The following is a 56,389-nucleotide window of genomic DNA, read 5'->3' on the forward strand; positions in this document are numbered from 1 at the left end:
GATTACGCCGACAGCTTCTTGCGGCCGCGCGCGCGACGCGCCCGGATCACCGCACGGCCGCCGACCGTCGCCATCCGCGAGCGGAAGCCGTGACGGCGGGCGCGCACCAGATTGCTCGGCTGAAAGGTCCGCTTCATCGTTCATGTCCCGATATTCAAAATGCCGAAGGGCCGCCACGCGGGCAGCCCGAAGAAGGGGCCGCTTAGGCAAGAAGGGGCCAGGAGTCAACGCGCAACGCCCTTCGCACGGGCGCGACGGCGCAGGGTGCTGCGGCGACGCATCGCGACGTCGACGAGATGCCCGACGCGCGGCCAGCGACGTTTCCACCGCGCGAAGCGGACGCGCGCCCGGCGCGAGTTGCGCAGTACCAGCACCAGCCCGGCGGCGAAGACCAGCGTACCCGCCGGTCCCGGAAGCGGGGCGACAACCGGGGCGGCGAGCATCAGCAGCACGCCCGCGCACAGCTGCGCCATTCGCATCAGGGGGTGTCGGCGCGGCATGTCATCCATGTGAGCGCGGTGTGTTGCAGGTGCAAGACACGCGGTGCGGGGTTTGAAGAAGCCGCTATGGAGGATCGCGGGGACGGGGGGAATATGGTCGCGATCGTATCGACGGTAGCCTATCTGGGGCTGGAGGCACGCGCTGTGGAGGTGCAGGTGCAGCTGATCCCCGGCCTCCCTGCGTTCAATCTGGTCGGGCTGGCGGACAAGGCGGTGGCGGAAAGCCGCGAGCGCGTGCGCGGTGCGATCGCCGACATGGGGCTGGCGCTGCCGCCCAAGCGCATCGCGGTGAACCTGTCGCCCGCCGATCTGCCCAAGGAGGGGTCGCATTTCGACTTGGCCATCGCGCTGGGGCTGCTGGCGGCGATGGGAATCGTCGATGCCGAGGCGCTGGCGGACTATGTCGTCGTCGGCGAGCTGGGGCTGGACGGGCGGCTGGCGCCGTCGCCGGGCGTCTTGCTCGCGGCGCTGCATGCGGCGGAGACGGGGCGCGGGCTGATCTGCCCGGCGGCGCAGGGGGCGGAGGCGGCGTGGAGCGGATCGATCGAGGTGGTTGCCGCGCCCGATCTGCTGGGGTTGCTCAACCACCTGAAAGGGCAGGGGCTGCTCGCAGCACCTCAGCCCGGCGACGTGGTGGAGGGGCGCACCGGCCCCGACCTGCGCCAGGTGAAGGGGCAGGAGGTCGCCAAGCGCGCGCTGGAGATCGCGGCGGCGGGATCGCACAATCTGCTGTTCGTGGGGCCGCCGGGGGCGGGAAAGTCGCTGATGGCGGCGTGCCTGCCGGGCATCCTGCCCCCGCTCGACCCCGCCGAGGCGCTGGAAGTGTCGATGGTGCAATCGGTTGCGGGCGCGCTGCCGGGCGGGACGTTGACGCGGACTCGGCCGTTCAGGGCGCCGCATCACTCGGCGAGCATGGCGGCGCTGACCGGCGGGGGGCCGAAGGTGAAGCCGGGCGAGGTGTCGCTGGCGCATCTGGGCGTGCTGTTCCTCGACGAATTGCCCGAGTTCCAGCGCGCGGTACTCGATTCGCTGCGTCAGCCGCTGGAGTCTGGGACGGTCAGCGTGGCGCGCGCGAATGCGCACGTGACCTATCCGGCGCGGGTCCAGCTGGTCGCGGCGATGAACCCGTGCCGGTGCGGGCATCTGGGCGACGCCTCGCTGGCGTGCGCGCGGGCGCCGAAGTGCGCGGCGGATTATCAGGCGAAGGTGTCGGGGCCGCTGCTCGACCGCATCGACCTGCACGTCGAGGTGGCGGCGGTGAGCGCGGTCGACCTGACGCTGCCCGCGCCGGCGGAAGGATCGGCGGAGGTCGCGGCGCGGGTCGCGGCGGCCCGCGAGGTGCAGGCGGCGCGGCTAACGGGGACGGCGCTGCGGGTGAACGCTGAGCTCGACGGCGAGACGCTGGAGCGGTTCGCGCAGCCGGACGAGGCGGGGCGGGCGCTGCTGGCGCAGGCGGCGGTGGCGATGAAGCTGTCGGCGCGGGGGTACACGCGGATCCTGCGCGTGGCGCGGACGATCGCCGATCTGGCGGGGGCGGAGCAGGTGACGCGTATCCATGTTGCGGAGGCGCTGAGTTATCGGCGGCGTCCTCCGACGAATTGACGGCCGGTCACGCCCACTAACGGACGTTGACGGGTCGACCAAACGTCTACAGCTTGGTGTAATGAAGCGGCGCACTTTGCTCAGCGTTCTTGCCGCTCTGTTGGTAGGTATGGCAGCAGGTTGGGCCGCTCGCGACTTCGTTGCACAGGATCGCTGTCTCGATTCGAGGCGGGGCATGGAGCGGTGACCTGAGCGCTTGCGCGCTGCCAGTCGAGAATCTCCGCCAGCCACCAGTATCCGCCGTTATGCGGCGCCTGCCCCGGAAGATTGTGAAACTAACGGGGGCCGAAGTGGTCGGGCGCATTCCACGTGCGGGGGCGCTGAGCGATCGGCGGTAGGGGGCGCAGAATTGATTTTCGCGCGAGGACGCGAAGACGCGAAGAAGAAGGGGTTCGCGCGGAGGCGCGGAAACGCGGAGGGGTTGTGGGTGTCGGCGCGTAGCGCCCTTTCACTCCCGTGAGTTCCGCGTGCTCTGATCGAGATATAATGGTTCGCGCGGAGGACGCAGAGATGGTGATGAGCCGCCGGGGGCGGCTCGGGACGTCGCCGCGGGCGCGACACCTCCGCGTCTCCGCGCCTCCGCGCGAACCCCTTCTTCTTTGCGTCTTCGCGGCTTCGCGTGAACCTATAGCTTGCGGAAGCTGTCGACGTCGCGTGCCGGGCCGTCGCCGGAGGGTGCCGCCGGTCCCTCCACGACCACGGGCTCCTTCGGGTCCAGACCGCCTTCCCATTTTGCGATCACCGCGCTTGCCACCGCATTGCCGATCACGTTGGTCGCGGTACGGCCCATGTCGAGGAAGTGGTCGATCGCCAGCACCAGCAGCAGCCCCGCCTCCGGCAGGTTGAACATCGGCAGCGTCGCCGCGATCACCACCAGGCTGGCGCGCGGGACGCCCGCGATCCCCTTCGACGTGACCATCAGCACCAGCAGCATCGTAATCATCTGGCCCAGCGACATATCGATGCCGTACGCCTGGGCGATGAAGAGCGAGGCGAAGGTCATGTAGATCATCGACCCGTCGAGGTTGAACGAATAGCCCAGCGGCAGCACGAAGCTGGCGATGCGCGGCGGCACGCCGAAGCGGTCGAGCGCCTCCAACATCCGCGGATAGGCGGCTTCGGACGAGGCGGTGGAGAAGGCGACCAGCAGCGGCTCGCGCACGTAGCGGACCAAGTCGCGGATGCGCGGGCCGATGAAGAGGAAGCCGACGCCCAGCAGCACCATCCACAGCACCAGCAGCGTCAGGTAGAAGCTGCCCATGAAATAGGCGAGCTGCCCGATCACCGCGGGGCCGCGCTCGGTCAGCGTGCCCGCGACCGCGGCGAAGACCGCGACCGGCGCGACGCGCATGACGTAATCGGTGACCTGAAGCATGACGTGGACGAGCGCGTCGATCGCCTTCACCAGCGGCGCGGCCTTTTCGCCCACGGCGGTGATCGCGACGCCGACGAAGACCGACATCACGACGATCTGGAGGATCTCGTTCTTCGCCATCGCATCCACCATCGAGGCGGGGACGATGTGGGTGAAGAAGTCCTTGAGGTTGAACGCCGCCGTCTCCAGTCCGCTCGACGTCGTCGCGGCGGGCAGCTCCAGCCCGACGCCGACGCCCGGCTGGAGCAGGTTGACCATCACCAGACCGAGGCTGAGCGACAGCAGGCTGGCGGAGATGAACCAGGCAAGGCTGCGCGCACCGATCCGGCCGAGCGCGGCGGTATCGCCCATCTGCGCGATCCCCGACACCAATGTGGCGAAGACGAGCGGGGCGATAATCATCTTGATGAGGCGAAGGAACAACGTGGTCAGGATCGAGAAATAACCCGCGATCTGCGTCGTCAGCGCCTTGGCCGCGGGCGTGCCGTCGTCCAGCCAGCCGTTCAGGATCAGCCCGGTGACGAGCCCCAGCGCCAGTCCGGCCAGGATGTAATAGGTCAGCCGCTTGGCCATTCATGTTCCCCGCGAAGTCGAGCGTGAGGGAAAGGGGATCGCGCGCGCCGGGTCAAGCGCTCGTATGGTTCAGGACGCGGGTGAAGGGCGCGCCCTCACGCCGCCGCCTTCAGCACGTCGCCCAGCAGCTGGAAATCGCGCTCGCGTGGGGAGGCGCGGCGCCACACCAGCGCCAGCGTGCGCGTGGGGTGATCGGCGTCGAGCGGGCGTGCCGAGACGTTGGTGTGATCGAGGATGCCGGCGTCGAGCGCGATCTTGGGCAGCATCGTCACGCCCAGGCCGTTGTCGACCATCTGCACCATCGTATGGAGCGAGGTGCCCAGCATGGTCGCCTCCGCGCGAAGTTCGGCGCGGTTGCAGGCGGCGAGGGCATGGTCCTTGAGGCAGTGGCCGTCCTCCAGCAGCAGCAGACGGGTCTCGTCGATCTCCGCCGGGCTGACGGGGGCGAGCGTCGCGGGCATCTCTCCGTGAGGGAAGGCGAGGAACAGATGATCCTCGAACAGCTTCATCGCGGTCACCTCGCCACAGGCATAGGGGAGCGCCAGCAGCACGCAGTCGGTGCGGCCGTTGTGCAGCGCTTCGCAGGCCGCGCCGCTGGGTTCCTCGCGCAGGAACAGCTTGAGGTCGGGATAGTCCTTGCGCAGCCGCGGCAGGATGCGCGGCAACAGGAAGGGGGCGATGGTGGGGATGACGCTCATCCGCATCTCCCCCGACAGCGGGCGTCCCGCGGCGCGCGCCATGTCGCCCAGCTCCTCCGCCTCGCGCAAGACGACCCGCGCCTTGCCCGCGATCCGCTCACCCAGGGGGGTGAAGCGGACGACGCGGCGGGTGCGCTCGACGAGCGTGACGCCGATCAGCGTTTCCAGCTCGCGCAGGCCGGCGGACAGCGTCGACTGCGTGACGAAGCACGCCTCCGCCGCGCGGCCGAAATGGCCGTGCTCCCTGAGCGCGACGAGATATTGCAGCTGCTTCAAGGTCGGAAGATAGGTCGCCGCCATTCATCGCTCCGCTCGATCAACGGATGCGTCATAGTCGATTGGATCGATCGGGCGAACCCCCTATATCGCCTACGCAACGAGAGTCGCCCGAGCGACCGGACGCGAGAGGATGGCTGAGCCCCGAGTTTTGAGGAGCCATCACATGCTGACCATCGGCGACACCTTCCCCGCCATCACCGTTCCCGTTCAGCAGGGCACCGACGCGCTGCCCGCCGGCGAGACGCTGGACCTGACCACCGCCTATCCGGGCAAGTGGAAGGTGCTGTTCTATTGGCCGAAGGACTTCACCTTCGTCTGCCCGACGGAGATCGTCGGCTACAGCCAGATCAAGGGCGATTTCGAGGATCGCGACGCGGTGCTGATCGGCGCCTCGACCGACACCGCGCACGTCCATCTGGCGTGGCGCAAGTCGGACGCGGACCTGGCGGCGGCGGACTTCCCGTGGCTGGCGGACAACGGCCGCAAGCTGGCCGACGCGCTGGGCATCGTCGACAAGGACGAGCATGTCGCGTTCCGCGCGACCTTCATCGTCGACCCGGACAACATCATCCAGGCGGTGCAGGTCAACGGCCTGAACGTCGGTCGCAACCCGGCGGAGACGCTGCGCGTGCTGGACGCGCTGCAGACCGACGAGCTGTGCCCGTGCAACTGGAACAAGGGCGACGACGTCCTCCAGGTCGCGGCCTGATCCTGACGGGGCGGGGGCTTCGCCTCCCGCTCCGACCCTTCCCCGTCATTGCGAGCGTAGCGAAGCAATCCAGGGCGCCACGCGCTGGGCTCTGGATTGCTTCGCTGCGCTCGCAATGACGTCTTTGAAAGACACACGATGGCACTCAAGGAATTCGCGGGCATTCTGCCCGATTTCGCCAAGGACATCCGCCTCAACGTCGGCTCGCTGCTGAACGAGGCGGTGCTGAACGATCAGCGCAAGTACGGGCTGCTGCTCGCCTGCGCGCACGGTACCGGGCACAAGCCGCTGGTCGAGGCGACCGAGGCGGAGGTCGCGGGCAAGCTGTCGCCCGAGGCGGCCAATGCGGCGCGCGCGGCGGCGGCGGTGATGGCGATGAACAACGTCTATTACCGCTTCACGCACCTGGCCTCCAACACCGAATATCGCAACCTGCCCGCGAAGCTGCGGATGAACGTGATCGGCGCGCCCGGCATCGACAAGGTCGATTTCGAGCTGTTCAGCCTGGCGGTCAGTGCGATGAACGGCTGCGGCATGTGCATCGACAGCCACGAGCAGGTGCTGAAGAAGGCCGGCGTCACCGCGGAGGTGATCCAGGCGTCGGTCCGGGTCGCGTCGGTGATGAAGGCGGTGGCGACGATCCACGCCGCGGTGGCGTAACTCCGAACGCCACCAATATTCGCCGTCATCCCCGCGGAGGCGGGGATCCAGAAACGCAGGTCTGACGACAAAGGCGCGGTCTTAGCGTATCTGGATCCCGCCCTCGCGGGGATGACGGGTGGTCGCGGGGGGCGGGCGCCGATCGCCGCCCTATATCAGCACCGCGCGGATGAAGCCGTAGGTGCTGGTGATCGTCAGCACGGCGCCGACCAGGATCAGCATCACCTTCATCGGGATGCGCTTCGCCATCAGCGCGCCGAGCGGTGCTGCGATGACGCCGCCGATCAGCAGCCCGACCGTCGCCACCGCGAAGTCGCGCAGGCCCAGATGATAGATGAACGCGGCGGAGACGGTCGCGGTCAGGAAGAATTCGACCGAATTGACGGTCCCGACGACCTTGCGCGGCTCGACCCCCTGCACCAGCAGGTTGGAGGTCACGATCGGGCCCCAGCCGCCGCCGCCCATCGCGTCCAGGAAGCCGCCGAACAGCCCCAGCGGCTCGACCACCTTGGGCTTCTGCACCTTGGGCGGAAACAGCAGCCCGCGAACGAGCAGGTAGATGCCGATCACGATCAGATAGCCGAGCACGAACGGCTTGATCGTGGCCGCATCGATATTGGTCAGGACGAACGCGCCCGTCACCCCGCCGATGATGCCGGGCACCAGCAGCCGCAGGAACAGCCGCTTGTCGATATTGCCGTGGAGCGCGTGGCTGATCCCCGACACCGCGGTGGTGAACGTCTCGACGATATGGACGTTGGCGGAGGCGCGCGCGGGCGGCAGGCCGATGACCGCGACCAGCAACGTGTTACAGATGACGCCGAACGCCATCCCCAGCGCGCCGTCGACAAGTTGCGCGCCGAATCCCACCGCGATGAAGGGCAGCAGCGCGGCGAAATCCAGATCGGTCAGTGCCTGCATGAAGTTCCCTTGGCGTCCCGGCGGACCGGATTGCCCTCAGCTACCGGCAAAGTCGACCCGCCGGATAGGTAATTCGGGTTTGCGCGGGCAAAGCGCGGCTTATGGAAATGCCCCGCGGGCGCGCCTACATGTGACGAAACGTTGCACCCGCAGCCGAACGGGTCCGGGGGAAAGACCATGTCGCGACTGACCGCCTATCTCGATTCGATCCGCGCGCGCGACCCGGCGCCGCATTCGCGGTGGGAGGTGCTGACCTACCCCGGGGTCTGGGCGCTGGCGTGGCACCGCGTGGCGCACCGATTGTACAAGGCGCGCTGGTATCTGGCGGCGCGGATCGTCAACCACTGGTCGCGGATGACGACCGCGATCGACATCCACCCGGGCGCGACGATCGGGCGCAACTTCTTCATCGATCACGGTTTCGTCGTGATCGGCGAGACCGCGGAAATCGGCGACGACGTCACCATCTACCAATGCGTGACGCTGGGCGGGACCAGCCCGGACAACGGCGTCGCGGGCAAGCGGCACCCGACGATCGCGGACGGCGCGATCATCGGTTCGGGCGCGCAGGTGCTGGGGCCGATCACGGTGGGCGCGCGCGCGCGGGTCGGCGCCAATGCGGTAGTGACGAAGGACGTGCCGGCGGGCGCGGTGATGGTCGGCATCCCCGCGCGCCCGACGATGGTGGAGGGCGGCGCCGCGCCCGCGCCGCGCTTCGTCCCGTACGGGACGCCGTGCAGCGAGATGTTCGATCCCCAGACGCAGAAGGTCGAGCTGCTGCGCTGCGAGCTGGAGGCGATGAAGAAGCGGCTCGACGCGTTGCTGGGCGACGACCGGGAGCGCGACCGGGCGTGATGGGGATCGTCACGCCCTTTCCGGCCGGCGCCGGGCGCCAGCCGTTGCAGGTCGGGTTCGAGCGGGCCGAGCTGGCGCGTATCCTCGACCTCTATGGCCGGATGGTCGCGGCCGGCCATTGGCGCGACTATGCGATCGATCTCGGGCGCGAGGCGGCGGTGTTCGCCTGCTTCCGGCGCACCGCCGAGCGGCCGGAATTCCGCATCGAGAAACGCCCCGCGCTGCGCCAGCGCCAGGGTATGTGGGCGCTGGTGGGCGAGGCGGGGCAGGTGGTGAAGCGCGGGCACGAGCTGGGCCCGGTGCTGGCCCCGGTCGAGCGCCGGCTGATGAAGCTGGTGGAGGAATAGGGGGAGGCGCGCGGGGCGCCCCGGCGCTATTTGATCGCCGCCTTCACTGCGGCGAAGGCGCGATCCGCCACCTGCCCCAACGCGGCCTTGCGCGGCTGATAGTCGATGCCCTGCACGACGCTCGGTTCGCCAGGATACGATCATGGCGACGGTCCGCCACACCCGCAACGCGACACGCGCTCCGCCGTCGCCCGTCGCGGTCGGCTCGTCCGGCCGGCGCGAATACGGGCCCGGCGCGCGTTTCCGCGCGCCGCGCCCGCATCGGATCAGCTGCCCTGCAGCTTCTTGCCGATCAGCATCGACTGGCCCGCGCCCGAATCGGGGACGATCTCGCCCGAACGATCGGTGATCTCGGCCCAGTATTTCGCCACGCCCTCGGGCGACAGGTCGTCGCCGGTCAGGAGCTTGCCCGGGGTCAGCGTGACGTAGCTGGCCTGGAACACGCCCGCGCCCGCGCCGACGATCTGGTTGGTCGGCGCGTCCTCGCTGACGAGGAACAATGCCGCCGGCATCACCTTTTCCGGCGCGAAGGCCTGGAACAGCTGCTCGGGGAACAGGTCCTCGGTCATGCGCGTGCCCGCCACCGGGGCGAGCGTGTTGACCTTGATGTTGTTCTTCGCCCCCTCGAGATAGAGCGTCTTCGTCAGCCCGGCCAGGCCGAGCTTCGCGGCGCCATAGTTCGCCTGGCCGAAATTTCCGAACAGGCCGGTCGACGAGGCGGTCATCAGCACGCGGCCGTAATTCTGCTCGCGGAAGGTTTCCCAGCACGCCTTGGTGGCGTTGGCGGAGCCGAGCAGGTGGACGTTCACGACGAACGCGAAATCCGACGGCTCCATCTTCGCGAAGGTCTTGTCGCGCAGGACGCCCGCATTGTTGATGAGGATGTGGACGCCGCCCCACTTCTCCTTGGCCTTCGCGACCATCTCGACCATCTGGTCGTATTCGGTGACGCTGCCGCCATTGGCCATCGCCTGGCCGCCCGCAGCCTCGATCTCGGCCACGACCTTCTGCGCGGCGTCGGATGCGCCCTGGCCGGTGCGGTCGCCGCCGAGGTCGTTCACCACCACCTTCGCACCGCGGCGCGCCAGCTCGAGCGCATATTCGCGGCCCAGGCCGCCGCCGGCGCCGGTGACGATGGCAACCTTGTCGTCGAAACGAATGGACATGGAAAAGGCGCTCCCTCCCTGATGGAATGAGCGCCCTCCATACTCGACCTTCGAACGGGCGCAATGCCCGTTCGTCGGCGAGGGGTCGGTCGAGCCGCTTACTTGCGGCGCATCTTCTTCGCGCCGCGCGCGTCGCTGGCCTGCATGCAGCCGTCGTACTGGCCCTTCTTGCAGATCGGATATTCCGCCTTGGGCGCGGGCGGGGGGAATGCCTGCGACGGGGGCGGGGCGGGCTGGAACGTCACGGTCGACCCCGGCGCCGGGGTGCCGGAAATCGCCGGGCCCGACGGGGCATAGCCGCCCGCGGTCATCGTGCCGCTGCCGGCGGCGGTCGGCTGCGGCATGGCGGCGTCGCTGCCGGTGGTCTGCGACGCCATCGGCGGCGGCGGCGTGGTGGTGGTGCCGGTCGTCCCCATCGAGCCGTCGGTGGTGCCCATGGTCGAATCGGTGGTCGGCGGCGTCGTCGCGGGATCGGTCGGCGGCGTCATCGTGCTGGAATCGGCTGGGGGCGTGGTCTGCGCCGCATCCTGCGCGGTGGCCATCGCCGGAATTGCAAGAACGGCCGCAGCCGCGAGAAGCATCATCTTCATTCTATGTCTCCTGCCGTGTTCGGTCAGAACGCGTGTTTGTTACGCGACCGGGCCAACGCCCCGTGCGGGCGAAAGGCTCCATGGCGGATGAGACGAAGATGCGGGATGCACTCGTCACCCCGGCCTTGAGCCGGGGTCCCGCTTGCGACGGCGGTCAAGGAGCGGGACCCCGGGTCGAGCCCGGGGTGACGGGAGAGAGTCAGTGCCCCGTGTCGAGCGCGTAGCCGGCCGAGCGGACGGTGCGGATGATGTCGGGGCGACCGCCCTCGTTGATCGCCTTGCGCAGGCGGCGGATGTGGACGTCGACGGTGCGGCTCTCGATATCGCTGTCGTGGCCCCAGACGCTGTCGAGCAACCGTTCGCGCGAGAAGACGTGGCCGGGATGTTCCAGAAAGTGCTTGAGCAGGCGGAATTCGGTCGGCCCCAGCGCGATCACCTCGCCGCCGCGGCGCACCTTGTGTCCGACCGTGTCCATTTCGAGATCGGCGTAGCTGAGCGCCTCGCCGGCGAGTGCGGGGCGTACCCGGCGCAGCACGGCGCCGACGCGGGCGACCAGCTCGCGCGGGGAGAAGGGCTTGGTGACGTAATCGTCCGCGCCCGTCTCCAGCCCGCGGACGCGGTCCTCCTCCTCGCCGCGCGCGGTCAGCATGATGATCGGCACGTTCTGCGTCTCGGGCGCGCGGCGCAGGCGGCGACATACCTCGATCCCGGAAATGCCCTCCACCATCCAGTCGAGCAGCACGATGTCGGGCGGCGTCTCGCGCGCCATCAGCAGCGCTTCCTCACCGTCGATCGTATGCTGGACGTCGAAATGCTCGCGCGTGAAATGCCAGACGAGCAGTTCGGCCAGGCTGGCGTCGTCCTCCACCAGCAGCATGCGGGCCTTCGCCATCACAATTGTCCCTTCTCGCGTTCGAGCAGCCGCGTTCCGGTCGCGGCATAATAGACCATTTCGGCGACGTTCGTGGCATGGTCGCCGATCCGTTCCAGGTTCTTGGCCACGAAGAGCAGGTGCGCGCACTGGCCGATGGTCTTGGGATTCTCGACCATGTACGTCACCAGCGTGCGGAAGATGCTGTCGTAGAAATCGTCCAGCGCATTGTCGCGTTCGCACACCGCCAGCGCCGCCTGCGGGTCGCGCGCGGCGAAGGCGTTGAGCACGTCGTGCACCATTTCGGACGCCATGCGCGCCATCGCGGGGAGCATCGATACCGGCTCGATGCGGTGCTCGCTCTCGATCTGGGGCACGCGCTTGGCGATGTTCTTGGCATAATCGCCGATCCGCTCGACGACGGTGGCGATCTTCATCGCGGCGACCACCTCGCGAAGGTCGTCCGCCATCGGCGCGCGCAGCGCGATGACGCGCACGACGGTGCGCTCCACCTCCGCCTCGATCGCGTCGATCTTCCTGTCGTCGGCGCGCACCTCCGCGGCGAGCTCCGCATCGCCGCGCTGGAGCGCGGTCATCGCGCCGGCGATCGCCTTCTCCGCCAGCCCGCCCATCTGCGAGATGAGCCCGCGCAGCTGCCCGATGTCCTGGTCGAACGCCTTGACCGTATGTTCCTGGCCGAACGCCATGCCGCCCCTCCTTTCGCCGGCTTTCCTCTCGCGCTGCGGGATCATCCGTAGCGTCCGGTGATATAATCCTTCGTCCGTTCCTGACGGGGGTTCGTGAAGATGTCGGACGTGTCGCCATACTCGACCAGCTGGCCCAGGTGGAAGAAGGCGGTGCGCTGGCTGACGCGTGCCGCCTGCTGCATGTTGTGGGTGACGATGACGATCGCGTAGCGCCCGCGCAGTTCGTGGATCAGCTCCTCGATCTTCGCCGTCGCGATCGGGTCGAGCGCGCTGCACGGCTCGTCCATCAGGATCACCTCCGGATCGACCGCGATCGCGCGCGCGATGCACAATCGCTGCTGCTGGCCGCCCGACAGCGCGGTGCCGCTGTCGCCCAGGCGGTCCTTCACCTCGTTCCACAGCCCGGCGCGGGTCAGCGAACGCTCGACGATCTGCGCCAGGTCCGCCTTCGACCGGGCGAGGCCGTGGATGCGCGGGCCGTAGGCGACGTTCTCGAAGATCGATTTCGGGAAAGGGTTCGGCTTCTGGAAGACCATGCCGACACGCGCGCGCAGCTGCACCACGTCCATCGCCCGGGCGTAGATATCCTCGTCGTCCAGCCGCACGTCGCCCTCCACCCGTGCGCCGGGGATCGTATCGTTCATGCGGTTCAGCGTGCGCAGGAAGGTCGACTTGCCGCAGCCCGACGGGCCGATGAAGGCGGTCACGTCCTGCTGCCACACGTCGATCGACACGTCGTCGATCGCCTGCTTGCCGCCGTAGAAGACGTTGACGTGGCGGGCGGTCATCTTGGGGGGGGCGTTGCTTTTCACCAGCGGGTCTCGAAGCGGTTGCGCAGGTAGATGGCGATGCCGTTCATCGCCAGCAGGAAGACGAGCAGCACGATGATCGCGGCGGAGGTCTTCTCGACGAAGCCGGTGGACACCTCGTCCGACCAGAGGAAGATCTGCACCGGCAGCGCGGTGGCGGGATCGGTCAAACGGTCGGGCGGGGCGGCGATGAAGGCGCGCATCCCGATCATCAGCAACGGCGCGGTCTCGCCCAGCGCGCGCGCCATGCCGATGATCGTGCCGGTCAGGATGCCGGGGAGGGCGAGCGGCAGGACGTGGTGGAAGACGACCTGGATCCGCGAGGCGCCCAGCGCGCGCGCGGCGTCGCGGACGGAGGGCGGGACGCCGCGGATCGCATTGCGCCCGGCGATGACGATGACCGGCATCGTCATCAGCGCCAGCGTCAGCCCGCCGACCACCGCGGCGGAGCGCGGCATGTGGAAGGTGCCGAGGAACACCGCGAGGCCGAGCAGCCCGAAGATGATCGAGGGCACCGCGGCGAGGTTGTTGATCGACACCTCGATCAGGTCGGTCCAGCGGTTCCGCGGGGCATATTCCTCCAGGTAGAGCGCGGAGAGCACGCCGATCGGAAAGGCGAGCGCCAGCGTCACCAGCATGGTGAAGAGCGACCCCTTGAGCGCCCCCCAGATGCCGGCGCGGGTGGGATCGGTCGCGTCCGCGCCGGTGAAGAAGCTGCGGTTGAGGCCGCGCGAGAGCTTGCCCGTCAGCGCTGCGATCGTCGCTTCCGCCTCCGCGGTGCCGTCGCCCTTGCAGGCGACGTCGATGTCGGTGGCGACGGGCACGTCGAGCGTGACGCGGCGCGTCAGCAGCGTCGGATCGCGCTTCACCGCCTCGCGCACGCGTAGCCAGGCGCCGTCGGACAGCAGCGCGGCGCCACCCTGCGCCGGGTAGGCCGCGTTGGCGGCGGCATCGACCGCCCGCTCCAGCCCGGCACCCGCCAGCGCGAGGTCGCCGCGCGGTCCGGCGAGCCGCTGCGGCGCCACCGCGATGCCGCCCGCGCGCAGGTCGAGCGGCAGGGCGATGCGCGTTTCGGTGAAGCCGGCTGCGCCCTGGCGGATCATCGTGCCCAGCAGGAAGACGAGGAACGCCGCCGACAGCGCGACCGCCAGCAGCCCCAGCGCGCGGAAGCGGCGCTCCGCGGCGTAGCGGCGGCGGATACGGCGCTGCATCGCGGGCGTCGTCCAGTCCGTGGGGGCATGGGGCCGGCGCGCGTCAGTCATACGCCTCCCGGTACCGGCGCACCACGACCAGCGCGACGATGTTGAGCAGCAGGGTGACGACGAACAGCGTGAGGCCGAGCGCGAAGGCGGCGAGCGTCTTCGCCGAATCGAACTCCGCCTCGCCGGTCAGCAGGTCGACGATCTGCTTGGTGACGGTGGTGGTGCTGGCGAAGGGGTTGAGCGTCAGCGTCGCGACGCCCGAGGCGGCCATGACGACGATCATCGTCTCGCCGATCGCGCGGCTGACCGCGAGCAGGATGCCGCCGACGACGCCGGGCAGCGCGGCGGGAACCAGCACCTTCTTGATCGTCTCCGACCGGGTGGCGCCCATCGCGAGGCTGCCGTCCCGCATCGACTGCGGCACCGCTGCCAACGAGTCGTCCGCCATCGACGAGACGAAGGGGATAATCATGACGCCCATGACGACACCCGCGGCCAGCGCGCTTTCGCTCGATGCCCAGCTGACGCCCAGTGCGACCCCCAGATCGCGCACCGCGGGGGCGACCGTCAGCGCGGCGAAATAGCCGTAGACGACGGTGGGGACGCCGGCGAGGATCTCCAGCAGCGGCTTCATCCAGCGACGCGTGGCGGGCTGCGCATATTGCGTCAGATAGATCGCGCTCATCAGCCCGAACGGGATCGCGACCGCCATCGCGATCACCGCGCCAATGAAGAACGTGCCCCAGAACAGCGGCACCGCACCCAGCGACGCGCCGGGATCGCGCGGGTCGATCACCTGCGGGCTCCAGTGCGTGCCGAGCAGGAAGTCGCCGATGGGCACGATCCGGAAGAAGCGCGCGCTTTCGAACAGCAGGCTGGCGACGATGCCGATGGTCGTCAGGATCGCGATCAGCGAGGCGGCGAGCAGCAGCCCCATGACCACGCGCTCCACCTGCGTCCGCGCGGAGAAGGACGGGCGCACCGCGAGGAAGGCGAGCGCGCCGCCGCCGAACGCCAGCAGCAGCGTGACCGCGGTCGCGATCCAGTCGTAGCGCGATTGTGCCGCGGCATAGGCCGGGGCCAGCCGCTGCGACAGCGCATGGAATGCGCCGTAGCTGCTTCCCTCCGCCAGATGGCGCGCCTCCGACAGGATCGACGCGCGTTCGAACCCGGGCGGCGGCAGCTGTGCGGCCGGCGGGGTGGCGAGCACCGCATCGGTCACCAGCGCGGGCGAGGTGACGTTCCAGACGGCGAGGAAGATCAGCGGCGGCAGCAGCGTCGCCAGCGTGACGAACCAGCCGTGGTGCTGCGGCAGCGAGCTGAACCGCCGCGTCGCATCGGCGCGGAAGCGGACCGCGCGCGCGCGCGCCGTCAGCCAGCCGATCGTGGCGAGCGCCGCGATCATGAAGAGCAGCGGGAGCGTCGCCATCAGTCGAGCGCCGCCGGATCGAGCGGGGTTTCGCGTGCGACGATCGCGGCCGAGCGCGCCTGCACCGCAGCGGGGGCGGCGATCAGCCCGCGCTTCACCAGCGGGCCGTCGCGACCCCAGGCGCGGGCATAGGTCGCGAGGAACGCACGCAACCCGGGAATGGCATTCAGATGCGCCTTCTTGACGTAGAGGTACAGCGGGCGCGCGCCCGGATAGGCGCCCGACGCGATCGTCCCGTACGTGGGGGCGACGCCGTCGATCGCGACGCCGTTCACCGCGCGCGCATTCTCCTCCAGATAGCCGTAGCCGAAGACGCCGATCGCATTCGGGTTGGATTGCAGCTTCTGGACGATCAGGTTGTCGTTCTCGCCCGCATCGATATAGGCGCCGTCCTCGCGCACGCGCAGGCAGCGCGCCTCGAAGGCGGCGTGATCGCGCTCGCGCAGCGCCGTCATGCCGGGTTCGACCGCCGCGCAGCCTTGCGCCAGGATCAGTTCCGCCAGCGCATCGCGCGTGCCGCTGGTCGCGGGCGGGCCATAGACCTGGATCGGGATCGCGGGCAGTGCGGGGTTCACCTCGCGCCAGGTCCGCGCGCGATTGCGCCGGCCGAGCGGTGTGAAGGCGAGCGCACGATAGATGTCGGCGGTGGTCAGCCGCATCTTCGCGCCGTTCCTCGCCTCGGCGAAGGCGATGCCGTCGATACCGATCTGGATTTCCAGCACGCCGTGGACGCCGTGGCGGGCGCATTGATCGTACTCGCTGCGCTTCATCCGGCGCGACGCATCCTCGATATCGGGATGGCCCGCGCCCACCCCGGCGCAGAACAGCTTCATCCCCGCGCCGGTGCCGGTCGATTCGATCACCGGCGGCTTGGCCTGCGGCGTGTCGGCGAGAAATTGTTCGGCGACGATCGTGGTGAAGGGATAGACGGTCGAGGAGCCGACCACCTTGATCTGCTCCCGCGAGCCCGCGCCGCCGCCCGCCGCCTGGTCGACGCACGCCGTCAGCCCGCCCGCACAGGCGAGCGTGAGCGCAAGCGCCAACGCCAGGTCGTACCGCGACATCGATCCCCCGAAACGAGCGTCCGCCAGTGTGGCGGCTGCGCACGATGGCGCATGTGACACAACGGTTACGCCTTGATGACAGCGGTTTGGGGGCGGATCGTCATTGCTTCCTCACGCTCGCAACGACGGGGGCGCGTTCTACCCTTTCGTCACCCCGGACTTGATCCGGGGTCCCGCTTTTGCCGTGGTCCGAAGAAGGAGCCTCACCCCGGATCAAGTCCGGGGTGACGGTAGCATCAACTGGCGACAGGCGCGGCGGGCAGCGTCACCGTCACCTTCGTTCCCACGCCGGGGGTGCTGGCGATGTCGAGTCGGCCGCGGTGGCGGTCGACGACGTGCTTGACGATCGCCAGACCCAGTCCGGTACCGCCCAGCGAGCGGCTGCGCCCCGCGTCGACGCGGTAGAAGCGCTCGGTCAGCCGCGGCAGGTGCTCTGGCGCGATCCCGTCGCCCTGGTCGGCCACGGTGATGCAGACGCTGGTGTCGCGCGTCGCCAGCGTCACCTCCACCGGGGTGCCGTGGCGGCCGTATTTCATCGCGTTGCCGATCAGGTTGTGGAGCAGCTGCGACAGCTGCGTCTCATCGCCCAGCACCGCGGGCAGCGACGGTTCAACCGACAGCACGATGTCCGCGCCGCGGTTGCCGTGGCTGGTGGTCAGCGTGTTGCACGTCTCGCGCGCGACCGCGGCGAGATCGACCTCGGTCCGGGGCGGGCGGAACTTCTCCGCCTCGATCCGCGACAGGCTCATCAGATCCTCGACCAGCCGCTCCATCCGCCGCGCCTCGTCGAAGACGACCGCGAGGAAACGCTTGCGTAAGCCCGGCTCGTCGCCCGCCTCGTCCGCCAGCGTTTCGACATAGCCGATGATCGACGACAGCGGCGTGCGCAGCTCGTGGCTGGCATTGGCGACGAAATCGACGCGCATCCGGTCGGCGGCATGCTGCCCGGTCTGGTCGACCAGATGCACCAGCCGCGTATCGGGGCCGAGCGGCGCGGTGCGCATCTGCCAGCGCTGGTCGAGCGTGCCGATGCCGACGAGGTCGACCGGGTGCGGCGAGCCTTCGGCCAGATGCTCCGCCGCGGCGGGGTGACGGATCGCGACGCGCGCATCCTCCCCCACGATATGCGCGCCCAGCAGCGTGCGCGCGGCGGCGTTCGCCAGCATCACGCGCCCGCCGCTCATCAGCAGGACGGGCTCGCCGATCGCCTCCAGCACCGCGTCGACGGGCACGTCGGGCCGCTCGGTCGCGGTGGCGGCGGGGGCGGCCGCGCGCTCCTCGGGCGTGGTGGCGACGATCGCGACGAGCGCGGCGAGCCCGGCGAGGGTGGCGAGCGCCGTCTGCCCGTCGTATCCGGACAGCGCGTAGACGACCGCGGCGGTGGCGGCGGCCACGGCGAGGGCAAGCCAGGTGCGGAGCGAAATCTCGTCGATCACGCGCGCAGCGATAGCCGAGCGCGCGGGACGGCGTTAGCACATTCGAAGGGGGCTGCGGGTTAGCGTGCGGCATGGACGACGATCAGCCCAGCCCCGCCGACGAGAGCAGCGCCGCGCCGCCGACGCGCCGCGCGCTGATGCTGGGCGCGGTCGGCGCGGCATCGGTGCTGTCGATCCGCCCCGCGCTGGCGCAGGCGACCGGATCGATCCTGATGTGCGACATTCCCGTGCCCGATGCGGGACATGCCGGGTCGCAGATCGCGGCGGACGGCACGCTGGTCCCCGCCGGGACGAAGGGCGCGTATCCGCCGCCGTCGCGCCCGCTGAAGGGCGAGGACGTCCGCACCGCGCTGCGCGGCGGGGGCACCCTGCCGGGATATGATGACGATCGCAGCCGCGCGTATCTGAAATACGTGTCGCGGTTGCAGCGCGGGTCGGCGGGGTTCACCTGCTTCGCCTCGATCCAGATGCTGCGGAAGTAGCGCGTCATGGCCAAAGCGACGCGCTACTGCGCGCCGCCCGATACGCTGGTGCTGCGGCCGCTCGACGAGCTGAGCGCGGTCTATCACCGCGCGTCGGGCACGACGCACGTGCTCGCCTCGCCCGCGCCCGAGATCCTGTCCGCGCTGCGTGAGCCGATGTCCGCGCAGGCGCTCATGCTGGTGCTGGCGATCCGCTACGACCTGGCGGCGGCGGATCCCGCGGCGCTGGCGGCGCGGCTGGAGGAACTGGTCGCGGCCGGGCTGGTGGAGGCGGCGTGAGGCACGCCCTTTCCCTGCGCGTCGGGCCGATCGGCTTCCGCATCGGCAGCGAATGGTCCGCCCCCGTGGCGCAGCTGGCGTCGCTGTACGCCGGTTATCCCGCGGCGGAGGTGGCGGAGGCGACGGTGCGGCTGGCGCCGCCGCGGCCGTGGCGGCGGATGCTGCGCCCGACGGTGGCGCTGGCGGGCGACCATATGCTGCCGGATGCTGCGCCGCTGCCGCTCGCGCACGCTGTGCTGGCGGCGGAGATGGCGATGAACCTGCAGGTCGCGCTGGGGCACCGCCGCCACCTGCTGCTCCACGCCTCCGCGGTCGAACGCGACGGGCGCGCGATCGTGATGACCGGCGAATCCGGCGCGGGCAAGTCGACGCTGGCGACGCTGCTGGGCGCGCGCGGCTGGCGTTTCATGGGCGACGAGTTCGTGCTGCTCGATCTGGCCACGGGTTGGGTCCACGCCTTCCCGCGGCTGGTCAGCCTGAAGAACGAGGCGATCGCGGAGGTCGCCGCGCAGGTGCCCGGCGCACGTTTCGGCCCGCTGCTGACGGGGACGCCCAAGGGGACGATCCGGCACCTGGTCCCCGATGCCGCGGCGGTGGCGGCGATGGATGTCCCCGCGATGCCCGCGCTGCTGCTGTTTCCGCGCTACGGCGCGGCGGCGGGGGTGCGCGGCGTCGGCGCGGGCGAGGCGTTCGTGCGACTGACGCAGGCCTCCACCAATTACGTCGCGCTGGGGGAGGCGGGGTTCGACGTGCTGACCCGCTTCGCGCGCGATGTGCCGCGCGTCGCGATCGATTATCCCGATACGCAGGCCGCGCTGGCGCAGGTGGAGGCATTGTGGCGGGCGCTGTGATGCTGGCGCGCCTGCTGCGCACGCCTGCGCTCGCCGAAACGCTCGCTCCGCATCAATGGACCGGCGTGCTGTCCGCCGCGCGCGCGGAGCAGTTGCTCGGCGCGCTGGCGTATCGCCTGACGGGCATGGACCTGCCCGCGGCGGCGACGACGATCCTGAACGACGCCCGCGCGCTGGCGCTGGAGACGCGGCGCGGGGCGTTGTGGGAGGCGGAGGTGGTGCGTCGCGCGCTGGCGCCGCTGGACGTGCCGCTGCTGCTGCTGAAGGGGACGGCGTTCGCCGCGGCGGGACTGTCCGCGGGGCAGGGGCGGATGATCGGCGACCTCGACCTGCTGGTCCCGCGCGACGCGCTGGAGGCGGTGGAGGCGGCGCTGCTGGCGGCGGGGTGGGAGTGGGCGAAGGCGGAGCGCTACGACCAGCTCTATTACCGCCGCTGGATGCACGAGCTGCCGCCGCTGATCCACCGCGACCGCGACCGCGCGCTGGACGTGCATCACACGATCCTGCCGCCGACCGCGCGCATCACGCCGGATGCCGCCGCGATCGTCGCCGCGGCGGTGCCGCTGGGGAACGGGCTGTCGGTGCCGTGCGCGGAGGACATGATCGTCCACGCCGCGCTGCACCTGCTCGCGGACGGCGACCTGTCCGGGGGATTGCGCAACCTGTGGGACATCGACCGGCTGCTCCACGATCATGCCACGCCGGATTTCTGGCGCTCGCTGGCGGCGCGGGCGGTGCTCCACGGCGCGACCGTGCCCGTCGCGCGCGCACTTCGGCTGGCGGCGGCGCTGTTCGGCACGGCGGTGCCCGATGCGCGCGCCAGGCGGGGCGACGCGTGGTTCGTCCGGCGGCTGCTGGCGCGCGACGGCTGGGGGCGGGAGACGCGACCGATGACGCGGCTGGCGTTCTACCTTCGCTCGCACTGGATCCGGATGCCGGCGCCGCTGCTGGCGCGGCACCTGGCGGTCAAAACGTGGGTGCGCGTCGTCCCCGCCAGATCCTGACCACGACCAGCACCCCGATGATGACGGCGGTGTCCGCGATCCAGTCCATCACGTCGCAGTCGCGGTGGATCGACGGGATCGACTGGAACACCTCGATCAGCGCACCCAGGAACGACAGCCGCTCGCCGATCCGCAGCAGCGACTGGCGCGGGAAGGCGGCGCAATAGAGGATCGTGATCGTCCCGAACGCGGTCATGTGCTGGACCTTGTCCGACACGTTGCCCATCACGTTCGGCGGATGCGGCAGCAGCGCCATCGTCACCGCGACGACGATGGCGAGCGCCAGAAGGAGGCGCGCGACGCGCTTCACAACCGCTCCAGCGCGGGGATCAGTTCGTCGAAGCCGTCGATGATCGCATCGGCGCCCAGTTCCTCGATCGGCTGCATCAGGAAGCCGAAGCGGCACGCGATCGCGGGGATGCCGGCGGCATGCGCGGCGGCGATGTCGTAGATCGAATCGCCGACGAATGCGGCGCGCCCGCCGCCGCTCCCCGCCTCTCTACACCGCTCGATCATCGCATCGATCGGCAGGCGGCTCGGCTTGCCGTTGCCCGGCCCCATCGTGTCGCCGCCGATGATCGCGGCGAAGCGGGGCGTCAGCGCCAGATCGTCCAGGATCGCGCGCGCGAACCGCTCCAGCTTGTTGGTCACGATCGCCAGCGTCACGCCCATTTGCGCCAGCCGGTCCAGCGCCTCCAGCGCATGCGGATAGGGTCGCGTGGTGACGCAGATGTTGGCCTCGTAGAAATCGAGCAGCCGGCGCAGCAGCACTTCCAGCTCCGCCTCGCTGCATCCGCCGCTCGCCGCCATCCCCTGCGCCAGCATGTGGCGCGCGCCGCCGCCGATCATCGGCTTGACCTGCTCGATCGAGAGCGCGGGCCGCCCTGCCGAGGCGAGCGCATGGTTGACCGCCGCGGTCAGGTCGCCGGAGGTGTCGAGCAGCGTCCCGTCGAGATCGAGCCCGACGATGGAAAAAGGGAAGGAAGGGGAAAAGGGAAAGGCGGCCATTGCCGACACGCGTTGCCCGTGCCCGCTGGAATTGGCAAGCGAGTGATGGCAGGGGGTGCAACCATGTCACAGGATCGCCCCGTCGCCATCGTCGTCCTCGCCGCGGGCAAGGGCACGCGGATGAAGTCCGACCTGCACAAGGTGCTCCACCCGATCGCCGGACGCCCGATGCTGCTCCACCTGCTGGCGAGCGCGGCGACGCTGTCGCCGGCGAAGACGGTGGTCGTGGTCGGGGCCGGGCGCGAGCAGGTGGAAACCGCCGTCGCGCCGCTGGGCGCGCAGATCGCGCATCAGGCGGAGCAACTGGGCACCGGCCATGCGGTAATGCAGGCGGAGGACGCGCTGGCCGCGTTCGAGGGCGACGTGCTGATCCTCTACGGCGACGTGCCGCTGGTGTCGCCCGCGACGATGCGCGCGATGCTGGAGCGGCTGCACGCCGCCGATGCGCCGCCGGTCGTGGTGCTCGGCTTCCGTCCCGCCGATCCCGCCGCCTATGGCCGCGTGATCGTGACGCCGGGCACCGACCGGGTCGAGCGGATCGTCGAGTTCAAGGACGCCTCGCCCGCCGAACGCGCGGAGACCTTGTGCAATTCGGGGCTGATGGCGGCGCGGGGCCGCGACCTGTTCGCGCTGCTGAAGCGGCTGGGCAACGACAATGCCGCGGGCGAATATTACCTGACCGACATCGTCGCGCTCGCGGGCGGCGCGGCGGCGATCGAGGTCGATGCGGCCGAGGTGGCGGGCGTCAACAGCCGCGCCGAGCTGGCGGCGGTCGAGGCATCGTGGCAGCAGGCCCGCCGTGCGCAGGCGATGGCGGACGGCGCGTCGCTGGTCGCGCCCGACACGGTGTGGTTCAGCCACGATACCGTGCTGGGCCGCGACGTGATCGTCGGGCCCAACGTCGTCTTCGGCCCCGGGGTTACGGTAGCGGACGGGGTGACGATCCATGCGTTCAGCCATCTGGAGGGTGCCGAGGTGGCGAGCGGCGCGGAGGTCGGCCCCTATGCCCGCCTGCGCCCCGGCGCGGTGCTGGAGGCGAAGGCGAAGGTCGGCAATTTCGTCGAGGTGAAGAAGGCGCGGCTGGGCGCCGGCGCGAAGGCCAACCACCTGAGCTACATCGGCGACGCCGACGTCGGTGCGAAGGCCAATATCGGCGCGGGCACGATCACCTGCAATTACGACGGCTTCTTCAAATATCGCACCGTCATCGGGGAGGGGGCCTTCGTGGGGTCGAACTCCGCGCTCGTCGCGCCGGTCACGATCGGCGCGGGCGCGATCGTCGCCGCGGGCAGCGTAGTTGTCCGGGAGGTTGCCGATGATTCACTTGCCTTGGCACGCGGTCGGCAGGAAGAGCGGCCCGGCTGGGCGGCGCGTTTCCGCGCGGCGATGAAGGCGAAGAAGGACGGCAAGTAGATGTGCGGAATCGTTGGCATCCTGGGCAATGACGATGTGGCGGACCGCCTGCTCGACGGGCTGAAGCGGCTGGAATATCGCGGCTACGATTCCGCCGGGATCGCTACCGTGGTCGACGGCGCGATCGCGCGCCGCCGCGCCTCGGGCAAGCTGGTCAATCTGGCGAAGGTGCTCGCCGCCGAGCCGCTGCCCGGCACCACCGGGATCGCGCACACCCGCTGGGCGACGCACGGCGGCCCCACCACCAACAACGCCCACCCGCATGCCACCGGCGAGGTCGCGGTCGTCCACAACGGCATCATCGAGAATTTCAAGCCGCTGCGCGAGGAATTGCAGGCGCGCGGCCGCGTCTTCACCAGCGAGACCGATACCGAGGTCGTCGCACACCTCATCAGCGAGAAGGTCGAGGCCGGGCTGGAGCCGGTCGACGCGGTGCGCGAGGTGCTGCCGCGGCTGCACGGCGCGTTCGCGCTGGCGATCCTGTTCCGCAGCCACCCGGAGCTGCTGATTGGCGCGCGGCTCGGCTCGCCGCTGGTCGTCGGTTATGGCGCCGATTCAGAAGGGGGGGGCGAGACGTATCTCGGCTCCGACGCGCTGGCGCTCGCCCCGCTGACGCAGCGGATCGCCTATCTGGAGGAGGGTGACTGGGTCGTCTGCACCCGCGGCGGCGCGCAGGTCTACGACCGCGACAACCGGGCGGTCGAGCGTCCCGTCACCATCTCCGGCGTGACCGGCGCGCTGATCGACAAGGGCAACCACCGCCACTTCATGCAGAAGGAGATCTACGAGCAGCCGATCGTGGTCGCCCAGACGCTGCGTGGCTATCTGCAGCGGTTCGAGGGGCGCGTGGCGCTGCCGATCCCCGATTTCGACCTGTCGGGCATCCGCCGTGTCACGATCGTGGCGTGCGGCACCAGCTTCTATGCCGGGATGGTCGCGAAATACTGGTTCGAGCAGTTCGCGCGCGTTCCCGTCGACCTCGATGTCGCCAGCGAGTTCCGCTACCGCGCGCCGGTGATGGAGGAAGGCGGGCTCGCGCTCTTCATCAGCCAGTCGGGCGAGACCGCTGACACGCTCGCCGCGCTGCGCCACGCGCGTGCGGAGAAGCAGACGATCGCGGTCGTCGTCAACGTGCCGACCAGCACGATGGCGCGCGAGGCGGACCTGCTGCTGCCCACCCACGCCGGACCGGAGATCGGCGTCGCCTCGACCAAGGCGTTCACCTGCCAGCTGGCGGTGCTCGCCGCCTTCGCCGCCAATCTCGCCAAGGCGAAGGGGCGGCTCACCGAGCAGGAGGAGCGCAACATCGTCCGCCAGCTGGCGGAGGCACCCGCGGCGATCAACGGCGCGCTCGCCTATGACGAATCGATCGAGGCGATGGCGGGCGTCGTCGCGGCGGCGCGCGACGTCCTCTACCTGGGGCGCGGCACCGATTATCCGCTGGCGCTGGAAGGCGCGCTGAAGCTGAAGGAGATCAGCTACATCCACGCCGAAGGCTATGCCGCGGGCGAGATGAAGCACGGGCCGATCGCGCTGATCGACGAGAACGTGCCGGTGGTGGTCATCGCCCCCTCGGGCCCGTTGTTCGACAAGACCGTCAGCAACATGCAGGAGGTGCAGGCGCGCGGCGGCAAGGTCGTCCTCATCAGCGATTACGACGGCGTGCAGGCGGCGGGCGAAGGCTGCGTCGCGACGATCACCATGCCCAAGGTCCACCCGCTGATCGCGCCGATCGTCTATGCGGTGCCGGTGCAGCTGCTGGCCTATCATGTCGCGGTGGCCAAGGGGACCGACGTCGATCAGCCGCGCAACCTGGCGAAGAGCGTCACCGTCGAGTGACGCGCCGGCGGGCGGTCAGCATTCGACCACGTTGACCGCCAGCCCGCCGAGCGAGGTTTCCTTGTAGCGCTCGCTCATGTCGAGCCCGGTGCGGCGCATCGTCTCGATCACCTGATCCAGGCTGACGCGGTGCGTGCCGTCGCCCAGCATCGCGAGGCGGACCGCCTCGATCGCCTTGATCGACCCCACCGCGTTGCGTTCGATGCACGGCACCTGGACCAGCCCGCCGACAGGATCGCAGGTGAGGCCGAGGTTGTGCTCCATCGCGATCTCCGCGGCATTCTCCACCTGCGCCGCGGTCGCGCCCAGCGCGGCGGCGAGCCCGGCGGCCGCCATCGAGCAGGCGACGCCGACCTCCCCCTGGCACCCGACCTCCGCACCGGAGATCGAGGCATTCTCCTTGAACAGCGTGCCGATCGCGGCGGCGGTCAGCAGGAAATTCTCCATCCCGCGCGGCGTCGGGTTGGGCGCGAAGCGTTCGTAATAGCGCAGCACCGCGGGCACCACGCCCGCCGCGCCGTTGGTGGGGGCGGTGACGACGCGGCCCCCCGCCGCATTCTCCTCGTTCACCGCCAGCGCCCACAGGTTGATCCAGTCGATGACGGTCAACGGGTCGGCGAGCGCGCGCTCCTGCCGGTCGACCAGCATGCGGTGGACGCCCGGCGCGCGCCGCTTGACCCGCAACCCGCCGGGCAATTCGCCTTCCGGCGCGCGCACGCCGCGATCGATGCAGGCCGCCATCGCGTCGCGGATCGCCTTCAGACGCGCCGATACCTCGTCGGGGGCGAGGTGCACTTCCTCGTTCTCGCGCATCAGCGTCGCGATGCACGTGCCGGTGCGCGCGACGAGCGCCAGCAGTTCCTCCCCCGACCGGAAGACGTTGGGAACGTCCCAGCCGCCCTCAGCGGCGGCGTTGCGGCCTGTTTCATGTTCCTCGACGATCGCGCCGCCCCCGATCGAATAATAGGTGCGGCGGCGCACTTCCTCGCCCGCGGCGTCGAACGCGATGCAGGTCATCGCATTGGAATGGAAGGTCAGCCGTTCGCGCTGGAGGAAGCGCAGGTCGCGTGCCTCGTCGAAGGCCATCGTGTGCGTGCCGCCCAGCATCAGCATGCCCGTGGCGCGGACATCCGCGACGACGCGGTCCGCCGCGTCGGGATCGATCGTTGCCGGGGTCGTGCCGGACAGCCCCAGGATGACCGCACGGTCGGTGGCATGGCCCTTCCCGGTCAGCGCCAGCGAGCCGAACAGATCGACCTCGACGCGGTGGGCGCACCCCGCCACCTCCGCGGCGAAGCGGGCGGCCGCGGTCATCGGACCCATGGTGTGCGAACTCGACGGCCCGACGCCGATCTTGAACAGGTCGAAGGTGCTGGCGACCACGATACGCTCCGGTAATGACGGTTCCTGTCCGCGGGATGCCACAATGTGCAGCCGCTGCCTATGTAGTTTCCGATGATACGATCGCGTGGATGGCTCCGTGCTCCTGCCTGCGCAGGAGCACGGTGTCGCCTTTTGCACAGGTCCCGCCTTCGCCGGGGAACGGCGAAATTGTCGAGCGATCCGTGACTTTCGCAGAGGTCTGGATCGAGTCCGGGGTGACGGCACCAAGGCGCCGAACGTCGGTTCAGGGAACTAGGCGACCGCGACGACCTCGATCGCGTCCTCGCGGCCGTTGAAGCCGACGAACTCCCCCGCCTCCGCCCCCATCAACGCGCGGGCGAGCGGGGCGGAGAAGGCGATCGCGCCGGCCCCCGGGTCGGCCTCATCGTCGCCGACCAGCGTGACGACCCGCTCCTTGCCCGCCAGCCGATAGGTCACGCGATTGCCGAAGCCGACCGCGCCGTCGTCGCGCGGCGGCGTCTCGATCGCGGTGGCGCGGCGGGTTGCCCAATAGCGCAGGTCGCGCCTGACGGCCTTGACCGTTTCCTCGTCCGCCGCCTCCGCCAGCGCTGCTTCCAGCGTGGCGATCCGCTCCTCGATCAGTGCGCGACCCCGCGGCGTGACCAGGTTCGGCCCGGCCGGGATCGGCAGCTCGAAGCGCGGCTCGAGATGCTCGTCGTCGTTCTCGCGGCGGAAGGCGACGCTCATCCCAGCTTGCCGAACTGTGCCTCATACCCGGCGCGGTCGCCCTGCGCGAGCAGCCGCGCCTGTTCGCGCCAGCGGTCGCGCTCCATCCGGCCCTCGAACGGGGTCAGTCGCGCGTCGAGCTCTGCGGCTTCGGCATCGTCCAGCCAGGCCAGCTGGTCGACGCGGGTGATGCCCAGATCCGCCAGCTTCGCCGCGATCTTCGGTCCCAGCCCCTTCAGCAGCGTGATCGATTGTGCCGCCGGATCGCCGTCCGCCGCCTCGGTCGGGGCGGAGGCGGCATGGCTGGCGGGCGAGGCATTGAGCGGCGCGGCGGCGGCGATCGGTTCGTCGGCCAGCGGCGCCGGCGTCGGATCCGCGGACGGGGTGGCAGGGGGCGGGGGAGGCGGTGCGGGAGGGGGCGGCGGGGGGGGCGCGGGGGTAGCCTCGCGCGCGTCGTCGTGGGGGGTGGTGACGCCCACACCCTCCGCCTTCAGTTCCTCGATCCGGCGCTCTTCCTCCGCCTCGGCCTTGCGGCGCTGGCGCTTCAGCCGGGCGCCGAACACCATCGCGATGATGGTCAGCACCGCCAGGATGGCGACGAGCACCAGCGAGATGGTGACGAGCGCGCCGTCATGCGAAATGGGTTCGAGAGAGAAGCTGCCGGAATTCATGACGTCATCCTGGTAGAAGGCGTGCGAGCGGTTCAACCCCTGGCGATGGCCTTGGCTCCGATGTCGCGGCGCACGAAGCCGGTCGGGAAGTCGATCGCGTCGACGCCGCGATAGGCCGCCGCCTGTGCCGCGGCCACGTCGGCGCCGGTCGCGGTCACCGCCAGGACGCGTCCGCCCGCGGAGACGAGCGTGTCGCCGTCCATCCGCGTGCCCGCCTGAAAGACGGTCGCGCCGGTCGCCTCCGCCGCATCGATCCCGCGAATCGCGCCGCCGGTGCGCGGCGTGCCGGGATAGCCCTCCGCCGCCATCACCACCGTCAGCGCGACGGCGTCGCGGAACGCCGGCGCGGGCAGGTCCGCCAGCCGACCCTCCGCCACCGCCAGCAGCGTCTCGATCAGGTCGCCGTCGAACCGCGCCATCAGCACCTGGCATTCGGGATCGCCGAAGCGCACGTTATATTCGATCAGCTTCGGCCCGTCCGCGGTCAGCATCAGTCCGGCGTAGAGGACGCCGACATAGGGCGTTCCCGCCGCCGCCAGCGCGTCGATCGTCGGGCGCACGATCTCGCCCAGCGCGCGCTCCTCCAGATCGGGCGTCAGGTCGAACGCCGGGCTGTACGCGCCCATCCCGCCGGTGTTGGGGCCGGTATCGCCCTCGCCGACGCGCTTGTGGTCCTGCGCCGATCCGAACGAGGCGGTGGTGGTGCCGTCCGACAGCACGAACAGGCTCGCCTCCGGTCCCTCCAGTCGCTCCTCGATCACCGCCTCGACCGGGCCGTTCGCATACAGGTCGCGGATCGCGGCCTCCGCCTCGGCGCGGGTGGCGGCGACCACGACGCCCTTGCCCGCGGCCAGGCCGTCCGCCTTGATGACGCACGATTCGCCGAAATCGTCGAGGCAGGCGAGCGCGCCGTCGCGCGAGGTCGTCCGGAAATAGCGCGCGGTCGGAATGCCGACGCGCGCGCACAGGTCCTTGGTGAAGCCCTTCGACCCCTCCAGCTTCGCCGCCTCCCGCCCGGGGCCGAACACCGGCACGCCGATGGCGCGGACATTGTCGGCGAGACCGTCGACCAGCGGCGCCTCCGGTCCGATCACGACCAGCGCGATCTGGTGCCGGCGGACGAAGTCGATCGTCGCGCGGTGATCGGTCACGTCCAGATCGGCGATCGTCGCGACCTGTGCCACGCCGGGGTTGCCGGGGGCGGCAAAGAGCGTACCTAGGCGGGGCGACTGCGCGAGTTTCCATGCCAGCGCATGCTCGCGTCCTCCGGACCCTACCAGCAGGATATTCATGGCCGACCCCTTCTTATATACCCCCGATACCGGCAGCGATACGGGGACGGGGCGGCTGGTAGCCGAGGCGACGCCCGGCGACAATGCGATGGCGGTCAGCGTCAGCGAGCTGTCGGGCCGGCTGAAGCGGATGGTGGAGGGTGAGTTCGGCCATGTCCGGCTGCGCGGCGAGATATCGGGCTACAAGCGGGCGGCGTCGGGGCACGTCTATCTCTGCCTGAAGGACGACGGCGCCGTCATCGACGGGGTGATGTGGAAGGGGAGCGCGGCGGGCCTCGGCTTCCGCCCGGAGGACGGTATCGAGGTGGTCGCGACCGGCCGGCTGACGACCTATCCGGGCCGCTCGAAATACCAGATCGTCGTCGACCGCATGGAACTGGCCGGCGCCGGCGCGCTGATGGCGCTGCTGGAGAAACTGCGCGCCAAGCTCGCCGCGGAAGGGCTGTTCGATCGCGCCGCGAAGAAGCCGCTGCCGTTCATGCCGCGCACGATCGGCGTCGTCACCTCGCCCACCGGCGCGGTGATCCGCGACATCCTCCACCGGCTGGAGGATCGCTGCCCGACGCATGTCGTCGTCTGGCCGGTCAAGGTGCAGGGCGCGGGCGCCGCGGAGGAGGTCGCGGCTGCGGTGCGCGGGTTCGACGCGCTGCCCGCCGGCGGCGCGGTGCCGCGCCCCGACCTGGTGATCGTCGCGCGCGGCGGCGGCTCGATCGAGGACCTGTGGGCCTTCAACGAGGAGCCCGTGGTGCGCGCGGTCGCCGCCTGCTCGATCCCGATCATCTCCGCGGTCGGGCATGAGACCGACACCACCTTGTGCGACCATGCCGCCGACCTGCGCGCGCCCACGCCCACCGCGGCGGCGGAGATCGCGGTGCCGGTGCTCGCCGACCTGCGCCTGACGCTCGACGCGATGGCGATGCGCACCGAGCGGTGCGCGCGCCGCTATGTCGAGCGCGGTCGCGAGCGGCTCGACGCGCTGGTGCGCGTCCTGCCGACGCGCGACCGCCTGCTGGGGCCGCAGCGCCAGCGCGTCGACGAGCTGGGCGTGCGCGGCGACCGCGCGCTGGAGCGGCGCGTCGCGCGTGCCCGCGGCGAGCTGGACCGCGCCGCAGGCGCGATCCGTCCGGCCACGCTGGAGCGCCGCGTCGAGGCGGCGCGCGCCCGGCTGGCCGATGTCGGCCGCCTGATCGACAGCCTCAACCCCGACCGCATCCTCCAGCGCGGCTATGCCCGCGTGGAGGACTGCGCGGGCGCGACCGTCACCACCGCCGCGGGCGCGACCGCCGCGGGCGCGCTGACGCTGCGCTTCCGCGACGGTGCGGTGGCGGTACGGACTGGCGATGGTCCTGCGACGCCGCCCAGGGTCGAGCGCACCCCCGCCCGGCCGCAGCCCGCCGCCGGCGCCCGCACGGCCGCCACGACCGACCAACCCCGCCTGCTGTGAAAGTCCGACCGATGCTGATGTCCCACACCGACCGCCCCGCGAAGGTCCATTACATGCCCAACGGCTTCCGCATCCTGGCGCCGGGCGACCACGTCGTCTGCGCCGTCACCGGCGCCCGCATTGCGTTGGAAGACCTGCGCTACTGGGACGTCGCCGGGCAGCGGCCGTTCGCGAGTGCCGCGGTGGCGAGCGAGGAGATGGCGCCGCGGTGAGGGGTCGTCCTGCTCTGACGTGTTGCCTGATTGCAACAATTGCAATGGATTGGTAACTCGCATCATCGGATTTCTTTACACGACCTCATGTTCGGCTTCATCAGGCCCCCATACCCCATAACGGGGTGACAGTTCGATCCGGACCAGGTGCCGGACGACGACAGGGAAGGACATCGAGGGAATGAAATCCTCTGCAATCAAGAGGGCGAACCTGCTGCTTGGTGTAGCGTTCGCCGGTTTGGCAACGGTTCCGGCCTACGCTCAGACTGCGCCTCAGGATGCGCCGGCAACCACGGACGCTGCGGGCGAAACCTCTGGGGCCGATATCGTCGTGACGGGCTCTCGCCTGTCGTCGCCGAACCTGACCTCGGCAAGCCCCATCACAGCCGTCAACGCGCAGGACATTCGTCTTCAGGGTGCGACCCGTATCGAGGACGTGCTGAACGCCTTGCCGCAGGTTTCGCCGTCGCAGGGCTCGGCCGTTTCCAACGGAAGCGACGGCACCGCCACGATCAACCTGCGTAACCTCGGTGACCGCCGCACGCTCGTTCTCATCAACGGCCGTCGTCTCAATCCTGGCGCGCCGTCGTCCTCCGTGGGCGGAACGTCTGCGGCTGATGTCAACGCGATTCCGCAGATGCTGATCAAGCGCGTCGACGTTCTGACCGGCGGTGCGTCGTCGGTGTACGGCTCGGATGCGATCGCCGGCGTCGTCAACTTCGTTCTCGACACCGATTATGAAGGCTTTGGCGTCGACCTGAATTACGGCGTCGCGATGCATGATAATCGGTCGGCGTACTTCCAGCAGCGCAACCGGGCCGCTGGCTACACCGCGCCTGACGGGCTGTCGGTGAACGGTCACCAGTTCGACGGGTCCGTGAAGTTCGGCGTCGCGACGGACGATGATCGAGGCCACCTCGTCGGCTATGCGGGGTACCGCAACATCGGTGCGATCGCGCAGAATTCCCGCGATTACAGCAACTGCGGTTTCAGCTCGAACGCTTCGGGTTTCAACTGCTCCGGTTCGCCGAACTCGTTCCCGGCCACTTTTGCAAACCTCCGGAACGGCGACTATTTCGGTGTGACCGCAAGCGGCGCATTGAACGATGGCAACCTGTATAATGCCAATCCGCTGAACTATTATCAGCGTCCCGACACGCGCTACCTCGGTGGCGTTATCGGTCGCTATGAGGTCAGCGACGCGCTCAAGCCGTACTTCGAGTTCAATTTCATGGACGATCGCACGGTCGCTCAGATCGCTCCCTCGGGCCTGTTCCTGGGTTCGGGCAGCATCTCGAGCATCAACTGCGACAACCCGTTGCTCTCGGCCGCTCTGGTGGGGCGGATCTGCGCCGCAGACAATCTCGTTCAGAGCGGGACCGCAGATGCCGTGTTCCTGAACCCCAACGGGACCCCGTACTCGCGCGGTGCGGTCACGATCGGGCGTCGCGGTGTCGAGGGTGGTGGTCGTCAGGCCGACTATCGCCATACCAGCTATCGCTTCGTCCTGGGGACCAAGGGCGATCTGGCACCCGGCGTGAGCTACGACCTTTCCGGTCAGTATGGCGCCACGACGATGTCGCTGAACTATCGCAACGAGTATTCGCTGACCCGCCTCACTCGCGCGACCGACGTCATCACCGACACACGCCCGGGTTCGTCCACGCTTGGTCAGCCTGTATGTCGTTCGGTTGTTGATGGCAGCGATGCGAACTGCGTCCCGCTCAACATCTTCAATCCGGCCATCACTCCGTCCCAGGCATCGTTGAACTACGTTCTGCAGACGGGCTTCCAGACTGGCGAAACCAAGGAGACGGTCATCACCGGCTCCATCACTGCACGGGGTGCCGACTACGGCGTCCAGCTGCCGTGGGCGAGCGAGGGCCTGGGCCTGAGCATCGGTGGCGAGTACCGTCGCGAGGCGGTGCAACTGAACGTGGACACGGCCTTCGCTTCCGGTGATCTGACGGGTCAGGGCGGCCCGACGCAGAACATCAGCGGCGCGTTCGACGTGAAGGAGTTCTTCGGCGAGCTCCAGGTCCCGATCGCCAGCGATCGGCCGTTCTTCCAGGAGCTGACGCTGAACGGCGGCTATCGCTTCTCCCACTACAGCACGGCCGGTTCGGTCAGCTCGTACAAGGGCGAGGCGGTCTGGGCGCCGGTCCGCGATCTTCGCTTCCGCGGGGGATACAATCGCGCCGTGCGCGCTCCCAATACGCAGGAGCTGTTCGCCAACCAGATCCTCGGCCTTGGCGGTTCCGACGATCCCTGCGCGGGCGCTGCGCCGGCCTTCACGGCGGCTCAGTGCGCACGGACTGGCGTGACGGCGGCTCAGTACGGCAATATCGTCGCCAACCCGTCGGAACAGTACCAGGATTTCGCCGGTGGTAACGTCAACCTTCGTCCCGAGCGGGCCGACACCATCACCGGGGGCGTGATCCTGCAGCCGCAGTTCATTCCGGGACTGTCGTTGTCGGTCGATTACTTCCGCATCAAGATCAAGGACACGATCGCCACGCTGGGCTTCGATACGATCCTGAAGCAGTGCGGCCTGACCGGCGATGCCCAGCTTTGTAGCTTCGTCCGCCGTGATCCGGGTACGGGGTCGCTGTGGCTGACGCCGAACGGGTTCATCAACAACCTGGCGACGAACGCCGGTACGCTCCAGACCAGCGGGTTGGACGTCGTGGGTTCGTACACGTTGCGGACCAGCGGGGTCGGGTCGTTCGGCTTCAACTTCAACGGAACGTATACCGACGAAGTGCGGCTGAACCGCGCAGGCGCCGATTACGACTGCGTAGGTCTGTACGGCGGTCAGTGCGGCTTCCCGCAGCCGAAGTGGCGGCATCAGCTTCGTGTCAACTGGACGCTGCCGGATGGTATCGGGGTGTCGGCACGCTGGCGCTTCTTGGGTGCAACCCGTTTCGAGCGTACCAGCGCTGACACGGATCTCAGGGGGTCCTTCAACCCGATCGATGCGCGCATCCCGTCGCAGAACTACATCGATCTGACGATGACCGCCCAGGTTGCCGAGAAGTTCTCGTTCCTGGTGGGCGCGAACAACCTGCTCGACCGTGCGCCGCCGATCGTCAGCCAGTCGGCTGCGCCGATCTCGTCGTTCGGTAACGGCAACACCTATCCGACGGTGTATGACGCGAACGGCCGTTACGTTTTCGTCGGCGTCTCGCTGAAGATGTAACGTTCGAAAGAAACTATCGTCATGATGGGCGGCGGATCATCGATCCGCCGCCTCTTTTTTGCCCTGACGCGACAATCGCGCAGGGCGATGGCTGGTCATAAGAGCGCCGCCACCTCCTCCCTCGACAGCGCGATTCCGAACATCATCGCCAGTCGCATGCGGTACACGCGCGGGTCGGTGATCTCCGCCTCGCTGGTCGCGCCGGCGGCGTGACGGCGGTAGTGTCGGTCGGTCAGCGCGGCGAAGCCGTGGGGCAGGACGATGCTGACCACATTGTGGTTCACGAAGCGGCTCGTGGGGGCGGTGGCGGACCAGTGGTTGCCCATCGCCAGGTCGCTGGCGTGCACCGTCGCGGTCGTGAAGCTGTATTGCGGCTGCCATCCGGCACCCGTCGCGCGGCCGTCGGTATTGGCGGGATGACCGTCGCGCAACAGCATCCAGCCATGTGCATCGTCGCGGCGCAGGACGAAGCGCGCGCCGTCGGGGGCGTCGGCCTCCGCACCGTCGACCAGCGGCAGGACCGGGGTATAGGAGCCGCCGAAGCCGGTGTCCGCGATCCATTCCGCTCCGTCGATCGTCACCAGCGCCAGCGTGTGGGTCAGCGGGGGCACCTCGGTCGCGCCCAGCCAGACGCGCGCCAGCAGCGGCCGCGCCTCGAACGCCAGCGCGGCCAGCGCGTCGAGGAACAGGCGGTTGTGCTCGAAACAATAGCCGCCGCGCTGCGCGGTCACCAGCTTGGCGGCGACCGACGCGCTGTCGATCGCGATCCCGCGGCCGAGCCGGACGTCGAGGTTCTCGAACGGGATGCGCTGGCGATGCTGCCATTGCAGTCGGGCGAGGCCGGCGGCGTCGCGGGTCGGCATCGCGGGAAGCTCGATGCGGGCGAGATAGGTGTCGAGGTCGAACATTCGCCCGGACTAGCGCGGGAGGCGTGATACGCGAAGGGGTTGCGCACATCGCCGCGCGCCGCCATGCGGTTTTCGAAGAATCAGTATGGAGGCGAGGATGAGCGACGTGACGGGTCTGGAGCTGCGCTCCGCGGTGGATGCGGACGGGCGGCTGACGCTGAGCCTGGAGGAGGTGACGCACGGTGCCCCCGCCGCGGACGAGGTGGTGGTGAAGGTGGAGGCGGCACCGATCAACCCGTCCGACCTGGGACTGTTGCTGGGGCCGGCGGATGTGTCGACGCTTGAGCGATCGGGTACGGCGGAGCGCCCGGTGGTGACGTTCCAGGTGCCGCGCGAGCGGATGGGTGGGGTGCGCGCGCGCATCGGGCAGTCGCTGCCGGTCGGGAACGAGGGCGCGGGCACCGTCATCGCGGCGGGCGAGGAGGCCAAGGCGCTGATCGGGCGCAAGGTCGGCATGATGGGCGGCGCGATGTACGCGCAGTATCGCACGCTGAAGGCGCGCGACGTGGTGCCGCTGCCCGAGGGCGCGAGCGCGGCGGATGGTGCTGCGATGTTCGTCAACCCGCTGACCGCGCTCGCCTTCGTCGAGACGATGCGGATGGAGGGGCACAAGGCGATCGTCCACACCGCCGCGGCGTCGAACCTGGGGCAGATGCTGCAGAAGATCTGCCTGGCGGACGGCGTGCCGCTGGTGAACATCGTGCGCAGCGAGGCGCAGGAGAAGATCCTGCGCGACATCGGCGCGACTCACGTCATCAACAGCAAGGCCGACGACTTCCGCGCGCGACTGGTCGATGCGATCGCGGAGACGGGGGCGACGATCGCGTTCGACGCGATTGGCGGCGGGTCGATCGGCAGCGATATCGTCCAGGCGATGGAGCAGGCGGCGAACCGCACCGCGACCGAATATAGCCGCTACGGCTCCAACACGTTCAAGCAGCTGTATATCTACGGCGCGCTGGACCTGTCGCCGACGACGCTCAACCGGCTGGCGTTCGGGTTCCAGTGGAGCGTGTCGGGCTTCCTGTTGACGCCGTTCATGCAGAAGGCGGGCAAGGAAGTGGTCGGCCGGATGCGCCAGCGCGTGGTGGACGAACTGACCACGACCTTCGCCAGCGGCTATACCGCGACGGTCGGGCTGGCGGAGGCGCTGAACCCCGATGTGCTGCGCGCCTATGAGAAGAAGGCGACGGGCGAGAAGTATCTGATCGACCCGACGCGGTGATGGCGGGATGCGGGCGTGACCCCGCGTCACCCCGGCCACATCGTCATGCCGGACTCGTTCCGGCGTCCCGGGTCCCACACGCCTTGTCCGGCGAGGTGCGCGGAACCCTGGACCCCGGATCAGGTCGAGACCTAGGCGAAACCCAGTTCCTTGTTCCCCGGCGAAGGCCGGGGCCCGGCTGGGGCACGGTGGTAACAGACGGAAAAGCCACGCCAACCGGGCCCCGGCCGTCGCGAGACCTTTGCAAAAGGCTACACCGTGCTCCTGCGAAGGCAGGAGCTCAGGGTTGCAGGTCCCATAATGCGTTGTTCTGCCGGGCCCTGGGCTCCTGCCTGCGCAGGAGCATGGCGTGGACTCGATGCCGTTGCACCTGTTTTGCAAAGGCCCCGCCTTCGCCGGGGAACGCCGAACGTGTCGAGCGATCCACGCCTTTCGCAGAGGTTTCGAACAGGTCCGGGCCGACGACCTGATAGGGGCGGGCAAACCGCGCCCTTCGTCGGCCGATCAGTTTACCGCGATGATCGCGATCTGCCGCCCGTAATCCGGCTCACCGCGATGCGTCGCGCGGCGGAAGCTGAAGAAGCGTTCCTCGTCGGCATAGGTGTCGAGCCCCAGCGTCTCGACCCGCTTCACCCCGGCGGCAGCGAGGCGGTGGGCGACATAGCCCTCCAGATCGAACTGCGCGTGGCCGGCGCGCGCGTCGGCGAAGAACCGCTCGTTGGCGGCGTCCGCTTCCTCGAAGCGGCGGCGGAAGGCGTCGTCCACCTCGTAGCTGGCGCGCGCGATGCACGGCCCGACGGCGGCGGCGATGCGGTCGCGACGGGCGCCGAGCGCCTCCATCGCGGCGATCGTCGTATCGGTGACGCCGGCCAGCGCGCCCTTCCATCCGGCGTGCGCCGCCCCCACCACGCCCGCGGCGGTATCGCTGAGGAGAACGGGGGCGCAATCGGCGGTGATGATACCGATAGCGAGACCGGGGCGATCGGTCGCGAGCGCATCGCCGCGCGGACGCTCCGCCAGCGGCGCGGTGACGGTGATGCAGTCGGCGGAATGGATCTGATAGGGCGTTTGGAGCAGGCATCCGGGCGCAACCGCGGCCAGCGCGCGGTCGCGATTGGCCGCGACGGTCGCGGCATCGTCGTCCGACCCGAAGCCGACGTTGAGCCCGGCGTGGAGCCCCCCGGACACGCCGCCGCGGCGGCCGAGGAAGCCGTGGCGGACATCGGCGAGCAGCCGCGCGCGAAAGACGTCGGGCGTATCGGTCACAGGTCGAGCCGCATCACGATATCCTCGTCCGCCTGGTCGCCGACCATGAACGCATAGGGGCCGACCTCCACGAAGCCGTGGCGCGCATAGAAGCGGCGCGCGCGCGGATTGTCGGTGAAGACGGAGAGATAAAGCGCGCCGCAACCGCGGCGGCGTGCCTCCGCGATGGCATGTTCCAGCATCGTGCGCGCCAGCCCGCTGCCGTGCTGCGACGCGACGACGTAGATCTGCCGAAGCTCGATCGCGTCCGATGGCGGGGTGAAGGGCAGGGACGGCGGGCCGAGCTTCATATAGGCGACGGGTTCGCCGTCCGCCTCCGCCAGCGTCACCGCGAAGCGCGGGTCGGCGATCTCCGCCGCCCAATTCTCGGGCGTGTGGATCGTCAGGAACGCCGCCAGATTGTCGGGCGAATAGAGGTGCCCGAACGTATCGGTGAAGGTCTGCCGCGCGAGCGCCGCGATGACGGGCGCGTCGTGAAGCGTGGCGGGGCGGAGCGTCGGGGTGTCGGTCATGCGAAACCTGCGGGTTGGGGCCAATGGGGATGCGAAACGGCGATGACGCGGAACAGCTCGCCCATCTCCTCCACCAGCCGCGCGCGGTCGGCGGCGACGCGGGGGCCGAGCGCGGCGGCACGCTGATCGATCCCCAGCGCGCGCAGGAAGGCGCCCTGACCGATCGTGCCCGACAGCCGCGCGCCCGAGGCGGTGGCGACGAGGCCGAGTGTCGCCATGTCGACATGCGCGGTCAGGTCGACCTCGCCCGGCTCGGCGAAGGGGTTGGCATAGGCGTGGCCGCGCACCGCCTGGAGCGTGTCGCCGATCGCGGGGCCGTCATAGCCGTAGTCGATCACCAGAGCCGCGCCCCCCTGCGCGACGAGGCGGGCCGACAGGTCGGCCATGATCGCGACGCTGGCGGGGGAGGTTTCGATGATCGATCCCGGCGCGGCGGCGCGCAGCGTGGGGGGAATGATCGTCTCGGGTATGCTCGCGCCCGCGATCGGCAGGAACAGCGTGTCCTGGCAGGCGACCAGCCGCTCGTGCCATCCGCCCGCGGCACGGACCAGCTGGCGGATCGGCAGCGCGTCGAAGAATTCGTTGGCGACGACGATCAGCGGCACGTCCTCGGGCAGGGTGGCGAGCGTGTCGTGCCACGTCGCGTGCGCGACGCGCCCGGCCTGCGCCTGCCGCAGCGTCGGGCTCGTCTCGACCAGATGGACCGGCGGCGTCAGCCCGGCGCGCGCCATCACGCGCAGCGCGTCCGCGGTCAGCGTGCCGCGCCCCGGCCCCAGCTCGACCCAGGCGACCGCGGGCCGGCCGGCGCGGTCCCACAGGTCCGCCGCCCAGGCACCGATCAGCTCGCCGAACATCTGGCTGATCTCGGGCGCGGTGGTGAAGTCACCGCCCGCGCCCAGGGGGTCGCGTGTCGCGTAATAATGCGCGTTGGCGGCGGCCATGAACTGGCTGACCGGGATCGGCCCGCCCAGCGCAATGGCGCGCGCCAGCCTCTCCGCCAGCGCAGGCTCGGCGGCGGCGCTCACGCGACGCTGGCCGTCCCGGCGGTCGCCTCGACGCGGCGACGCCGCCGCCCGGAGGTGGCGATGAGGAACGCGCCGCCCGCGATCATCGGGACGCACAGCCACTGGCCCATGTGCAGCCCGGTGGCCTGCGCGAACTCGACCAGCTGGCGGTCGGGCTCGCGGAAGAATTCGACGACGAACCGCGCCGTGCCGTAGCCGGCCAGAAAGATGCCGACGAGTCGTCCGGGATAGTAACGCGCATCGGTGCGCCAGAAGAAGAACCACAGCAGCGCGAACAGCGCCACGCCCTCCAGCCCCGCCTCGTACAGCTGGCTGGGATGCCGCGCCGGCTCCGCGATGCCGTAGGGGACGGTGTTCTGGAAGACGATCGCCCAGGGTACGTCGGCGGGCTTGCCCCACAATTCGCCGTTCACGAAATTGGCGAGCCGGCCGAAGAAGAGCCCGAACGGCACGCAGCACGCCACCCAGTCGTGGACCCGCAGCCAGTCCAGCCGGTTCTTGCGCGCGAACCAGATGATCCCCAGCGACGTGCCGACGACGCCGCCGTGGAACGACATGCCGCCGTCCCACAGCCGCAGGATCGACAGCGGCCGAACCAGCATTTCGGGCGCGTAGAACAGCACATAGCCGATCCGCCCGCCCAGGATGATCCCCAGCGTGGCATAGAAGACGAGGTCGTCGGCGTGCCGCCGCGCCATCGGGGCGCCCGGCTGCGCGATCAGCTTCAGCAGGTACCACCAGCCGATGACGATGCCGGCGATATAGGCGAGGCTGTACCAGCGCAGCGTGAAGAAGCCGATCGTGAACACGTCCGGGTGCAACCCCAGATCGGCGAATCGGATATGTCCCGCGGCGGGCACGGCCCCGGCGGCAAGAGCAGGCAGTATCAAGGCTTTCCCCTTTTCGACCGCGTCTGCATAATGGGGCCAGGGGACAAACCCAAGTGGAGAGAATGATGCGGACCGAGTTGGACCAGCAGATGGACGCGGTGATGGCGACGCTAACCGCCGAGGGAGGGCCGCTCGCGCTGGGTCAGGTCGAGCGGTTCGGCCGGACGCTGCCCTATATCGCCGCCGCGCCGCCCACGCTGCCGGCCTATTTCGCGCATTTCTGCACCCAGCACCGCGATGTCGAATTCCTGGTCGCGGGGGAGGAACGGCTGACCTACGGGCAGGTGCATGACGCGGCGACCCGCGTCGCTCACGCGCTGGCCGACGGATACGGCATCGCCAAGGGCGACCGCGTCGGCATCGCGGCGCGCAATTCGCCGTCGTGGATCGTGCTCTATATGGGGACGCTGATGGCGGGCGGGGTGGTCTGCCTGCTCAACGGCTGGTGGCAGGCGGAGGAGTTCGAGGGCGCGATCCGCGACGTCGGCGTGTCGCTGGTCTTCGCCGATCCGCCGCGCACGAAGCGGCTGGCGGCGATTCCCGGGCTGGGCGATGTGCGGGTCGAGACGTTCGACGATCTGCAACCGCTCGAAGCGGCGCTCGACCCCGTGTTCGCGCGGGCGAAGGGCGGCGACCTGCCCGAGATCGCGCGCGACGATCACGCGACCATCCTCTTCACCTCCGGCTCGACCGGCGTGTCGAAGGGGGCGGCGTCGACCCATTTCCAGGTCACGCAGGGCGTCTTCAACTATCTCGCCTCCGCGCTGATGATGCTCGGCATCTCTCAGGCGGCGGGCGTGACCAGCACGCTCCAGCCGGCGACCCTGCTCAACGTGCCGCTGTTCCATGTGACCGCGGAGGTTCCGGTGTTCCTTCAGAGCATGGCGATCGCGCGCAAGCTGGTGCTGATGCCGAAATGGGATGCCGAGGAGGCGATGCGGCTGATCGACAAGGAGAAGGTGACGTATTTCGTCGGCGTCCCGCTGATGAGCTTCGAGATGCTGACGCACCCGAACCGCGCCAGATACGACCTGTCGACCGTCACCGACATCGCCGCCGGCGGCGCGCCGCGCCCGGTCGAGCACGTCAGGCGCATCGATGCGGAGATGGAGGGCGCGCCGCTGATCGGCTACGGGCTGACCGAGACGAACGGCGTCGGTACCGGCAACTGGCGCGGCAACTACCTGGCCAAGCCCAATTCGGCCGGGCGCGCGTCGATGCCGCTGGTCGATCTCGCGATCCTCGACGATGACGGCCGCACGCTGGGCGCGGGCGAGCGCGGCGAGGTGTGCATCCGCTCGGTGTGCTGCTTCCAGGAATATTGGGGACGCCCCGACGCCACCGCCGATGCGTTCACCGCCGACGGCTATTTCCGCACCGGCGACCTGGGCTATCTCGACGCGGAGGGCTATCTCTTCATCGTCGATCGCAAGAAGGACATCATCATCCGCGGCGGCGAGAACATCAGCTGCCAGGAGGTCGAGGCGGCGCTCTACGAACACCCCGAGGTGGCCGAGGCCGCGGTCTTCGGGCTGCCCGACGAGCGCTATGGCGAGGTGCCGGGCGCGGTCGTCCACCTGGCGCATGCCGGCGCGGTCGAGGCGGAGGATCTGGTCAATTTCCTCGCGCAGCATATCGCCGCGTTCAAGGTACCGCACCGCATCTGGATCGCCGCCGACCCGCTGCCGCGGCTGGGGACCGAGAAGATCGACAAGGTGAGCCTGCGCAAGATCTACCGCGACCGGGTGGGGGCGGAGGCGGTGTAGAGGATGTAACCCCGCCCCGCCCATGCCGCCACCCCGGACGTGTTCGAGACATCTGCGACACCCAGTTCCTGTTCCCTGAGGAAGGCGGGACCTTTGCAAAAGGGATGCAACAGCGCCACGTACCGGCCGTGCTCCTGCGCAGGCAGGAGCCCAGGGCCAAGCAGAACAACGCCTTATGGGACCTGCAACCCTGGGCTCCTGCCTGCGCAGGAGCACGGTGGCGCCTTTTGCAAAGGCCCCGCGAAGGCCGGGGCCCGGTTGGCGTGGCTTTTCCGTCTGTTACCGCCGTCCCCCAGCTGAGCCCCGGCCTTCGCCGGGGAACAAGGAAGTGAGTTTCGCAGAGGTTTCGGATAAACCCGGCATGACGGTGTGGCCGAAGCGAACGCCGACTTTCCGCCTTTCGCCCCGCCGCACACCCCGCTACCCCGTCGCCATGCCTGCGCTGACCCGTCGCAACCTGCTGATCTCCGGAGGCGTGGGGGCGGGGCTGCTGGTCGCCTGGGCGGCGTGGCCGCGGACCTATCTGCCCCATCTCGCCACGGCGCCGGGCGAAACCGCGTTCGGCGCCTATCTGAAGATCGGTCGCGACGGGCAGGTCATCGTCGCGGTGCCGCAGGTCGAGCACGGGCAGGGCGTCTACACCGTGCTGGCGCAGATCGTCGCCGACGAACTCGGCGCGGACTGGCGCACCGTCGGGGTGGAAGCGGCGCCGATCGGCCCGCTGTATGCCAACACGCTGGGCGCGGAAACGTTGTTTTCCGGGGCCTTCACCCACATTCCCGAGGGGCTGCGCGAGGAAGCGTGGACGCGCGACGCGCTGATGCTGACCGCCGGTTCCACCTCCGTCCGCCGGTTCGAAGCCCCCCTGCGTGAGGCGGGGGCGGCGGCGCGGGTACTGCTGTGCAAGGCGGCGGCGCGGCGCTGGGACGTGGCGTGGGAGGAATGCGATACGGACGGCGGCTTCGTCGTCCACAACGCGCAGCGGCTGCGCTTCTCGGAACTCGCCGCCGCGGCGGCGAGCGAGGCGCTGCCTGATGAACTGCCGCTGCGGCTGGGCGAGGACGGGCGCCTGTCCGGCCAGTCGCTCCCCCGCCTCGACGTCCCGGCGAAGGTGGACGGATCGGCCAATTTCGTCGCCGATGTCCGCCTGCCCGACATGGTGTTCGCCAGCATCCGGCAGGGGCCGCGCGCGACCTCGCGCCTGTTGAGCGTGAACAAGCCGGCGGCGGAGAAGGTGCGCGGCGTCGTCGCGGTGGTGGAGCACGAGCGATGGGTCGCCGCGGTCGCGACCAGCTGGTGGTCGGCCAACCGCGCGCTGACGGCGCTCGCCCCGCGCTTTGCCGACGACGGGCCCACGCTCCACGATGCCGCGATCCTGCGCGCGCTGGACGCGGCGCTCGACGCGCCCGGCTACCGGGTCGCCGGTGCGGGCGACGTGTCCGAGGTGTTCCGCGCCGCGCGCCTGATCGAGGCGGAATATGTCGCGCTCCCCGCGCTCCACGGCGCGGTCGAGACGCCCGCCGCGACCGCGCAGTGGCAGAACCAGCGGCTGGAATTGTGGATCGCCACGCAGGCCCCCTCGCTCGCGCGCGCCGCCGCGGCGGAGGCGATCGGCGTGGCGCAGGGGCAGGTGATCGTCCATCCGATGATGGTCGGCGGGTCGTTCGGCGCCGCGCTGGAGCCCGATGTCGCACGGCAGGTCGCGATCCTGGCGGTGCGCCTGCGCCGCCCGGTGCAGCTGATGTGGTCGCGCGGCGAGGCGCTGTTGCAGGACCGCGTCCGCGCGCCGGCGAAGGCGCGAATGACCGCGCGGCTGGCCGCCAACGGCGCGATCCTGGGCTGGCAGGCGAAGATCGCGGTCGCCGCGACCGGACACGACATGGCGGCGCGGATGATGCCGGACAGCCTGCTGCGCCGGATATCCGGGGTGCTGCCGGGGGGGGGCGACGGCTATGCCATGTCGGGTGCGGTGCCGGCCTATCGGCTGCCGGCCTTCGCGGTCGATCACCACCCCGCCGCGATGGCGCTGACGACGGGTCATTTGCGTGGCGGAGCAGATGGTTACACCGCCTTCTTCACCGAATGTTTCCTCGACGAGCTGGCGCAGGCCGCGGGCAGCGAGCCGATGTCCTACCGCGTCGGCATGCTCGGCGGCGACCCGCGGCTCGCGCGCTGCCTGACGACCGTCGCGGCGCTCGGCGGATGGGGCGGGGGCATCGCCGGCAGCGGGCAGGGTATCGCCTGTCACGCGGTGGCGGGCAGCGCGATCGCGGTGCTGGCGGAGGCGCAGGTCGACGACGGCGGGCGCCCGCGCGTCGACCGGCTGGTCGCTGCCGTCGATTGCGGTCGTGCGATCAACCCCGACGTGGTGCGCCAGCAGATCGAGGGCGGGCTGATATTCGGCACCGGCATCGCCATCGGCCGCGGCGCATCCTATCGCGACGGTCTGGCGCAGGTGCGGATGTTCGGCGACCTGCAATCGCCGACGCTGGACGACGCGCCGGAGGTGACGGTGGAACTGATCGCCTCCGCGAGCGATCCGGGTGGGGTCAGCGACCTGGGCGTGCCCGCGGTCGCGCCCGCCATCGCCAACGCGCTGCACGCCGCCACCGGCGTGCGTCGCCGCACCCTTCCGCTCAGGAGTTCGTCATGATCCCCGCCGGACATCCCGCCGTCCCGCCGCCGCGTATCGGCGTGCTGCTCGTCAATCTGGGGACGCCCGATGGCCCCGATGCGCGCTCCGTGAAGCGCTATCTCGCCGAATTCCTCTCTGATCCGCGCGTCGTGGAGATCCCGCAGATCGCGTGGCAGCCGATTTTGCGCGGCATCATCCTCAACACCCGGCCGAAGAAGTCGGCGCACGCCTATGCGCAGGTGTGGAGCGACGACGGCTCCCCGCTCGCGGCGGTCACGAAGGCGCAGGCGCTGGCGCTGAAGGACGCATTCGGCCCCGAGGTGATGGTCGACTGGGCGATGCGCTACGGCAATCCCGCGATTTCCGACCGGCTGCGCGCGATGAAGGACGCCGGGTGCGAGCGCATCCTGGTCGCGCCGCTCTACCCGCAATATTGCGCCGCGACGACCGCGACCGCCAACGACAAGGCGTTCGCCGCGCTGGCCGCGATGCGCTGGCAGCCCGCGCTGCGCACGCTGCCGCCCTATTACGACGACCCGGCGTATATCGACACGCTCGCCAATAATGTCCGCAAGGGGCTGTCAGCGCTCGATTTCGTGCCCGATGCGGTGATCGCCAGCTTCCACGGGATGCCGCAGCGCACGCTGGAGCTGGGCGACCCCTATCATTGCCACTGCCGCAAGACGGCGCGATTGCTGGGCGAGGCGCTGGGAATGGAAATGACCGTCGCCTTCCAGTCGCGCTTCGGCCGGGCGAAGTGGCTGGAGCCCGCCACCGACACCACGCTGGAGGCGATGCCGGCGCGCGGCATCCGCAAGGTCGCGATCGTGGCGCCCGGTTTCTCGGCCGATTGCCTGGAGACGCTGGAGGAGCTGGCGATCCGTGGACGCGAGAGTTTCGTAGCGTCAGGCGGCACGGATTTCGCGTACCTGCCTTGTCTCAACGACACGGCGGAGGGTATCGAGATGCTGCGCACACTGTTGTCGCGCGAGCTGGAGGGGTGGCGCAGGGCCGCGTGATCCCCCGGCACAACGGGAGGATGACCGATGGCACGGGTTGCGATTGTTACGGGCGGAACGCGCGGCATCGGCGAGGCGATCAGCGTCGCGCTGAAGGATCTCGGCATGACCGTCGCGGCCAACTACGCCGGCAACGACGAACGCGCGAAGGAATTCACCGACCGCACGGGCATCGCGGCGTACAAGTGGGACGTGGCCGATTTCGACGCGTGCCAGGCGGGCTGCGCGAAGGTAGCGGAGGAACTGGGGCCGGTCGACGTGCTGGTCAACAATGCCGGTATCACGCGCGACGGTACGATCCTGAAGATGACCTACCAGATGTGGAAGGAGGTCATGGACACCAACCTGGGCGGCTGTTTCAACATGGCCAAGGCGGTGTTCCCCGGCATGCGCGAGCGCAAATGGGGCCGTATCGTCAACATCGGCTCGATCAACGGGCAGGCGGGCCAGTACGGGCAGGTCAATTACGCCGCGGCGAAGAGCGGCATCCACGGCTTCACCAAGGCGCTGTCGCAGGAGGGCGCGAAGCTGGGCGTGACGGTCAACGCGATCGCGCCGGGCTATATCGACACCGACATGGTCGCCGCGGTGCCGCCCGAGGTGCTGGAGAAGATCGTGGCGAAGATTCCGGTCGGCCGCCTGGGCCAGGCCAACGAGATCGCGCGCGGCGTCGCCTTCCTGTGTTCCGAAGAGGGCGGGTTCGTCACCGGCTCGACGCTGAGCATCAACGGCGGCCAGCATATGTATTGAGGCGGGCGGTCAGGCCGGGCGTGTTCCCTTTTCGGGGGGGCGCCCGCTCGCCGCGGTCACCCGATATGGTGCGCCAGCACGACCAGGTCGTGCGTGCCGCCCGCGCTGTCGCGGACGTGGCGCGCCAGCCGCGCCTCGGTCGCGAAGCCGAGCGTCTCGAACAGCGCGATCGCGGCGGCCTGATCGGAGGTCATCGCCGCGGTCAGCTTCTCCACCCCGCGGCTCGAGGCGACGCGCAGCATCGCCTGCAACAGGTCGCGCCCCAGCCCCGCACCGCGCCGCTCGGCCGCGACCAGCAGCCGGACCTCGCCGACATGCCCGCTCCACCCCAGCGGGTCGCGCACCAGTGCCGCGGTGCCGACCAGCACACCGTCCTCTTCCGCGATCAGCCCGTCGATCCAGCCGTCCTCGATCGCGGTGAGCCAGGCCGCGATCACCCGCGGACGCCGCAGGTCGCGCCCCAGGAACAACAGGTCGTGCTCCGGCAGCGCGGCGGCGAACGCCTGCATCGCCTGGCGATCCTCCGACCGGAAGCGGCGGATCCGGTAGTCACCCATGCCGCCTCTCCAGACCGGCCAAAGAAACCCTACGTCCGCGGTCGGGCGCGCGGCGTCAACCCCGTTACGGCGCGCTGCGCGTGACCTCCACCGGCGCGCCGCCCGTCGCGTCGAGCAGCGAGTCGCCGCCCAGCGTGCGGTAGAGCGTGACGAGGTTGGTCGCGCGCACCAGCTGCGTCGACACCAGCGTCCGCTGCGCCGAATAGAGCTGCCGCTGCGCATCGAGCGACGACAGGAAGGTATCGATCCCGCCGCGATAGCGCGCGTTGGTGAGGTTCAGCGTGTCGCGCGCCGCGTCGTAGAAGCGGCGGTTGGCCGCCAGCTGATCGGTGATCGTGCCGCGCCGGGCGAGCGCATCCGACACCTCCTGGAAGGCGGTCTGGATCGTGCGTTCGTAGGTGGCGAGCGCCACGTCGCGCTGCGCAACGCTGTAATCCACCCCGGCGCGGCCGGCGCCGGCGCGGAAGATCGGGTAGCTGGCGTTCGGCGCGACCGAATAGCTGAACGCGCCGCCGGAGAAGAGCCGGCTGAGCGCGGTGCTGGCGAACCCGACGAGCCCGGTGAGCGAGATGCGCGGGAACAGTTCCGCGCGCGCCGCGCCGATCTCCGCATTGGCGGCGCGCAGGGTGTATTCGGCCTGGACCACGTCGGGACGGCGCAGCAGCACGCCCGAATCGATTCCGGCCGGCAGCTCGCCGATCCGTTGCGCGGCCTCCTCGATCCCCTTGGGCAGCAGCGCGGGGTCGACGGGCGCGCCGACCAGCAGCTGGAGCGCGTTGACGTCCTGCGCCAGCGCGGTGCGCTGCTCCGCGGCATCCGCCTGTGCGGTGGCGAGCACCTGTTGCGCCTGTCGCAGGTCGGTGCGCGGCGCCACCCCGCCGCGGCGGCGCGCATCGGTCAGCCGCACGCTCGCCTGCGCGGCCTCCACGGTCTCCTCCGCGACGGTCAGCAGGCTGCGGTCGGCACCATAGGTCAGCCAGGCGGAGGCGACGTCGCCGACCAGCGTCAGCCGCGTCGCGCGGGCGGCGGCTTCCTGCGCGAAATAGCGCGACAGCGCGGCGCCGGTCAGCGCGCGGACGCGGCCGAACAGGTCGATCTCGAACGCGGTGACGCCCAATTGCGCCTGGAAGGTGCTGCGCCCGCCCGAGGTGTTGACGACGGTCGTCCCGCCCGTGCCGGCGCCGGTGCCGCCGGTCCCGGTGCCCGTCCCGCCCGTACCCGTCCCGCCCGTACCCGTGCCGATCGCATTGGTCGTGCCGCTGCCGCCGTCGCGAAAGCTGTAGCCCGCGGTCGCGTTCACCTGCGGAAAGAGGTCGGCGCGCTGGATGCGATATTGCGCGCGCGCGCTTTCGATGTTCGCGACCGCGATGCGCAGGTCGCGGTTGTTCGCCAGCGCCTGGTCGATGATCGCCTGCAACCGCGGGTCGCGGAAGATGTCGCGGTAGGTGACCGCCGGGAGCGCCGCCTCGCTCTGGCGCAGATAGGCGTCGCCGACCGGCCACGATTGCGGCACCGGCGGGGCGGGGCGGACATAGGTGGGGGCGAGCGAGCAGCCCGCGAGCGCCACCATCGCGGGAAGCGCGGCCAGCAGGCGCGTCATCGGGCAGGCTCCGGAGCGGGGAGGGCGGGGCGTTCGGGCGGGGCGGGCAGCCGCGGCGGGGTGCCGCCGTCGTCCGGGCCATCGCGGCGCGGCGTGTCGGGCGGCGCATCGGGCCCCGACGAACCGCTGCCGCCGCGCAGCCCCTTGAACCCGTCGCGGAAACCGCGGCGCACCATGACGAAGAACAGGGGAATGTAGAAGATCGCGAGCACCGTCGCGGTCAGCATCCCGCCGATCACCGCGGTGCCGATCGCGATGCGGCTGTTCGCGCCCGCGCCGGTGGAGATCGCCAGCGGCAGCACGCCGAAGATGAAGGCCAGACTGGTCATCAGGATCGGGCGCAGCCGGATGCGCGCGGCGGACAGCGCGGCATCGATGACGCGCTTGCCCTTCCTTTCCTCCTGTTCCGCGAATTCGATCATCAGGATCGCATTCTTCGCCGCCAGCCCCATCGTGGTGAGCAGCCCGATCTGGAGATAGACGTCGTTGACGAGACCGCGCAGCGTCGTGAACAGGACCGCGCCGATCAGCCCCAGCGGGATGACCAGCAGCACCGCCAGCGGGATCGACCAGCTTTCGTAGAGCGCGGCAAGGCACAGGAACACGACCAGGATCGACAGGCCGTACAGCAGCGGTGCCTGTCCCGCGGACAGCCGCTCCTGATAGGACAGCCCGGCCCAGCTGACGCTCGTCCCCGGAATCTGCGCCGCCAGTTCCTCGATCCGCGTCATCGCGTCGCCCGAGCTCTTGCCCGGCACCGACTGACCCTGGAATTCGTAGGAGGAAATGCCGTTGAAGCGCGACAGCGTCACCGGCGCCCTGGTCCAGCCGATCCGCGCGAACGCGGAGAAGGGCACCATCTGTCCGTTCGATCCGCGCACGAACCACTGGTTCAGGTCGGTCGGCTCGGACCGATAGGCCGCATCGCCCTGCACGAAGACGCGCTTCACCCGGCCGCGATCGACGAAGTCGTTGACGTAGCGGCCGCCCCAGGCGGTCGACAGCGTCGTGTTCACGTCCGCCTGCGTCAGCCCCAGCGCCGCCAGCTTCTGCTGGTCGACGTCGATCTTCAGCGTCGGCACGTCCGGCAGCTCGGTCAGCCGCACCGAGGCGAGGATGGAATCGCCCTCCGCCGCCGCGATCAGCCGGTCCTTGGCGGCGGCGAAGTCGGTATCGCTCAACCCGCCGCTGTTCAGCAGCTCCATGGTGAAGCCGTTCGACTGCCCCAGCCCGCGCACCGCGGGCGGGATCAGCGCGAAGACGCGCGCGTCGCGGAAACCCCGGAACGCCGCGGAGGCACGCGCGACGATCGCATCGGCGGTATTCTCGCTCCCCTTGCGCTCGGCCCAGTCGGTGAAGTTGAGGAAGCCCTGCCCGGTGTTCTGCCCGCTCGGGCCGCCGCCGCCGCCGCCCGACACGGTGAAGATCGTGCGCAGATTATGGCTTTCGTTCTGCGCGAAATAGCTCTCGACCTGCTTCTGGATCGCATAGGTGCGGCCCTGCGTCGCCCCTGCGGGCAGCTGGAACTGGATGCTGGCGCTGCCCTGATCCTCGGTCGGCAGGAAGCCGGTCGGCATCCGCAGGAACAGCACCGCCAGCAGCGCGACCGTCCCCAGATAGACCAGCAGCCAGATCGCCTTGCGGTCGATCACGTGGCGCACCCCCGCCTCGTACCGCGCGACGCCGCGATCGAAGCGCGCGTTGAAGCCGTCGCGCGCGCGCTCCAGCAGGTGCGCGACGCGCGGCGCCTTGCGCCCGATCCAGCCCTGCTCGATCGGGTCGCCATCGGCGTCGTGCTTCTGCTTCAGCAGCGTCGCGGTCAGCGCGGGCGACAGGATCAGCGCGACCAGCACCGACAGCACCATGGCGGAAACGATGGTGAGCGAGAACTGGCGGTAGATGACGCCCGTCGACCCGCCGAAGAACGCCATCGGCATGAACACCGCCGACAGCACCAGCGCGATCGCGACCAGCGCCACCGTGATCTCGTTCATCGACTCGATCGTCGCCTCGCGCGGGGTCATGCCGGGGTTCTCCTCCAGCAGGCGCTCGACATTCTCGACCACGACGATCGCGTCGTCGACCAGCAGGCCGATCGCGAGCACCAGCCCGAACAGCGTCAGCGTGTTGATCGAGAATCCCGCGACATAGAAGACCGCGAACGTCCCCAGCAGCACGACGGGCACCGCGATCGCGGGCACCAGCGTCGCGCGCCAGCTCTGCAGGAACACGAACATCACGATGACGACCAGGATGATCGCCTCGATCAGCGTCTTGACGACCTCTTCGATCGACAGCTTGATGAAGTCGGTGGTGTCGTTGGCGAAGGCGTAGGTGACGCCCGCGGGGAAGTTCTTCGACGCGCGCTCCACCTCCGCCTTGACCAGATCGGCGGTCTCCAGTGCGTCCGCGCCCGGCGCCAGAAGGATCGCGAGACCCGCGCCCGGGTGGCGGTTGACGCGGCTGCGCGCATTGTAGTTCTCCGCGCCCAGCTCGATCCGCGCCACGTCGCGCAGGCGGACGGTCGCGCCGCTGTTCTGCGTCTTCAGGATGATGTTGGCGAATTCGGCCGGGGTGGTCAGCCGCGACTGTGCGGTGACGACCGCGTTCAGCATCTGCGTATCGGGGGAGGGCTGCCCGCCGATCTCGCCCGCGGCGACCTCCGCATTCTGGTTGGTGATCGCGGTGACGACGTCGCCGGGCATCAGCTGGACGCTCGCGAGGCGGGCCGGATCGAGCCAGATGCGCATCGCATATTGTGAACCGAAGACGTTGGTGTCGCCCACGCCCTTGATACGGCTGAGCGGGTCCTGCAGATTCGACGTCAGATAGTCGGAGACGTCGCGGTTGGTCAGCTTGTCGGTCTGGTCGTAGACGCCGACGATCAGCAGGAAGTCGGGGTTCGACTTGCGGACCACCAGCCCCTGCTGCTGCACCTGCTGCGGCAGGCGCGCGACCGCCTGCTGCACCTGGTTCTGCACCTGGACCTGCGCGATGTCGGGGTCGGTGCCCTTGTCGAACGTGACGGTGATCGTCACCGAGCCGCGGCTGGACGAGGACGACTGGAAATACAGCAGCCCGTCCAGTCCGGTCAGCTGCTGCTCGATCACCTGCGTCACGCTGTTCTGCAGCGTCTGGGCATTGGCGCCGGGGAAGGTGGCGCGGATCGACACCTGCGGCGGGGCGACGTCGGGATATTGCGCGATCGGCAGCGACAGGATCGCCCCGACGCCCGCCAGCATCACGATGATGGCGAGCACCCAGGCGAAGATCGGCCGGTCGATGAAGATACGCGACATCGGGTGTCTAGCCGCCCTTGCCCTGACCGCCCGCGCCCTTTTCCTGCTCCATCTTCTTCAGCTGCTCGGGGGAGGGGGGCACGATCTTCTGCGGGGTGTTGGCGGGCACCGGGTTGATCGGCGCGTCGGGCTTCAGGTCGCGCAGGCCCTGCGTGATGACGCGGTCGCCGGGGTTCAGCCCCTTGGTCACGACCCAGAACGCGCCCTGCGCGCGATCGGCGGTGACGGTGCGCTGCACCGCCTTGTTGTTCGCACCGACCAGGAAAAGGGTCGCATTGCCCTGCGGATCGCGGCTGATCGCCTGTTGCGGGACCAGGAACGCGTTCTGCTGGATCGCCTGGGTGAAGATCGCGCGGACGAACATGCCCGGCAACAGCAGCCCCTGCGCGTTGGGGAACAGCGCGCGCAGCGTCACCGCGCCGGTCGACGGGTCGACGACGACCTCGGCGAACTCGACGCTGCCGGTCTGGCCGTAGTCGCTGCCGTCCTCCAGCTTCAGCCGCACCTGCGCGCGTGCCGGCACCGCGCCACCGCTGGCGAGCGCGCGGCGGAGCGCCAGCAGGTCGGCGGCGGATTGCTGGATATCGACGAACATCGGGTCGAGCTGCTGGATCGTCGCCAGCGGATCGGCCTGGGTCGAGGTGACGAGCGCACCGACCGTGAAGAGCGAGCGCCCGATCCGCCCCGTGATCGGCGCGGGAACGGTGGTGAAGCGCAGGTTGACGCGCGCGGTGTCGAGCTGCGCGCGGTTCACGCCGATGCTGGCGGCGGCCTGCTTCTGCGTGGCGACCGCGTCGGTATAGTCCTGCTTGCTGATCGCCTCGATCTCGGCGAGCGGGCGATAGCGGTCGGCGCGGACCTTCGCCGCCTCGTAGGTAGCCTGCGCATTGGCGACGCCGGCGCGCGCCTGATTGGCGGCGGCGCGGTAGAGCGAGGGGTCGATCTGATACAGCGGCTGCCCGCGCGTCACGATCGAACCCTCGGTGAAGAAGCGGCGCTGGATCACGCCCGACACCTGCGGACGGACCTCGGAGCTCTGGAAGGCGACGGTGCGGCCGGGCAGCTCGCTGACCTGCGGCACGCCGGTCGGCTGGACGATCACGAACCCCACGCTGGTCGGGCGATTCTGTCCGCCGCCCTTCGCATCCTTCTGCTGGCCGCCGCCACCGCAGGCGGAAAGGAGCAGGAGCCCCGATGCAGCCGCGACGTGCCACGACGTCCGGCCCGTCAGCCTTGGCATCCGCTTCGTCACCTTTCCTCGATCGATCACCGCCCCCGCGGGTGCGGAGGGGTAACGGCTATTTGTCGCAAATGTGTCGCAAGCGGAAAGAAAAATTGCTGACCGTCACCCCGGACTTGTTCCGGGGTCCCGCTTCTGTCGGAGCCCCGGCGCCGGAGCGGGACCCCGGGTCAAGCCCGGGGTGACGGCCATTTCGGCCCTACCCCCGCACGAAATTCCCCGCGCGGCGCTCGCCGACGGCCTTGATCCCCTCGCGGAAGTCGGCGGTCTGCATCAGCCGGTCCTGCTCGGCGCGCTCGTGGTCGGTGCGGCGGCGGACCGCCTCGGCCAGCTCGGCGCGCATCGTGGCACGGGTCGCCTCCACCGCCAGCGGCGCATTGGCGGCGATCTCGGCCGCCAGCCGCTGCGCCGCGGCGCGCACATCGTCCAGCGGAACGACCTCGTCCGCGAGGCCGTAGCGCAGCGCGTCCTCCGCCTTCACGCGCCGCCCGGTCAGCAGCATCAGCGAGGCATGCTGCTCGCCCACGACGCGGGGCAGCGTATGCGTGATGCCGAATCCGGCGTGGAAGCCGAGCGTGACGAAGCTGGCCGAGAAGCGCGCCTCCGGCGCGGCAACCCGGAAGTCGCCGACCAGCGCGAGCCCGAGCCCCGCGCCGACCGCCGATCCCTGCACCGCCATCACGACCGGCTTGCGCGTCGAGAACAGGCGGACGGCGTTGCGATAGAGTCTGGGCGTTTCGCTCTCGCCGTTCTCATCGGCAAGCGGTTTGTCGCCGGTCAGATCCGCGCCGCCGCAGAACACCTTGCCGCCGGTCGCGAAGACGAGCGCGCGCACGCTGTCGTCGGCGTCGAGCGCCTCGAACGCGTCGGCGATCTCGCCCACCGTGTCCGCGCTGACGAAATTGGCGGCGCCGCGGGTATAGACGACGGTGGCGACATGGCCGTCGATCGATACGGAAAGGTGCTCGCTCATGCTCTCGTCCCCAGCAGGTTGCGGGCCACGACCCAATTGTGGATCTCGGTCGGGCCGTCGTAGATGCGCATCAGGCGGATGCGCGCGGCCATCTGCTGCAGCGGCATCTCGCGCGTCATGCCCATCGCGCCGAAGCATTGCATCGCATGGTCCAGCACCGTCCACGCCATTTCCAGCGCATAGGACTTTATCATCGACACCTCGTTGCGCACGTCGCGCCCCTGGTCGAGCTTCCACGCGCAGTCATAGGTCATCAGGCGGGCGGCGTGGATGCCGATCGCGGCCTCGGCGATCCAGTTCTGGATCGTCTGCCGCTCCGACAAAGGCTTGCCGAAGGTGGTGCGCTGTGGGGCGTAGTCGATCATCATCTCCATCGCGCGCTGCGCCATGCCGATCGCGTTCGCCGCCATTTCGGAGCGGCGGGTGCTGAGGCGCAGCTGCATCGGTGCGAAGCCCTGCCCCTCGGTGCCCAGCAGCTTCCAGCCCGGCACGCGGCAATCGTCCAGCGCGACCTCATAGGTCGTCTCGCCGCCGATCATCGGGATCGGGCGCACGACGTGGAAGCCCGGCGCATCCTTGTCGACCAGGAACGCGGACATGCCGCCTCGCGCGCCCTTCTCCTTGTCGGTCACCGCCATCACGATCGTGAAGTCGGCGCGCGCCGCCTTCGTGATCCAGATCTTGCGCCCGTTGAGGATCCAGTCGTCGCCGTCGCGCACCGCGGTGGTCTTCATCCCCGCCGGGTCCGCGCCCGCGCCGGGTTCCGAAATGCCGATCGCGCTGATCGTCTCGCCGCGGACGTAGGGCGCCAGATACGCCTCGCGCTGGCGGTCGTTGACGGTGGCGGCCATCATCCGCAGGTTCGGGGAGTCGGGCGGCAGCGTGAAGGGGACGATCGTGCGCCCCAGCGCCTCGTTCACCGCGACCATCGCGACCGCGGGGAGATCGTGACCGCCGACATTCTCCGGCGCGTCGAGGCCCCACAGCCCCAGTTCGCGCGACACCCGCTCGACGCGCTCGCGCTCCTCGGCGGACAGCTCCAGCCCGTCGCCGGCGATGTCGCGCGCCAGCACCGCGCCCTCCAGCGGGATCAGTTCGTCGTCGACGAAGCGGCGGACCAGGTCCGCGACCATGCGATGGTCCTCGTCCAGATCGAAGTTCATGATCTCTCCCAATTCAGCCTTGCCGCTGTCCTAAGCACGCGCGCGGCATTGCGCCACCCACCGGGAAACCGAATTCGAATTGAGGCGTTGGCAAGGGACGGGGGTGTAACGGAATGCCGGCGCCTCCCCGCTAAAGGGGCGCAGTTCTTGGTTTTTTCGACACGACGACCGACTCTCCTGCTCGCCGCCTCGGCACTTGCCCTGGCGGGTGTGCCGGCGACGGCGCAATGGCAGAAGCCTGGCACCGCTCCCGCGCGCGGGCCGGACGCGCCACGCGACGCACGCCAGCCGCCGGCACAGGACGCGGCGGACGCGCCGATCGTCCCCGATGCGGAGTTCGACGCCGCGCTGCCCGCGATCGGCAACGACATCAACGCGCCGCTGGAACCGATGCCCGTCGCGACGCAGGATCGGGAGACCGCCACCGGAGCGGTCGCCACGCAACCGGCGATCGTCCCCGGCCAGCTGCCCGCGGTGGCCCCCGTCGACCCGGTGCTGGCACAACCGCTCGAGCCGCTGTCCGCCTTCGACACCACCCCGCTCCAGACCGTGGCGGACGTGAAGCACGCCGACGCACCCGAGATCGCCTATGCCACCGAGGTGCGCGGGCTCGATCCGCTGGGGCTGACCGACGAGTTCAATTCGCTGTCCGCGCTGCGCGAGGGCAAGGGCAAGGCTGCCAACGCCACGCAGGTGTCGGCCCGCGCGCGCGAGGACGAGGCGCTGGCGGTGCGGCTGATGAAGTCGCTCGGCTATTACGACGGTACCGCCGTCTCGACGATCGAGAGCGCCCCCGGCGAGGCGCAGGGGGCGACGGGCAAGCTGCGCGCGATCGTCAGCGCGACGCCCGGCACGATCTATCGCCTGGGCGCGATCGCGATCAATGCGCAGCCGACCGTCCCCGCCGATCTGATCCGCCGCGAGCTGCCGCTGCGCGAGGGCGATCCGATCGAGGCGGCGCGGATCCAGGGGGCGGAGGCCAACGTCAGCCTGAAGCTGCCGCAGCAGGGCTATCCGTTCGTCAAGGTCGGCGAGCGCGACGTGCTGCTCGACGATGCCACCCACAAGGGCGACTACACGCTGCCCGTCGATACCGGCCCGCGCGCGTCCTTCGGCGTGCTGCGGACCGAGGGCGACCGCGTGTTCGACCTGAAGCACCTGAACGTCTTCCCGCGGTTCGAGCAGGGGCAGCTCTACGACGCGCGCATGACCGACGACCTGCGTCAGGCGCTGGTCGCGACGGGGCTGTTCAACGGCGTCGGCGTCCAGCCGGTGCGCACCGGCGTGCCCGGCCCCGACGGCACCGAGCAGGTCGACCTGATGGTCCGCCAGACCAAGGGGCCGTTCAAAAGCCTGGCGGGCAGCGTCGGCTTCCAGACCGGGCAGGGGGTGACCGCGGAGGGCACCTTCACCAACCGCAACCGCTTCCCGCCCGAGGGCGCGCTGATCCTGGGCGCGATCGCGGGCACGCAGCAACAGGGGCTGTCGGGCACCTTCCGACGCCAGAATGCGGGCAAGCGCGACCGCACCGTCACGCTGATCGCCAGCGCGCTGCGCGCCAATTACGATGCGTTCGAGGCGTTCACCGGCACGCTGTCGGGCCGTATCAGCTACGATTCGACGCCCATCTGGCAGAAGAAGCTCACCTATGCCTTCGGCTTCGAGCTGGTCGGAACCAACGAGCGCGTGTTCGACTTCGATCTCAACCGGCGCGTGCGGCGCACCTACGGCGTGTTCGCGCTGCCGACGCAGGTACTGTTCGACCAGTCGAACGACCTGCTGAACCCGACCAGGGGATATCGCCTGAAGCTGAACCTCAGCCCGGAGACGTCGGTGCAGGGATCGGTGCGGCCCTATGGCCGTGCGTTGGTGGAGGCGACCGGCTATTATCCGGTGTCGGACTCGCTGGTCATCGCGGGGCGTGCGCGCGCGGGCAGCATCTTCGGCATCGCGCGCGACGATCTGGCGCCATCGCGGCGCTATTACGGCGGCGGCGGCGGGTCG

General features: G+C 69.8%; 52 protein-coding genes (1 of these 52 cut by a window edge). 20 read left to right on the forward strand and 32 right to left on the reverse strand.

Annotation, left to right across the window (positions count from 1 at the left end; translation table 11 throughout):
- Positions 1–2 precede the first annotated feature (2 nt).
- Both rpmH and PGN23_RS09715 read right to left on the reverse strand, forming a co-directional pair.
- Positions 3–137 (reverse strand): 50S ribosomal protein L34, encoded by a 135-nt coding sequence (gene rpmH / locus PGN23_RS09710; protein ID WP_017978410.1) that lies wholly within the window; start codon positions 135–137, stop codon positions 3–5.
- An 87-nt stretch (positions 138–224) separates the two neighbouring features.
- Positions 225–500, reverse strand: coding sequence for a hypothetical protein (locus tag PGN23_RS09715; RefSeq protein ID WP_335302676.1), 276 nt, complete (start codon positions 498–500; stop codon positions 225–227).
- A 93-nt stretch (positions 501–593) separates the two neighbouring features.
- On the opposite strand from PGN23_RS09715, the gene PGN23_RS09720 reads away from it, so the two are divergent.
- Positions 594–2,102 (forward strand): YifB family Mg chelatase-like AAA ATPase, encoded by a 1,509-nt coding sequence (locus PGN23_RS09720; RefSeq protein ID WP_335302677.1) that lies wholly within the window; start codon positions 594–596, stop codon positions 2,100–2,102.
- A 625-nt stretch (positions 2,103–2,727) separates the two neighbouring features.
- Here PGN23_RS09720 and PGN23_RS09725 read toward each other — a convergent pair.
- Entirely contained in the window at positions 2,728–4,050 is a 1,323-nt protein-coding gene (locus PGN23_RS09725; RefSeq protein ID WP_335302678.1) for a dicarboxylate/amino acid:cation symporter, read from the reverse strand.
- A 95-nt stretch (positions 4,051–4,145) separates the two neighbouring features.
- Positions 4,146–5,048: a hydrogen peroxide-inducible genes activator gene (locus PGN23_RS09730; protein ID WP_335302679.1), complete on the reverse strand. Its 903-nt coding sequence runs from the start codon at positions 5,046–5,048 to the stop codon at positions 4,146–4,148.
- A 142-nt stretch (positions 5,049–5,190) separates the two neighbouring features.
- On the opposite strand from PGN23_RS09730, the gene PGN23_RS09735 reads away from it, so the two are divergent.
- Both PGN23_RS09735 and PGN23_RS09740 read left to right on the forward strand, forming a co-directional pair.
- Entirely contained in the window at positions 5,191–5,736 is a 546-nt protein-coding gene (locus PGN23_RS09735) for a peroxiredoxin (protein ID WP_335302680.1), read from the forward strand.
- 138 nt (positions 5,737–5,874) lie between these two features.
- Positions 5,875–6,396, forward strand: a complete 522-nt coding sequence (locus PGN23_RS09740) for a carboxymuconolactone decarboxylase family protein (RefSeq protein ID WP_335302681.1) — start codon at positions 5,875–5,877, stop codon at positions 6,394–6,396.
- A gap of 150 nt (positions 6,397–6,546) precedes the next feature.
- Here the strand turns inward: PGN23_RS09740 and PGN23_RS09745 are convergent, their stop codons facing one another.
- Positions 6,547–7,317 carry a sulfite exporter TauE/SafE family protein gene (locus PGN23_RS09745; protein WP_335302682.1) on the reverse strand — a complete coding sequence of 257 codons (771 nt, stop codon included), beginning with the start codon at positions 7,315–7,317 and terminating at the stop codon, positions 6,547–6,549.
- 177 nt (positions 7,318–7,494) lie between these two features.
- Here PGN23_RS09745 and epsC point away from each other — a divergent pair, with 177 nt between their 5' ends.
- Positions 7,495–8,172, forward strand: coding sequence for a serine O-acetyltransferase EpsC (gene epsC, locus PGN23_RS09750; RefSeq protein WP_335302683.1), 678 nt, complete (start codon positions 7,495–7,497; stop codon positions 8,170–8,172).
- Positions 8,172–8,519, forward strand: a complete 348-nt coding sequence (locus tag PGN23_RS09755) for a DUF2794 domain-containing protein (RefSeq protein ID WP_335304566.1) — start codon at positions 8,172–8,174, stop codon at positions 8,517–8,519. Before epsC ends, PGN23_RS09755 begins: the two co-directional genes overlap by 1 nt.
- Positions 8,520–8,545: 26 nt before the next feature.
- Here the strand turns inward: PGN23_RS09755 and PGN23_RS09760 are convergent, their stop codons facing one another.
- From PGN23_RS09760 to PGN23_RS09805, 10 genes are all read right to left on the reverse strand, one after another.
- Positions 8,546–8,635, reverse strand: a complete 90-nt coding sequence (locus PGN23_RS09760) for a hypothetical protein (protein WP_335302684.1) — start codon at positions 8,633–8,635, stop codon at positions 8,546–8,548.
- A gap of 150 nt (positions 8,636–8,785) precedes the next feature.
- Positions 8,786–9,685 carry an SDR family NAD(P)-dependent oxidoreductase gene (locus tag PGN23_RS09765; protein WP_335302685.1) on the reverse strand — a complete coding sequence of 300 codons (900 nt, stop codon included), beginning with the start codon at positions 9,683–9,685 and terminating at the stop codon, positions 8,786–8,788.
- Between the two features lie 98 nt (positions 9,686–9,783).
- The gene (locus PGN23_RS09770) at positions 9,784–10,275 is read right to left on the reverse strand and encodes a hypothetical protein (protein ID WP_335302686.1); all 492 of its coding nucleotides are present in this window, start codon (positions 10,273–10,275) and stop codon (positions 9,784–9,786) included.
- Between the two features lie 199 nt (positions 10,276–10,474).
- Positions 10,475–11,167 carry a phosphate regulon transcriptional regulator PhoB gene (gene phoB / locus PGN23_RS09775; protein ID WP_335302687.1) on the reverse strand — a complete coding sequence of 231 codons (693 nt, stop codon included), beginning with the start codon at positions 11,165–11,167 and terminating at the stop codon, positions 10,475–10,477.
- Entirely contained in the window at positions 11,167–11,853 is a 687-nt protein-coding gene (gene phoU, locus PGN23_RS09780; protein ID WP_335302688.1) for a phosphate signaling complex protein PhoU, read from the reverse strand. Before phoU ends, phoB begins: the two co-directional genes overlap by 1 nt.
- 41 nt (positions 11,854–11,894) lie before the next feature.
- On the reverse strand, positions 11,895–12,641 hold the full coding sequence (gene pstB / locus PGN23_RS09785) for a phosphate ABC transporter ATP-binding protein PstB (RefSeq protein ID WP_335304567.1): 747 nt from the start codon (positions 12,639–12,641) through the stop codon (positions 11,895–11,897).
- Positions 12,642–12,661: 20 nt separating this feature from the next.
- On the reverse strand, positions 12,662–13,924 hold the full coding sequence (gene pstA / locus PGN23_RS09790) for a phosphate ABC transporter permease PstA (RefSeq protein WP_335302689.1): 1,263 nt from the start codon (positions 13,922–13,924) through the stop codon (positions 12,662–12,664).
- Positions 13,917–15,293, reverse strand: a complete 1,377-nt coding sequence (gene pstC, locus PGN23_RS09795) for a phosphate ABC transporter permease subunit PstC (protein ID WP_335302690.1) — start codon at positions 15,291–15,293, stop codon at positions 13,917–13,919. The genes pstA and pstC overlap by 8 nt, the downstream gene beginning before the upstream one ends.
- Positions 15,293–16,357 (reverse strand): substrate-binding domain-containing protein, encoded by a 1,065-nt coding sequence (locus PGN23_RS09800; RefSeq protein ID WP_335302691.1) that lies wholly within the window; start codon positions 16,355–16,357, stop codon positions 15,293–15,295. The genes pstC and PGN23_RS09800 overlap by 1 nt, the downstream gene beginning before the upstream one ends.
- A gap of 236 nt (positions 16,358–16,593) precedes the next feature.
- A complete protein-coding gene (locus PGN23_RS09805) occupies positions 16,594–17,793 on the reverse strand; it encodes a sensor histidine kinase (protein WP_335302692.1) in 1,200 nt (399 codons plus the stop codon).
- A 71-nt stretch (positions 17,794–17,864) separates the two neighbouring features.
- On the opposite strand from PGN23_RS09805, the gene PGN23_RS09810 reads away from it, so the two are divergent.
- From PGN23_RS09810 to PGN23_RS09825, 4 genes are read left to right on the forward strand one after another with little or no spacing between them, the layout of a single operon-like run.
- A complete protein-coding gene (locus PGN23_RS09810) occupies positions 17,865–18,275 on the forward strand; it encodes a hypothetical protein (protein WP_335302693.1) in 411 nt (136 codons plus the stop codon).
- A gap of 6 nt (positions 18,276–18,281) precedes the next feature.
- A complete protein-coding gene (locus tag PGN23_RS09815; protein WP_335302694.1) occupies positions 18,282–18,554 on the forward strand; it encodes an HPr-rel-A system PqqD family peptide chaperone in 273 nt (90 codons plus the stop codon).
- A complete protein-coding gene (locus PGN23_RS09820) occupies positions 18,551–19,405 on the forward strand; it encodes an HprK-related kinase A (protein ID WP_335302695.1) in 855 nt (284 codons plus the stop codon). The genes PGN23_RS09815 and PGN23_RS09820 overlap by 4 nt, the downstream gene beginning before the upstream one ends.
- Positions 19,390–20,409, forward strand: coding sequence for a nucleotidyltransferase family protein (locus PGN23_RS09825; RefSeq protein ID WP_443019763.1), 1,020 nt, complete (start codon positions 19,390–19,392; stop codon positions 20,407–20,409). Before PGN23_RS09820 ends, PGN23_RS09825 begins: the two co-directional genes overlap by 16 nt.
- Here PGN23_RS09825 and PGN23_RS09830 read toward each other — a convergent pair.
- Positions 20,372–20,719 carry a hypothetical protein gene (locus PGN23_RS09830; RefSeq protein WP_335302696.1) on the reverse strand — a complete coding sequence of 116 codons (348 nt, stop codon included), beginning with the start codon at positions 20,717–20,719 and terminating at the stop codon, positions 20,372–20,374. The genes PGN23_RS09825 and PGN23_RS09830 overlap by 38 nt on opposite strands.
- A complete protein-coding gene (locus tag PGN23_RS09835) occupies positions 20,716–21,417 on the reverse strand; it encodes an HAD hydrolase-like protein (RefSeq protein ID WP_335304569.1) in 702 nt (233 codons plus the stop codon). Before PGN23_RS09835 ends, PGN23_RS09830 begins: the two co-directional genes overlap by 4 nt.
- A 63-nt stretch (positions 21,418–21,480) precedes the next feature.
- Here PGN23_RS09835 and glmU point away from each other — a divergent pair, with 63 nt between their 5' ends.
- Together glmU and glmS are read left to right on the forward strand one after the other, a co-directional pair.
- Entirely contained in the window at positions 21,481–22,830 is a 1,350-nt protein-coding gene (glmU, locus tag PGN23_RS09840) for a bifunctional UDP-N-acetylglucosamine diphosphorylase/glucosamine-1-phosphate N-acetyltransferase GlmU (protein ID WP_335302697.1), read from the forward strand.
- Complete coding sequence (gene glmS / locus PGN23_RS09845; RefSeq protein ID WP_335302698.1) at positions 22,831–24,669, forward strand: glutamine--fructose-6-phosphate transaminase (isomerizing); 1,839 nt, start codon at positions 22,831–22,833, stop codon at positions 24,667–24,669.
- A 15-nt stretch (positions 24,670–24,684) separates the two neighbouring features.
- On the opposite strand, the gene PGN23_RS09850 is transcribed toward glmS, so the two are convergent.
- The 4 genes from PGN23_RS09850 to purD all read right to left on the reverse strand — a co-directional run bounded on the left by PGN23_RS09850 (position 24,685) and on the right by purD (position 28,702).
- Complete coding sequence (locus PGN23_RS09850; protein WP_335302699.1) at positions 24,685–26,052, reverse strand: L-serine ammonia-lyase; 1,368 nt, start codon at positions 26,050–26,052, stop codon at positions 24,685–24,687.
- A gap of 252 nt (positions 26,053–26,304) precedes the next feature.
- Positions 26,305–26,760: a GreA/GreB family elongation factor gene (locus PGN23_RS09855; protein ID WP_335302700.1), complete on the reverse strand. Its 456-nt coding sequence runs from the start codon at positions 26,758–26,760 to the stop codon at positions 26,305–26,307.
- Positions 26,757–27,410 carry a hypothetical protein gene (locus tag PGN23_RS09860; RefSeq protein ID WP_335302701.1) on the reverse strand — a complete coding sequence of 218 codons (654 nt, stop codon included), beginning with the start codon at positions 27,408–27,410 and terminating at the stop codon, positions 26,757–26,759. Before PGN23_RS09860 ends, PGN23_RS09855 begins: the two co-directional genes overlap by 4 nt.
- A gap of 32 nt (positions 27,411–27,442) precedes the next feature.
- Positions 27,443–28,702 (reverse strand): phosphoribosylamine--glycine ligase, encoded by a 1,260-nt coding sequence (gene purD, locus PGN23_RS09865; RefSeq protein ID WP_335302702.1) that lies wholly within the window; start codon positions 28,700–28,702, stop codon positions 27,443–27,445.
- Here purD and xseA point away from each other — a divergent pair.
- The 3 genes from xseA to PGN23_RS09880 all read left to right on the forward strand — a co-directional run bounded on the left by xseA (position 28,701) and on the right by PGN23_RS09880 (position 33,557).
- A complete protein-coding gene (gene xseA, locus PGN23_RS09870) occupies positions 28,701–30,146 on the forward strand; it encodes an exodeoxyribonuclease VII large subunit (protein ID WP_335302703.1) in 1,446 nt (481 codons plus the stop codon). The two genes, purD and xseA, sit on opposite strands and share 2 nt — an antisense overlap.
- 11 nt (positions 30,147–30,157) lie before the next feature.
- Positions 30,158–30,358 carry a DUF2093 domain-containing protein gene (locus PGN23_RS09875; protein ID WP_335302704.1) on the forward strand — a complete coding sequence of 67 codons (201 nt, stop codon included), beginning with the start codon at positions 30,158–30,160 and terminating at the stop codon, positions 30,356–30,358.
- Between the two features lie 181 nt (positions 30,359–30,539).
- The gene (locus tag PGN23_RS09880; RefSeq protein WP_335302705.1) at positions 30,540–33,557 is read left to right on the forward strand and encodes a TonB-dependent receptor domain-containing protein; all 3,018 of its coding nucleotides are present in this window, start codon (positions 30,540–30,542) and stop codon (positions 33,555–33,557) included.
- Between the two features lie 95 nt (positions 33,558–33,652).
- Here the strand turns inward: PGN23_RS09880 and PGN23_RS09885 are convergent, their stop codons facing one another.
- Positions 33,653–34,465 (reverse strand): arylamine N-acetyltransferase family protein, encoded by an 813-nt coding sequence (locus PGN23_RS09885; RefSeq protein ID WP_335302706.1) that lies wholly within the window; start codon positions 34,463–34,465, stop codon positions 33,653–33,655.
- 97 nt (positions 34,466–34,562) lie between these two features.
- Between PGN23_RS09885 and PGN23_RS09890 the strand changes: the two genes are divergently transcribed.
- The gene (locus PGN23_RS09890) at positions 34,563–35,690 is read left to right on the forward strand and encodes a zinc-binding dehydrogenase (RefSeq protein ID WP_335302707.1); all 1,128 of its coding nucleotides are present in this window, start codon (positions 34,563–34,565) and stop codon (positions 35,688–35,690) included.
- Positions 35,691–36,194: 504 nt separating this feature from the next.
- Here PGN23_RS09890 and pgeF read toward each other — a convergent pair.
- The 4 genes from pgeF to lgt are packed head-to-tail and all read right to left on the reverse strand — an operon-like array spanning position 36,195 to position 39,383.
- Positions 36,195–36,956, reverse strand: coding sequence for a peptidoglycan editing factor PgeF (gene pgeF, locus PGN23_RS09895; RefSeq protein WP_335302708.1), 762 nt, complete (start codon positions 36,954–36,956; stop codon positions 36,195–36,197).
- A complete protein-coding gene (locus PGN23_RS09900; protein WP_335302709.1) occupies positions 36,953–37,468 on the reverse strand; it encodes a GNAT family N-acetyltransferase in 516 nt (171 codons plus the stop codon). The genes pgeF and PGN23_RS09900 overlap by 4 nt, the downstream gene beginning before the upstream one ends.
- Positions 37,465–38,493 carry a class I SAM-dependent methyltransferase gene (locus tag PGN23_RS09905; protein ID WP_443019764.1) on the reverse strand — a complete coding sequence of 343 codons (1,029 nt, stop codon included), beginning with the start codon at positions 38,491–38,493 and terminating at the stop codon, positions 37,465–37,467. Before PGN23_RS09905 ends, PGN23_RS09900 begins: the two co-directional genes overlap by 4 nt.
- Positions 38,490–39,383, reverse strand: a complete 894-nt coding sequence (gene lgt / locus PGN23_RS09910) for a prolipoprotein diacylglyceryl transferase (protein ID WP_335302710.1) — start codon at positions 39,381–39,383, stop codon at positions 38,490–38,492. Before lgt ends, PGN23_RS09905 begins: the two co-directional genes overlap by 4 nt.
- Before the next feature lie 65 nt (positions 39,384–39,448).
- Between lgt and PGN23_RS09915 the strand changes: the two genes are divergently transcribed.
- From PGN23_RS09915 to phbB, 4 genes are all read left to right on the forward strand, one after another.
- Entirely contained in the window at positions 39,449–41,149 is a 1,701-nt protein-coding gene (locus tag PGN23_RS09915) for a class I adenylate-forming enzyme family protein (protein ID WP_335304571.1), read from the forward strand.
- A 433-nt stretch (positions 41,150–41,582) separates the two neighbouring features.
- On the forward strand, positions 41,583–43,802 hold the full coding sequence (locus PGN23_RS09920) for a xanthine dehydrogenase family protein molybdopterin-binding subunit (RefSeq protein ID WP_335302711.1): 2,220 nt from the start codon (positions 41,583–41,585) through the stop codon (positions 43,800–43,802).
- Positions 43,799–44,803, forward strand: a complete 1,005-nt coding sequence (hemH, locus tag PGN23_RS09925) for a ferrochelatase (RefSeq protein ID WP_335302712.1) — start codon at positions 43,799–43,801, stop codon at positions 44,801–44,803. The genes PGN23_RS09920 and hemH overlap by 4 nt, the downstream gene beginning before the upstream one ends.
- Positions 44,804–44,830: 27 nt before the next feature.
- Complete coding sequence (phbB, locus tag PGN23_RS09930; protein WP_335302713.1) at positions 44,831–45,553, forward strand: acetoacetyl-CoA reductase; 723 nt, start codon at positions 44,831–44,833, stop codon at positions 45,551–45,553.
- Positions 45,554–45,609: 56 nt separating this feature from the next.
- On the opposite strand, the gene PGN23_RS09935 is transcribed toward phbB, so the two are convergent.
- The 6 genes from PGN23_RS09935 to PGN23_RS09960 all read right to left on the reverse strand — a co-directional run bounded on the left by PGN23_RS09935 (position 45,610) and on the right by PGN23_RS09960 (position 54,385).
- On the reverse strand, positions 45,610–46,110 hold the full coding sequence (locus tag PGN23_RS09935) for a GNAT family N-acetyltransferase (protein ID WP_335302714.1): 501 nt from the start codon (positions 46,108–46,110) through the stop codon (positions 45,610–45,612).
- Positions 46,111–46,174: 64 nt separating this feature from the next.
- Positions 46,175–47,710, reverse strand: coding sequence for an efflux transporter outer membrane subunit (locus PGN23_RS09940; protein ID WP_335302715.1), 1,536 nt, complete (start codon positions 47,708–47,710; stop codon positions 46,175–46,177).
- Positions 47,707–51,009 (reverse strand): efflux RND transporter permease subunit, encoded by a 3,303-nt coding sequence (locus PGN23_RS09945; protein ID WP_335302716.1) that lies wholly within the window; start codon positions 51,007–51,009, stop codon positions 47,707–47,709. Before PGN23_RS09945 ends, PGN23_RS09940 begins: the two co-directional genes overlap by 4 nt.
- A gap of 7 nt (positions 51,010–51,016) precedes the next feature.
- The gene (locus PGN23_RS09950; RefSeq protein ID WP_335302717.1) at positions 51,017–52,249 is read right to left on the reverse strand and encodes an efflux RND transporter periplasmic adaptor subunit; all 1,233 of its coding nucleotides are present in this window, start codon (positions 52,247–52,249) and stop codon (positions 51,017–51,019) included.
- 199 nt (positions 52,250–52,448) lie between these two features.
- The gene (locus PGN23_RS09955; RefSeq protein ID WP_335302718.1) at positions 52,449–53,222 is read right to left on the reverse strand and encodes an enoyl-CoA hydratase/isomerase family protein; all 774 of its coding nucleotides are present in this window, start codon (positions 53,220–53,222) and stop codon (positions 52,449–52,451) included.
- Positions 53,219–54,385: an acyl-CoA dehydrogenase family protein gene (locus tag PGN23_RS09960; RefSeq protein ID WP_335302719.1), complete on the reverse strand. Its 1,167-nt coding sequence runs from the start codon at positions 54,383–54,385 to the stop codon at positions 53,219–53,221. The genes PGN23_RS09955 and PGN23_RS09960 overlap by 4 nt, the downstream gene beginning before the upstream one ends.
- Positions 54,386–54,532: 147 nt before the next feature.
- Between PGN23_RS09960 and PGN23_RS09965 the strand changes: the two genes are divergently transcribed.
- Positions 54,533–56,389: the 5' portion of an autotransporter assembly complex protein TamA gene (locus tag PGN23_RS09965; RefSeq protein WP_335302720.1), read on the forward strand. Its footprint extends 360 nt past the window's final position; 1,857 of the gene's 2,217 nt are visible here — the first part of the coding sequence; its start codon is at positions 54,533–54,535; its stop codon lies off the right edge, out of view.

The organism is Sphingomonas adhaesiva (assembly GCF_036946125.1).
Classification (GTDB): domain Bacteria; phylum Pseudomonadota; class Alphaproteobacteria; order Sphingomonadales; family Sphingomonadaceae; genus Sphingomonas; species Sphingomonas adhaesiva_A.

Excerpts from the sequence above, each read along its gene's own strand:
- rpmH (WP_017978410.1), bottom strand. The coding sequence starts at position 137 with ATGAAGCGGACCTTTCAGCCGAGCAATCTGGTGCGCGCCCGCCGTCAC.
- PGN23_RS09715 (WP_335302676.1), bottom strand. The coding sequence starts at position 500 with ATGCCGCGCCGACACCCCCTGATGCGAATGGCGCAGCTGTGCGCGGGC.
- PGN23_RS09720 (WP_335302677.1), top strand. The coding sequence starts at position 594 with ATGGTCGCGATCGTATCGACGGTAGCCTATCTGGGGCTGGAGGCACGC.
- PGN23_RS09725 (WP_335302678.1), bottom strand. The coding sequence starts at position 4,050 with ATGGCCAAGCGGCTGACCTATTACATCCTGGCCGGACTGGCGCTGGGG.
- PGN23_RS09730 (WP_335302679.1), bottom strand. The coding sequence starts at position 5,048 with ATGGCGGCGACCTATCTTCCGACCTTGAAGCAGCTGCAATATCTCGTC.
- PGN23_RS09735 (WP_335302680.1), top strand. The coding sequence starts at position 5,191 with ATGCTGACCATCGGCGACACCTTCCCCGCCATCACCGTTCCCGTTCAG.
- PGN23_RS09740 (WP_335302681.1), top strand. The coding sequence starts at position 5,875 with ATGGCACTCAAGGAATTCGCGGGCATTCTGCCCGATTTCGCCAAGGAC.
- PGN23_RS09745 (WP_335302682.1), bottom strand. The coding sequence starts at position 7,317 with ATGCAGGCACTGACCGATCTGGATTTCGCCGCGCTGCTGCCCTTCATC.
- epsC (WP_335302683.1), top strand. The coding sequence starts at position 7,495 with ATGTCGCGACTGACCGCCTATCTCGATTCGATCCGCGCGCGCGACCCG.
- PGN23_RS09755 (WP_335304566.1), top strand. The coding sequence starts at position 8,172 with ATGGGGATCGTCACGCCCTTTCCGGCCGGCGCCGGGCGCCAGCCGTTG.
- PGN23_RS09765 (WP_335302685.1), bottom strand. The coding sequence starts at position 9,685 with ATGTCCATTCGTTTCGACGACAAGGTTGCCATCGTCACCGGCGCCGGC.
- PGN23_RS09770 (WP_335302686.1), bottom strand. The coding sequence starts at position 10,275 with ATGAAGATGATGCTTCTCGCGGCTGCGGCCGTTCTTGCAATTCCGGCG.
- phoB (WP_335302687.1), bottom strand. The coding sequence starts at position 11,167 with ATGGCGAAGGCCCGCATGCTGCTGGTGGAGGACGACGCCAGCCTGGCC.
- phoU (WP_335302688.1), bottom strand. The coding sequence starts at position 11,853 with ATGGCGTTCGGCCAGGAACATACGGTCAAGGCGTTCGACCAGGACATC.
- pstB (WP_335304567.1), bottom strand. The coding sequence starts at position 12,641 with ATGACCGCCCGCCACGTCAACGTCTTCTACGGCGGCAAGCAGGCGATC.
- pstA (WP_335302689.1), bottom strand. The coding sequence starts at position 13,924 with ATGACTGACGCGCGCCGGCCCCATGCCCCCACGGACTGGACGACGCCC.
- pstC (WP_335302690.1), bottom strand. The coding sequence starts at position 15,293 with ATGGCGACGCTCCCGCTGCTCTTCATGATCGCGGCGCTCGCCACGATC.
- PGN23_RS09800 (WP_335302691.1), bottom strand. The coding sequence starts at position 16,357 with ATGTCGCGGTACGACCTGGCGTTGGCGCTTGCGCTCACGCTCGCCTGT.
- PGN23_RS09810 (WP_335302693.1), top strand. The coding sequence starts at position 17,865 with ATGGACGACGATCAGCCCAGCCCCGCCGACGAGAGCAGCGCCGCGCCG.
- PGN23_RS09815 (WP_335302694.1), top strand. The coding sequence starts at position 18,282 with ATGGCCAAAGCGACGCGCTACTGCGCGCCGCCCGATACGCTGGTGCTG.
- PGN23_RS09835 (WP_335304569.1), bottom strand. The coding sequence starts at position 21,417 with ATGGCCGCCTTTCCCTTTTCCCCTTCCTTCCCTTTTTCCATCGTCGGG.
- glmU (WP_335302697.1), top strand. The coding sequence starts at position 21,481 with ATGTCACAGGATCGCCCCGTCGCCATCGTCGTCCTCGCCGCGGGCAAG.
- glmS (WP_335302698.1), top strand. The coding sequence starts at position 22,831 with ATGTGCGGAATCGTTGGCATCCTGGGCAATGACGATGTGGCGGACCGC.
- PGN23_RS09855 (WP_335302700.1), bottom strand. The coding sequence starts at position 26,760 with ATGAGCGTCGCCTTCCGCCGCGAGAACGACGACGAGCATCTCGAGCCG.
- PGN23_RS09860 (WP_335302701.1), bottom strand. The coding sequence starts at position 27,410 with ATGAATTCCGGCAGCTTCTCTCTCGAACCCATTTCGCATGACGGCGCG.
- xseA (WP_335302703.1), top strand. The coding sequence starts at position 28,701 with ATGGCCGACCCCTTCTTATATACCCCCGATACCGGCAGCGATACGGGG.
- purD (WP_335302702.1), bottom strand. The coding sequence starts at position 28,702 with ATGAATATCCTGCTGGTAGGGTCCGGAGGACGCGAGCATGCGCTGGCA.
- PGN23_RS09875 (WP_335302704.1), top strand. The coding sequence starts at position 30,158 with ATGCTGATGTCCCACACCGACCGCCCCGCGAAGGTCCATTACATGCCC.
- PGN23_RS09880 (WP_335302705.1), top strand. The coding sequence starts at position 30,540 with ATGAAATCCTCTGCAATCAAGAGGGCGAACCTGCTGCTTGGTGTAGCG.
- PGN23_RS09885 (WP_335302706.1), bottom strand. The coding sequence starts at position 34,465 with ATGTTCGACCTCGACACCTATCTCGCCCGCATCGAGCTTCCCGCGATG.
- PGN23_RS09890 (WP_335302707.1), top strand. The coding sequence starts at position 34,563 with ATGAGCGACGTGACGGGTCTGGAGCTGCGCTCCGCGGTGGATGCGGAC.
- PGN23_RS09900 (WP_335302709.1), bottom strand. The coding sequence starts at position 37,468 with ATGACCGACACCCCGACGCTCCGCCCCGCCACGCTTCACGACGCGCCC.
- PGN23_RS09915 (WP_335304571.1), top strand. The coding sequence starts at position 39,449 with ATGCGGACCGAGTTGGACCAGCAGATGGACGCGGTGATGGCGACGCTA.
- PGN23_RS09920 (WP_335302711.1), top strand. The coding sequence starts at position 41,583 with ATGCCTGCGCTGACCCGTCGCAACCTGCTGATCTCCGGAGGCGTGGGG.
- hemH (WP_335302712.1), top strand. The coding sequence starts at position 43,799 with ATGATCCCCGCCGGACATCCCGCCGTCCCGCCGCCGCGTATCGGCGTG.
- phbB (WP_335302713.1), top strand. The coding sequence starts at position 44,831 with ATGGCACGGGTTGCGATTGTTACGGGCGGAACGCGCGGCATCGGCGAG.
- PGN23_RS09935 (WP_335302714.1), bottom strand. The coding sequence starts at position 46,110 with ATGGGTGACTACCGGATCCGCCGCTTCCGGTCGGAGGATCGCCAGGCG.
- PGN23_RS09940 (WP_335302715.1), bottom strand. The coding sequence starts at position 47,710 with ATGACGCGCCTGCTGGCCGCGCTTCCCGCGATGGTGGCGCTCGCGGGC.
- PGN23_RS09945 (WP_335302716.1), bottom strand. The coding sequence starts at position 51,009 with ATGTCGCGTATCTTCATCGACCGGCCGATCTTCGCCTGGGTGCTCGCC.
- PGN23_RS09950 (WP_335302717.1), bottom strand. The coding sequence starts at position 52,249 with ATGCCAAGGCTGACGGGCCGGACGTCGTGGCACGTCGCGGCTGCATCG.
- PGN23_RS09955 (WP_335302718.1), bottom strand. The coding sequence starts at position 53,222 with ATGAGCGAGCACCTTTCCGTATCGATCGACGGCCATGTCGCCACCGTC.
- PGN23_RS09960 (WP_335302719.1), bottom strand. The coding sequence starts at position 54,385 with ATGAACTTCGATCTGGACGAGGACCATCGCATGGTCGCGGACCTGGTC.